Below are 42056 nucleotides of genomic sequence, written 5' to 3' on the forward strand. Positions count from 1 at the left end.
TCCGACATGAAGCGGTCGATGCCCAGGATCAGCGCAAGGCCCGCCACCGGCACGTGCCCCACGGCCGACAGCGTGGCCGCCAGCACGATGAAGCCGCTGCCCGTGACGCCCGCCGCACCCTTCGAGGTGAGCAGCAGCACGGCCAGCAGCGTGAGCTGCTGCGTGAGGGTCATGTCGGTGTTGGTGGCCTGCGCGATGAACACGGCCGCCATCGTCAGGTAGATCGAGGTGCCGTCGAGGTTGAACGAGTAGCCCGTGGGCACCACCAGCCCGACCACCGACTTCTTCGCACCCAGGTTCTCCAGCTTGGCCATCATGCGCGGCAGCACCGACTCGCTCGACGACGTGCCCAGCACGATCAGCAGCTCTTCCTTGATGTACTTGATGAACTTCCAGATGCTGAAGCCGTGGAAGCGCGCGATGAGCCCCAGCACCACGAAGATGAAGAACAGGCAGGTGGCGTAGAAGGTGGCCATCAGCTGGCCCAGCTGCAGCAGCGAGCTCACGCCGTACTTGCCGATGGTGAAGGCCATCGCGCCGAAGGCGCCGATGGGCGCCAGCTTCATGATGTAGCCGACGATCACGAAGAGCACGTGCGAGCCCTTCTCGATCACGTCGAACACCAGCGTGCCACGCCCGCCGAAGCGGTGCAGCGCGAAGCCGAACAGCACCGCGATCAGCAGCACCTGCAGGATCTCGCCCTTGGCGAAGGCATCGACCAGCGTGCTCGGGATGATGTTGAGCAGGAAGTCGACCGTGCTGGTCATCTTGCCCGGGCCGGTGTAGGCCGCGATGCCCTTGGTGTCGAGCTGGCTCACGTCGACGTTCATGCCCGCGCCGGGCCGCACGAGGTTGATGATGACGAGGCCCACCACCAGCGCGACGCTGCTCACGATCTCGAAATACAGCAGCGCCAGCCCGCCGGTCTTGCCTACCTTCTTCATGTCCTCCATGCCGGCGATGCCGACCACCACCGTGCAGAAGATGATCGGCGCGATGATCATCTTGATCAGCTTGATGAAGCCGTCGCCCAGCGGCTTCATCGACGCGCCGGTGTCGGGGTAGAAATGCCCCAGCAGCACACCGAGCACGATGGCGGTGATGACCTGGAAGTACAGGGACTTGTAGAAGGGTTTGGGTGCGGTGGGATGTTCCATGGGGGTGCTCATCGGTTTGTCTCCAATTCGGGCCAGGCTCCGTAGCAGGGCGCACGGCCGGCCTTGTGATTGAGCAATCGACATGCCACCGCCAAGGGCGCGTCGACTGCGCGCCAAGTCCTTGATTTGATGGACCTTTTCACGAACGGTCGAACGGCGCCCCGCCGACGATCCGGATGGCGCAGGCAGGGCCCGTCCGATCTGCCGGATCGACATCTCGGGGAAAACCCTAGGCCCGGGACGGTGTCAGACTCGGTTCCATGAACGACACCGCGCAGCCGCCAGCGGCCAAGGACGGCGCCTCGAAGCGCATCGCGCTCACCGTGGCGGCCGCCTTCTTCATGGAGACGCTGGACGCCACCATCATCGTCACCGCGCTGCCGGCCATCGGCGCCGGCTTCGGCATGGGCGCGCTCGACGCGAGCCTGGGCGTCACCGTCTACCTGATCGCGATGGCGGCGCTGGTGCCGGCGGCGGGCTGGTGCGCCGGGCGCTTCGGGGCGCGGCGGGTGTTCGCGCTCGCGGTCGGCGCCTTCACCTCGGCCTCGCTCGCCTGCGGGCTCGCGCCCACCTTCGAGGTGTTCGTCGCGGCGCGCGTGCTGCAGGGCGCGGCGGCGGCCTTCATGTCGCCGGTGGGCCGGCTCGTGGTGCTGCGCGAGACGCCGAAGCACCGGCTGATCGAGGCCATCGGCACCATCACCTGGCCGGGGCTCATCGCGCCGGTGATCGGCCCGCCGCTGGGCGGGCTCATCGCCACGCATGCATCGTGGCGCTGGATCTTCCTGCTGAACGTGCCGCTGGGCCTCGCGGGGCTGTGGCTGATCATGCGACTGTTTCCGCGCCGCACCGACGCGGCTCCGGCGCGCTTCGATGCGGCCGGCTTCGTGCTCACCGCCGTCGCGCTGGCCGCGCTGGTCGAAGGCCTCACGCGCCTGGGCGGGCCGCAGCCGGGCTCGCCCACCACCCTCGGCCTGCTGGCCCTGGGCGCCGTGGCGGCTGCCGCCGCGGTGCGCCATGCGCGGCGGACGGCGGCGCCCCTGCTCGACCTGCGCGCGCTGGCGGTGCCGACCTATGCGCTGGCCACCGCGACGGCCGGCTTCGTCTCGCGCGTCGCGATCAACGCCTCGCCCTTCCTGCTGCCGCTGATGTTCCAGATCGGCTTCGGCATGAACGCGTTCCAGGCCGGCTCCATGCTGCTGGTGTACATGGGCGGCAACCTCGTGATGAAGAGCGCCACCACGGCGGTGCTGCGGCGCTTCGGCTTTCGCAGGGTGCTGACGGTGAACGGCGCGATCTGCGCCGCCACGCTGTTCGGCTGCGGGCTGCTGTCGCCGGGCGACCCGCTGCCGTGGGTGTGCGTGCTGCTCGTCGCGGCGGGCATGGCGCGCTCGATGAACTTCACCGCGGTCAACACGCTGGCCTTTGCCGACGTGCCCGACGAATCGCGCGCCGGCGCGAGCACGCTCGGCACGATGCTGCAGCAGGTGTCGCTCGCGCTCGGCGTGGCGCTGGGCGCGATGGTGCTCGGCGCATCGCAGGCGCTGCGCGGCGCGCCGGCCGTGCAGCTCGCGGACTTCCACCATGCCTGGTACGTGGTCGGCCTGCTGATGGCCATCGCGACGCTGATGACGCTGCGGCTCGATCGCCAGGCCGGCATGGCGGTATCGCACAGGCGATGAACGCTACAGCCGTGGACGCGCCCGATCTTCCATTCACCCGTTCAGGAGAAGTTGTCATGCCATTGCATATCGGTGTGGTCGGTTGCTCGGCCGAAGGCGCCGCGCTCTGCTACCGCACGCTCTGCGTTGAAGGCGCCTCGCACCTTGGCGCGGCCCACGCGCACCCGGAGGTGTCGATGCATACCCACTCGCTCGCCGCGTATGTGGACTGCCTCGACCGCGGCGACCTGGACGGCGTCGCGCAGCTGATGCTGTCCTCGGCGGGCAAGCTGGCGGCGGCCGGTGCGGATTTCCTGGTCTGCCCCGACAACACGATCCACCAGGCGATGCACCTTGTGCTGCCGCACTCGCCGCTGCCATGGCTGCACATCGCCGAGGTGGTCGCGGCGCAGGCGCGGTCGCGGGGCTTTCGCCGCGTGGGGGTGCTGGGCACGCGCTGGCTGGTCGACAGCGAGGTCTACCCGCAGGCGCTGTCGGCCGCCGGACTGGACGCCGTGCGGCCGGATGCCGGCGAACGCGCCGAGCTCGGCCGCATCATCATGAACGAGCTGGTGTGCGGCGTGTTCCGGCCGGAATCCACGGCCGCGCTGCAGCGGATGATCGAAAACCTGAAGGCGCGCGGCTGCGATGCCGTGGCGCTGGGCTGCACCGAGCTGCCGCTGGTGCTGAGCGACGGCAACTCCGCGCTGCCGACGCTCGACTCGACGCGCCTGCTGGCACGCGCAGCGCTGCGGCGCGCCACGGCCAGCTGAGGCAGCTGACGCTGCCGCCTCGGCACGCCGCCGCACGCGCAACGCTACTGCGGCCTCGCCAGCGTTTCCGCAAGCTCCCACAGCGAGCCCATCTGCCCCGAATGAAAGAGCAAGGGCGGCGTGTCGGTGCGCGAGAAGCGATCCACGCGACCGAGGATGATCGTGTGGTCCCCCTCCTGGTGGCGCGAATACGTCGAGCATTCGAATGTCGCGACGCTGCGCGTCAATCGCGCGCATCCGTTGGATGCAAGGGCGAAGGCTTCGCCGAAGCGCTCGAACTTGTCCGCCGCAGGCTTGGCGAAATGCCAGGCCAGGTCGCGCTGCTCGGCAGCCAGGACGCTGAGGTTGAAGGAGCGCGCCGCAAGAAACGCGTCGGCGCTGCGCGTGTCGTCGCGGATGCTCCACAGGATCAGCGGCGGGTCCAGCGACACCGACGAGAAGGAGTTGATCGTCATCCCCTCGCGCTTGCCGTCCGGCGTGGTGGTCGTCACGAGGCACACCCCCGTGGGAAACGCGCCGAGCGCCTGCCGGAGTTGGCGGGCATCGGCCGTTTCGGCGGCGTCGCCCGTGATCAGAGCCCAGGAGTACATGGCCGGCGCCTCGATCAGTACTGGCCCTTCGGCTCGAGGCCGAGCAGGTATTGCCCCACCATGGAGGAGACCGCGTCCCAGTTGAGGCTGATGTGGCGCGAGATGGCATTGGCGTCGCGCCACATCCGCTGGATCGGCTGGTTCAGCGACAGGCCCGCGCCTCCCACGCTGGCGAAAACCGCCTCGACGGCATCGCGCGACAGGCGCGCGGCGAAGGCATGGTCGCGGCGATTGCGGATGCGCTGCTCGACGCTGATGACATGGCCGTCGAGCGCCATCTGCTCCACCTGCGCGGTGTCGCGGTAGAGCAGCAGCCGCGCCGCATCGACGCTTGCCGACGCCTCGGCCAGGCGGGACTGCACAGGGAAGAACTCGCTCAGCCTGCTGCCTGCGCCGGCCACCGCGCCGCGGGTGACGCGCGAGCCGGCCAGCTCGATCAGCTCGTCGACCGCGCCCTGAGCGGTGCCGAGGATGGGCGACACGAGGCAGACCGGCACCGCCGAGAGAAAGGGAATGCGGTAGATCGGATTCGCATTGACGCTGGCGCCGGGAGGGCAGTTCGAGGAGGCCTCGGCGAACGTGAGCTTGCGATGCCCGGGGATGAAGGCGGGCTTGTCGATGACGACCGCCTTCGAGCCCGTGCCCGCCTGGCCGGCGACGTGCCAGTTGTCCTCGATCGACCAGTCCGACCGAGGGGCGAGCAGGAAGCCCGCGGTCGGCGGCGCGCCTTTTTCCTCGGGCGGGAACTGCACGCCCAGCAAGGCCCACTGAGAGTTGTCCACGTTGGACGCGAAGAGCCACTTGCCTTGCACGAGGTAGCCGCCGTCGACCTTCTCGGCCATCGTGGCGGGCGCGTACGAACCGCAGACGATCGCGCCGGGGTCCTTGCGCCACACGTCGTCCTGTGCCTCCTCGGGAAAGGTCGCGACGAGCCACTGGTGGATGGCTCCCAGCGAGCAGCCCCACGCCGACGAGGTGCAGCCCCGCGCCAGTTCGCTCACCACATCGATGAAGGCTGTGAATCCGTACTCGAAGCCGCCATAGCGCGCCGGCTGCATCAGCTTGAAGAAGCCCGCATCGTGGAAGGCACGCGTGGTTTCGTCGGAAACGCGTCGATCCTGCTCGGTGCGCTGCGCCCGGGAACGAAGCAGCGGCACCAATTCGCTTGCGGATGCAACTATCGATTCGATCGGAGGCGCGTCTTTCACGGGCGATTTTCTGCCGGGGGCCGGGAGGTCGACGTGATTGAGTTGGGCAAACGGGTTCGCGGCATCTGTCATGGGGGTCTCCAGGAAGGGTCGGATGAATCTCGGGTTGGAGCCTTGATTGGAGAAGAAAACATTTGCAAATGCAATCAAATAAACCTAGGTATTAACGCTATAAAGGCGCCGATGATTGTTTGTAAGATCGGCCATGGCAAAGAGAACACCCTCCTCGGCCCCTTCCTCCGGGCGACCCGGTCCGTCGGCGGAATTGGCGCTTGAATTGAATGCATCTACAGATAAATCGCCCCAGCATGACCTGGAGCGCGCAATCCCCTACCTGCTTGCGCGCGCAGGAACAAGAATGGGGCAATCGTTCAGCAGGGAGCTCAAGCAGTTCAACCTCTCGCTGACCGAGTGGCGGGTGTGCGTCGCACTGCACCACGCGGCGCATCAGCGGCTGTCCGACCTGGCGCTGCACACCTCGACGGAGCCCTCCACGCTTTCGCGGGTGGTCGACGGGCTGCTGCAGCGCGGCATCCTGGTGCGCGACCGGTCGGACGAAGACGCCCGCGCGCTCGCCCTGAGCCTGACCGACGCGGGGCGCGACCTCGCGCTGCGGATCATTCCGCTGGCGCAGCTCTACGAGCGGGTGTCGTTGTCAGGGCTGAGCTTCGCGCAGGCCGAATCGCTGAGGGACATGCTTCGCATGGTCTACGACAACCTGGAAGTGCTCGACAACGAGTGATGCCGCGGTGAACATCAACACCATCGACCTGAACCTCTTCCTGGCGTTCCAGGCGATCTACGCCACGCGCAGCGTCACGCTGGCGGGCGAGCGCCTCGGCATGACCCAGTCGGCGATGAGCAATGCCCTGAAGCGCCTGCGCGAGCGCTTCAACGACGCGCTGTTCGTGCGCTCGACCGACGGCATGGTCCCGACGCCGGTCGCCGAGCGGCTCATCACCCCGATCGAGGAAGGCCTCGCCTGCCTGATGCAGGCGGTCGACCAGGGCAGGACCTTCGAGGCGCAAACATCCGGGCGCACGTTTCGAATTGCCGTCAACGACATCGGGCAGCTGGTCATGATGTCGGAGCTGCTCCTGGTCGCGCGCGGCATAGCGCCAGGGGTGCGATTCGAGACCGTTGATGTGCCCATTGCCGAGGCGCGCCAGCGCATGCTCCACGGGCAGATCGACATCGCCCTGGGCAGCTGGGAGCCTATAGGGCCGTCGTTCTACCAGCAGCGGCTGTTCGACGAGACATTCGTCGTGCTCACGTCCAGGGCCTCGCCCCTGGGCGGGCGCGACAGCATTGGTCTCGACGAGTATCTTGCGGCCGAACACATCGCGTACCGCCCCCATGGAACGACCGACTTTCAATTGCAGCAGACACTGGAACGAGCCGGCGCGCTCGATCGGCGGCGCGTGGTGCTGACGGCCGCCCATTCACTGGGCCTGTCTTCGATCGTCGCCTCGTCGGGACTGCTGCTGACGGCACCGGCGCGCCTCGCCCAGGCGATGGTGGCGTCGCGCACTGACCTGCACATCGTCAATGCGCCGTTCGAGGTCGTGCCCTTCGAGATCCGGCAGCAGTGGCACGAGCGATTTCACCAGGACAGCGGCAACCGCTGGCTGCGCGAGCTGATATTCGGCCTGTTCCATGAGCGCTCGCAGCGGCATCAGGGCGCCGGCAAGCAGGCGTAGTCGACCTGATGGCGCTCGGTGCGGATGCTGCCGAGTTCGCGCTTCACGCGAAGGTGCTCGGGATGGGTCGCATAGTCTTCGAGGCTGCGCGCATCGCGAAAGCGCGTGCAGAGCACCACGTCGCAGGCGTAGTCGATGCGGCTCACATCGATTCCGACTTCCAGCTCCAGGAGCCCCGGGATGCGGCCGCGCAGCCCTTCGAATGCATTGCGCACCGCGATGCAGTTCGCGCTTCGTTCCGCGGCCGAGGCTCCGGCGACGCGCCACATGACGATGTGCTTGATTTCCATGCCTTCAATCCCGTGGCGCCTTGTTCAGCACGAAGTCGTGGTCGAGCGTGTAGAAGGGTTCGTCCATGCGCGTTCCGTCCGGCGCGACGCCGGGCTCATGGCGCTTCCAGTCGGCGATGAGCGAGGAGCGCACGCCGAACACGGCATCGGAATCCAGGTACGTGCCGCCCGAGCGGAACACGTGGGTGATGAGCGTCTCGTACCCCGGCGCCTGGATCATGAAGTGCAGGTGGGCAGGACGCCAGGGATGGCGGCCGAGTTGCTCCAGCAGCTGCCCCACGGGGCCGTCGTGGGGGATGGGATACGGCACGGCCAAGATGGACCTGAAATCGAAGCGGCCGTCCTCGCGCGTGCTCAGCTGGCCACGGCCCTGGGCACTGCCCAGTTCGGGGCGCTGGACGTCGTAGAAGCCTTCGTCGTCGGACTGCCAGACGTCGATCCGCGCATCGGCGATGCGCTCGCCCTGGATGCCCCGCACGCTGCCCCGGACGAAGCAGGGCATGCCGTGCGCGCCGTTGGAGATGTCGTCGCCGTTCTGGTACTTCGGTGCGTCGGGGACATAGAAGGGACCGAAGACGGTCGCCTCCGTGCAGCCCGTCGGACGCCGGTTGCACTGCGCGGTAACGAGCGTCGAAAGCCCGAGCACATCCGACAGCAGGATGAACTCCTGGCGCTTGTCATCGGTGATCCTGCCGACGCGCGTGAGGAAGTCGATGCCGCGGGACCATTCGGCTTCGGTGAGCTGCACCTCGCGCGCGAAATCGTGCAGATGGCGCACAAGGCTGTCCATCACCGTCTTCAGGCGCGCGCTGGCTGTTCCGCCCTGCGCCTTCAGCGTTGCGCCGGTGATGGTCCATTCGTCGATGTCGATCATCTGGTCTTCTCGCCGCGCCGGCACCTCAGGATTGCTTCAGCTTGAACAGCGACAGCGCGTTCGTGCGGCCGATCTTCAGCCGGTCGGCTTCGCTGATGCTCGTATCGGCGAACCAGTTCGATGCGTGGTCCACGTTCTCGAAGGGCCAGTCGGTCGAGAACAGGATCCGGTCCGAACCGACTTCCAGCATCGCGTCGATCAGCGTCTGGGTGCGGAAGTTGCCGGACGTCGTGAGATAGAAGTTCTCGTGGAAGTACTCGCAAAGCTTGCGCTTGGCGGGATAGCCTTTGGGCGCCTTGACCCAGGCATTGCGGTGGTCGACCCGCCACATGTTGTATGGGAGGCCTTCGCCGAGATGGCCAAGGATGATCTTCAGGCCGGGATGCCGGTCGAAGAGGCCGCTGGCCATGAGGCGCAGGGCATGGACGGCGGTTTCCTGTGCAAAGGCCCACGTGGGCCCGAGCAGCCACGGGTGGCCTTCGTAGATCTGGGCCCAGCTCGCGAGCGGGTTGCGCGGATGCAGATAGAACGGCGCATCGAGCCGCTCCGCCGCGGCCCAGAAGGACGCATACTGCGGCGCGTCATAGTAGACGGCGTTGTCGGCCGTGCCGACCTGCGAGAACCCGTTGACCAGCGCGCCACGGAAACCGAGCACGGTCATGCAGCGCTCGAGCTCCTCGGTCGCCTTGTCGGGGTCCTGCATCGGCAAGGCGGCGAATGCCTGGAAGCGGTCGGGCCGCTTCGCGACCTGCTCCGCCAGGAAATCGTTGGCGCGGACAGAGAGTTCATGGGCCTTGACCGGATCGGGAACCGCCTGCACGGCGGGCGCGTTGAGCGAAAGAATCATCATCTCCATGCCGTTTTCGTCCATCTGGCGCAAGCGCCCTTCATGGATGTCGATGAGACGGCTGCTGAGTTCCTTCCAGTAATCCCCAGGCACGAAGCCGGCCGAGTCCTGCAGCGTCTCGGGAAGCGCAAAGTGTTCCTCGAGGCCGATCTTTCCTTGCATGGCTGTTTCCTTTTTTGCGGGGCACGGTCCGCAGCTGTTGATTCGCGGCAGCGCCAACAGCGGCGCTTGCCTTGCAGGTCAATTTACGAAAGCCTCGCTGCAGCGTCGAACGAAATTCGGTGATGGCGCACATCTGGATTTCGCATGAAGGGCAGCTTGTGGGTAGACCCGCCCCAACATTTCCAGGCTTCATAGAGAACATCCTGAAAATGCGTTGGACCTTCGCGCACCCGCAATCCACCATGCGAACGCCGTCAACGTTCGCCCGCCGACAAGGCGCTGACGCACCCCTTTTTCCATCAACTCGGAGACACGAGTCATGCGTCAGATCGACCTTCACAAGCTGGCCGACGAAACCCGCTTCAACCGCTTCCACGGGCTCGTGCTGTTCTGGTGCGCCCTGATCATCGTGTTCGATGGCTACGACCTCTCCGTGGTCGGCATCGCGCTGCCTTCGATCATGGCGAACATGGGCGTCCAGCCCACCAACGCCGGCTTCATGGTCAGTTCGGCACTCTTCGGCATGATGTTCGGCGCCATCTTTCTCGGCACCATCGCGGACAGGATCGGCCGTCGATGGGCCATCGTCATCTGCGTGGGCCTGTTCAGCGTGTTCACCGCGGCAGCCGGGTTCGCCAGGGACCCCGTCACCTTCGGCGTGGTCCGCTTCCTCGCGGGGCTGGGCATCGGCGGGGTCATGCCGAACGTCGTTGCGCAGATGACCGAATACTCGCCGAAGAAGATGCGCGCGACCCTCGTCACGCTGATGTTCAGCGGCTATGCGGTCGGCGGGATCATCGCCGCGCTGCTCGGCAAGGGCCTGATCGAAACCTACGGCTGGCAGTCGGTGTTCTTCGCGGCGGGCATGCCGCTGGTTCTGATCCCCTTCATCCTGAAGTACATGCCGGAATCGATGCCGTTCCTGCTGGCCCGGGGACGAACCGAAGAGCTGAAGAAGATCGCCTCCAGGCTCGACCCGGGCTACAAGCCGCTGGCAACCGACCGCTTCGTCGTGCCGCCCGCCGACCGGGCTGCCGGCGCACCGATCAGGCATCTCTTCCAGGAGGGCCGCGGCTTCAGCACCGTCATGTTCTGGCTCGCATTCTTCATGTGCCTTTTCATGGTGTTCGCGCTGAGTTCATGGCTGACGAAACTCATGGCCGGTGCGGGCTACAGCCTCGGTTCGGCATTGACGTTCGTGCTGGTGCTCAACGCGGGCGCGATGGTCGGTGCAATCGGCGGCGGCTGGCTCGCGGACCGCTTCCACATCAAGTACGTGCTGGCAGGCATGTATGCGCTGGCCGCGATTTCGCTCACGCTGCTTGGCTACAAGATGCCGACGCCGGTGCTGTTCGTCCTCATCGGCCTGGCCGGTGCGTCGACCATCGGCACGCAGATCGTGGCCAACGCATACACCGGCCAGTTCTATCCGATGGCAGTGCGCGCCACGGGTCTCGGGTGGGCACTGGGAATCGGGCGCAGCGGCGCGATCCTGGCTCCCATCCTGATCGGCGTGCTCGTGGGCATGAACCTGCCGCTGCAGCAGAACTTCATGGCGATCGCGATTCCGGCCGTGATCGGCATGGTTGCGGTTCTTCTGATCAATCACGGCCGGTCTGCGTCTGCACAGATGGTCGATGCCGGCCGGCCGCGAACCGAGCCGGGGAACGACGGCAAGCAATTGGCCGGCTCGTGAGCGACAAGGCGATCTGCTCCTGCACCTCTTCCGGGCGGCCTGACAAGGCCGCTTTTTTCATCGTACGGTCATTGTCCAAAAACGGGCGCCGCCGGTGCATTACCTGAAAATTCGCGTTCTCGCTCGATTCCGAACGAAACTTCACCAGGAAAGTGTGCAAAATTCCCATCTGTGATCGGCCGCAGCGTCGCCGATCGGATACTCGGCTAATTCAATCTCCGCTCTCTTCCATCCATGCGCGCTGAAAGCGGTCTCCTCGAGGCACGAAGTGGCCTCCCCCAGCCGGCGGCAGGGCCCACGCCAAAAGACATGCTGGGATGCACGGTCGGTCATCTCCAGAAAGACCAGGCACTGTCGGCCAACGGCTTGCGGATCTACCGCAAGACCGTGAACGCCAATGAACTCCACTACGTGGAAACAGCCGCAAGCGCGCGCGGAGTGCTGCTCGGCATCTCGTTGCGCGACGGCCACCGCAGGCGAATCCTCCATGAGCACCATGCGTCGTGCCATGACTTCGGCAAGGGCTCGATCTATGTCCGTGATTTTTGCGACCGCTACCGCGCGGACATGCAAAGCGGCTTCGACTTCGTGCTGCTCGAGATCTCGCATCCGGCCCTGGAACGCGCCATCGACGAAAAGCAGGGGCCCCGCGTCGGCGGCCTCGTCGATGTTGCGGGCGCCAGGGACGACGTGCTCGCCCACCTCGCGAGCGCGCTGACCCCTGCGCTGGAACGCCCTGCCGAGGTCAGCCAGCTGTTCATCGACCAGATCGGCGTCGCGATGACGAGCTACCTGGTCGACAACTACGGCCGCGGAGCCACGGCAACCGGGCCCCGGACGAACCGGCTGCTTTCGCGTTCGCACGAGGCGCGGGTCAAGGAGATGCTGCGCAGCAAGATGAATGGCGGCATCTCGATTGCCGAGATCGCCGACGCCTGCAACCTGTCGCGCAGCTATTTCATCCACGCCTTCCGCGAGACCACCGGACAGACGCCGCACCAATGGCTGATCGCGCAGCGGATCGAACGTGCGCAAGCGCTGCTGATGGACTTCGAACGACCGCTGGTGGAGATTGCGACGGCCTGCGGCTTTGCGGACCAGAGCCACTTCACACGCGTCTTTTCCCAGTACACCGGCAAGCCGCCAGGCGCCTGGCGCAGAGAGATCCGAATCGGCATGTGAAAGGATCCGAATGCGGACGCCGATACGGAATGCGTCCGAATATGCAAAGCCGCGTCCAACCCTGCAAGACGGCGCGCGCCGCCGCGCGCACCATGGGATCCCCATCGAAGGAACCACCATGAAACCCTCCCTGCCGCAGCTCATGAGCCTCAACGGCGGCTTCGTCGACACCGCCGGCTTCCTGGCGCTGCATGGCCTGTTCACCGCGCACGTCACCGGCAACTTCGTCACCATCGGCGCGGCGCTGGTGCATGGCACCTCGGGCACGATCACCAAGCTGCTTGCGCTGCCGGTGTTCTGCATCGTGGTCGTGCTCGCACGGTTGTTGAGCTATGGCCTTCCCGGCTTCGGCCTGCCGGTGCTGCGCACGATGCTGGTGCTCAAGGCCGCGCTGCTGCTGGCGGGCGCCATCCTGGCCATCCGCTTCGGCCCCTTCGCCGATGGCGACAGCGCAAGCGCGATGCTCACGGGCCTGGTGCTGGTGTCGGCCATGGCGATCCAGAACGCGGTGCACCGCATCCACCTGGGCAGCGCACCGCCGACCACGCTGATGACCGGCACGACGACGCAGGTCATGGTCGATCTCGCCGACCTGATGCGCGGCAAGCAGGCGCCCGAAGAAGCGGCCGCCGCCCGCGCGCGCATGCGGCGCATGTCGGCCGCGGTGGTCTGGTTCGCCGCCGGCTGCGCGGCGGCGGCGCTCATCTACCTGCAGTGGAACGTATGGTGCTTTGCCGTGCCGCCGGTGCTGGCAGCCTGCGCCGTGATGCTCCAGCGCAGTACGCACGAAGGCGATCCTGCGCCGGCGTCAGCTGCGCCTCACCTGTAGAGTGCGCCGGCGTCAGCTGCGCCTCACCTGTAGAGCCAGCGCGCCATCAGGCGCGTGTACCTCGGCATGACGAGGTACACCATCAGCCCGACGATGGTCGCCGCGGCCAACAAGTGCGCCAGCCAGTAGTCGGACAGCACGGGCACCGAGGCCAGCAGACGGTGCAGCACCGCCGGCACCAGCATGGTCAGCGGATAGATCACCGACAGCGTCAACAGGAACTGCTTGTAGCGCTTGGCCGGCGGCTGCCCTGCGGGCGGATGGAACCAGAACTCGAGCCCGCTGCGCGTTTCCACCTTCTCGTCGGCGTCGAGGAACGGCGCCACCTCTTCCACCAGCTGGCGGCGCGCGACGGAGGCGAACCAGTCCTGCGCATGCGTGAGCGAATCGAAGCGGATGGCGATGGTGTACTGCAGGCCGCCGCCGGCCGGGTGGATGATGTTGACGCCGCGGTGCCCGGGAAAGCGCGAGGCGATAGGCACCACCTTCTTCAGCCATTGCTCGTAGGCGGCCACGGACTCGCGCTTCACCGTCTGCTGGATGACGGCGGTGACGGTTTCGGCACCCGGCAGCACGCGCCCGGCAATCTCGTCCAGCGTGGCGGTGCGCAACCCGGGTTGGCGGTCGTCGGCGGTCATGCGCGGTGCCTTTTCTCAGAGGCCGAGCAGCTTGCGGCCTTCGTCGGCCAGCAGGTCGTGCGTCTCGGGGTGAGACCGCATGTAGGCGTTGAACACGGGGCACTGCGGCACCACGCGCAGCCCGCGCTCACGCGCCGAAGCGAGGCCGGCCAGCACCAGTTGCTTCGCGATGCCCTGGCCTTGCAGGGCTTCGGGCACCAGCGTGTGGATGAAGGTGATGACGTTGCCTTCGAGCGAATAGATTGCGACGGCACGCTCACCCTGAGCCGCGTATTCGAAGCGGTGCTTTGCGGGGTTGTCGCGGACCTGGATAGAAGAAGGAGAAGTGGTCATGAGAAATTCTTGATGTGCCGGGCGCGCATGCAGCACCGTCCCGGCAGGTCGCTACAGGCGCCCTGCCGGGGCGGCGGCAGCATCAGCCCTTGATGAAAGCCAGCAGGTCGGCATTCACCTGGTCGGCGTGCGTGTTGCAGGTGGCATGCGGCGCGCCGGCGTACGCCTTGAACTGGCTGCCCTTGATCATCTCGGCCGCCAGCTTGCCCGTGGCCTCGATGGGCACGACCTGGTCGTCGTCGCCGTGGATCACGAGCGTGGGCACGTCGATCTTCGCCATGTCGGGGCGGAAATCGGTTTCGGAGAAGGCCGTCACGCAGTCGATGGTGGCCTTGATGGAGGCCTGCAGCGCGATCTGCAGCGTCTGCTTGAACACGCCCTGGGACACCTTGGCGCCCGGGCGGTTGGTGCCGTAGAACAGCGTGCTGAAGTCGTCCAGGAACTGCGGCCGATCGGCAGCCAGGCCGGCGCGGATGCTGGCGAACAGCGACGCATCGGGGCCCCCGGGATGGTCGGCCGTCTTCATGAACAGCGGCGTCACGGCGCTGATGAGCGCGAGCTTGGCGACGCGTGAGCTGCCCTTGCGTGCGATGTAGCGCGTGACGTCGCCGCCGCCCATGGAAAAGCCCGCGAGGATCACGTCCTTCAGGTCGAGTTTCTCGATCAGCTCGGCGATGTCGTCGGCGAAGGTGTCGTAGTCGTAGCCGGTCCAGGGCTGGCTCGAACGGCCGAAGCCGCGGCGGTCGAACGCGATCGTGCGGTAGCCGCGCTCCGCGAAGAACAGCATCTGCGCGTCCCACATGTCGGCGCTCAGCGGCCAGCCGTGGCTGAACAGGATGGGCTGGCCCGAGCCCCAGTCCTTGTAGTAGAGCTCGGTGCCGTCGCGCAGGGTGAGTGTGGTCATGGTCTTCCTTTTCGGAATGGTGTGAAGGGGAAAAAAAGATGCAGGAAGGCGGGTGCGCTCAGCCTTGGCGCACGGACTCGAACAGGAACCACGTGCGCTGCTCGGCCTCGTCGATCCAGTTCTCCAGCACGCTGGCCGTGGCCACGTCGCCGTACTCGTCGCACACTGCGTGCGTGCCGCGCATGAAGCCGGCCAGGCGCTGGTTGTCCTCGCGCAGCTCGGCCAGCATGCCGATGGGGGTCACGAAGTCGGCGTCGTTGTCCGACAGGCGCTGCAGCCGCGCGGCGTGGCCGGTGGAGCGCAGCGTGGTGCCGCCCACCTTGCGCACGCGCTCGGCAATGGGGTCGACCGTGGCGAAGATCTGGTCGGCCTGCTCGTCCAGCAGCAGGTGGTAGTCGCGGAACGAGGGGCCCGACATGTGCCAGTGGAAGTTCTTCGTCTTGAAGTACAGCGCGAACACGTCGGCCAGCAGCACATTGAGCGCCGCGGAAATGTCGCGCGTGGCGTCGGCGCCCAGGTCGCTCGGGGTGTGCAGCGACGCGACGCGGCGCGCCTTGGTGCTGCTGGCCAGGGCCTTGGCGGCCTTGGTGGATTTTGAAGTAGCCATGCTTTTCCTTGGTACGCCCGGGTTGTCGGCGAAATTCATCTGTCGTCAGAGAGAAAGAAAGTGATGCACCGCGGGCTTGTCCGGCCCGATGTGAAAGCGCACGGCCTCGCTCTGCAAGTCGGCGTCGGCGTGCGAAACGCGGTGGTGCTGGCGCAGGTGCTCGGCCCACGATTCGACGAGGAACCACTCCATCACGCGCTCGGTGTCACCGGTGTGCTCGGTGATGCCCCATGCGTACGCCCCATCGCGGCGGCGCTCCAGCGAGAGGCGCTTCATCGCGTCGAGGAAGGCCGGGCGGTCTTCCTTGCGGATGCGGTACTCGACCTGGATCATCACCGGGCCACGGTCGTGCGCAATGGGCTCGGCCACCAGCGGTTCGGGCCAATGGTTGGAAGCCTGCAGGTCCGACTCGCCCGTGGGCAGCCGCGCACGGTGGAACAGCACGGCCACGATCACCAGGCCGATGGCGCCGGCCACCAGCGTGTAGGGCACGCCAATTTCCTGTGCAACCAGGCCCCAGCCGAGGCTGCCGGCCGCCATGGCGCCGTTGAACACGGTGAGGTACACCGCCAGCCCGCGGCCGCGCACCCAGTTCGGCAGGATGGCCTGCGCCACGCCGTTGAGCGTGGTCAGCGCAATGATCCAGCCCAGGCCCAGCAGCAACAGCAGCACGATGGCCAGCCACTTCGGCGGTGCGAACACGAGCGCGCCCATCACGGCGGCGGTAATCACCGAGGCCAGCAGCACGAGGCCATCGGCATCGAGCCGCTGGCGCAGCCGCGGCATGACCAGCGCACCGGCAATGGCGCCCGCGCCAACGGCGCCCAGCAGCACGCCGTAGAAGCCGGCGGTGCCGCCCAGCATCTGGCGTGCCACCAGCGGCAGCAGTGCCCACACCGAACTTGCGAACAGGAAGAACACGGCCGCGCGCAACAGCACGCGGTGCAGTTCCTTGCTGGCGCGCGTGTAGCGCAGGCCGGCACGGAAGGCGCCGAGGAAGTTCTCCGACAGGCCGCTGTCGACCGCGGCCGGGCGCTTCCACCAGATCAGCGCGGCAATGACGAACACGTAGCTCAGCACGTCGGCGCCGTAGGTCAGGGCCGCACCGAAGCTCGCGAGGATCAGGCCGCCCGCCGCAGGGCCGATGGAACGCGCGATGTTGATGCCCAGCGAGTTCAGCGCCACCGCGCTCTTCAGGTCGGATCTGGGCACCAGCTCCGGCACGATCGACTGCCAGGTCGGCCCCATCAGCGCCGCGCCGATGCCGCCGACGAAGGTCAGCGCAATCAGGTACTCGACGGTGAGCGCGCCTGTGTGCGACAGCACCAGCAACGTACTGCTCACGCTGGCCAGCACCAGCTGCACGAAGATCAGGAAGCGCCGGCGATCGAGGATGTCCGACAGCACGCCCGCCGGAATGGCCAGCAGGAAGATCGGCAGCGTGGCCGCCGTCTGGATCAGCGCCACGGCCGTCGGGCTGGCCGACAGGTCGGTCACCAGCCATGAACTCGCCACGTCGCGCATGAAGCTGCCAATGTTGCCGAGCACAGTGGCGGTCCACAGCACGGCGAAGACGGGCTGGCGCAGCGGCGCGAAGCTGCCACCGCCGCCACCGGCTGGCTGCGCGGCTTTGACGGCCTCAGTCATTCTTGCGTCCCTGCAAGTCGTGCCAGGCCACCAGCAGGAAGCCGCCAACCAGTCCAAGGTGCTCGAAGAACGAGTTGGCGGCCATGAAGCGTTCCTGGCCCACCGGCATCTGCCAGAAGCGCAGCGCCACGAAGGTGGCGAACAGTGTGAACGCAGCCAGCGCCACGGCGCCCAGCCAACGGTAGAAGCCCGTGAGGATGAGCACCGAGGCGCCCAGCTCCAGCACGATGACGGCGGCCGCCATCGGTGCCGCGGGTGACACGCCGAAGTGGTTCATCTCGGCGATGGCCGAGCCGAAGTCCATCGCCTTGTTGAAACCACCCTGCAGGTAGGCCGCGCACAGCAGCAGCAGCGCGATCCAGCGCAGCACGGGTGAAGGTTGCCAGTGCATCGTCTTCATCACACCGCCCAGCAGGCGCAGCCCAGCGCGCCCCAGAAACTCTTCAGATCGGCAATGGGCAGCTTGCTGCTCCAGGCCGTGGCGTGCTGGTGGCCGTGCACGTTGCAGTCGTTGGCACAGGCGCAATCCGCCGCCATGCGGCGGATCGTCTGCTGCAAGGGGCGCCCTTCCTTGTCGCCCCAGCCCGCGTAGCCGCCGAAGGTGCGCGCGGGCGACCAGTCGGGCATGGCCGGCGGCGGTGTGCCTTCGTCAAGCGGCGCGAACGGCCCGGCGCCAAAGACCACCTTGCCGCCCATCATGGTGAGCAGCGCGGTGGTGCCGGCGATGTCCGATTCGGCGCAGGCGAAGAAGTCGCGGTCGGGCACCATCAGGTCTGCCAGCTGGCCGGCCTCGATGCGGCCCTTCTTGCCGACCTCGTTGGAGAACCAGGTGACCTTCTCGGTCCACATGCGCAGCGCCGTCTCGCGGTCGATGCAGTTGCGCTGCGGCGTGAGCTGCATGCCGCCCACGGTCTTGCCGGTGACGAGCCACGACAGCGACACCCACGGGTTGTACGACGCGACGCGCGTGGCGTCGGTGCCGGCGGACACGTTCACGCCCTTCTCGAGCATGCGCTTCACGGGCGGCGTGGCCTCGGCCGCGCCGGCACCGTAGCGCTCGACGAAGTACTCGCCCTGGTAGGCCATGCGGTGCTGCACGGCAATGCCGCCGCCGAGCGCCGCGATGCGGTCGATCGACTTCTCGGAGATGGTTTCGCAGTGATCGAAGAACCAGTTCAGGCCGGCCAGCGGCGTGTCGCGGTTGACCTTCTCGAACACATCGAGCGCGCGGTCGATGGTTTCGTCGTAAGTGGCGTGCAGGCGCCAGGGCCAGCGGTTCTGCGCGAGCACGCGCACCACTTCTTCCAGCTCGCCTTCCATCTCGGGCGCCATGTCGGGGCGCGGCTGGCGGAAGTCCTCGAAGTCGGCGGCCGAGAACACCAGCATTTCGCCCGCGCCGTTGTGGCGGAAGTAGTCGTCGCCCTGCTTGTATTTGGAGGTGGCGGTCCAGTTCAGGAAGTCCTGCTTCTCCTGCTTGGGCTTCTGCGTGAACAGGTTGTAGGCCAGGCGGATGGTGAGCTGGCCGGCATCGGCCAGCTGCTGGATCACCTGGTAGTCCTCGGGGTAGTTCTGGAAGCCGCCGCCCGCGTCGATGGCGCCGGTCACGCCCAGGCGGTTGAGCTCGCGCATGAAGTGGCGCGTGGAGTTCACCTGGTAGTCGAACGGCAGCTTCGGGCCCTTGGCCAGCGTGGCATACAGGACGGACGCGTTGGGCTTGGCCAGCAGCAGGCCGGTCGGGTTGCCGGCGCTGTCGCGCACGATCTCGCCGCCGGGCGGTGCGGGAGTGTCCTTGGTGTAGCCCACGGCGCGCATGGCGGCGCCATTGAGCAGCGCGCGGTCGTACAGGTGCAGGATGAACACCGGCGTGTCGGGCGCCACGGCGTTCAGTTCCTCGATGGTCGGCAGGCGCTTCTCGGCGAACTGGTGCTCGGTGAAGCCGCCCACCACGCGCACCCACTGGGGCGCCGGCGTGATGGCGACCTGGCGCTTGAGCATGCCCATGGCATCGGCCAGGCTGCGCACGCCGTCCCAGCGCAGTTCGAGGTTGTAGTTGAGCCCGCCACGAATGATGTGCAGGTGGTTGTCGATCAACCCCGGCAGCACGCGCTTGCCCTGCAGGTCGACCACGCGGGTGCCGGTGCCGGCCAGCGGCAGCACGTCTTCGCTGCGACCGACCCGCAGGAAGCGGCCGTCCTTGATGGCCACGGCGCTGGCCTCGGGGTTGGCGCGGTCCAGCGTGGTGAAGCGTCCGTTATGCAGGATCAGATCGGGGGCGGAGGAACTGGCCATGTCAGACTTCCTTTGGGCATGAGAGGGGGTCATTGCCGAGCCGGCAATGGCGGCACCGAGTGTGCCCAGGCACAGGCGGCGGCGTTGTTCGTCGAACAGATCGCTCATGACTCTTTGTGTGTGGTCGATACGGCGGCGGCTGCGGCAGCGGGCTCGGCCTTCGCGCGCTGCGGCAACTCGCCGAACACATGCGGCGCGACCTGGTGCTGCAGCCACGAGGTGGCCACGGTATCGGGCTTGATCACGCTCTTGATGAGCGGCGGGATCTGCTCGCCGAGCAGGATCCCGAGAAGCCCCACCAGGGCGATGACCGGCGGGGCCGGCGAGCGCACCTGGAACAGTGCGTAGATCACGCCGACCAGCAGGCCGAGCGCAAGCGACAGGACATAGGGCTTCATCTTCGTGCTCACCGCGGGATTCAGCCTTCGTGCGCGCCGAACATGGTCTTGGCGTAGGTCACGCCCAGGCCGTAGGCGCCGCCGAACTTCTTGGCGATGCCGGTGGTCAGCTCGTAGGTGTCGGTGCGAGCCCAGTCGCGTTGCAGCTCGAGCAGGTATTGCAGCGAGGTCATGGGCTGTGCGCCTGCCTGCACCATGCGGTCCATCGCGCGGTTGTGCGCCTCGGCGGACACGTCGCCGCAGGCGTCGGCGATCACGTACACCTCGAAGCCCTGGTCCAGCGCCGACAGCGCCGGGCCGACGATGCACACGCCGGTCCACAGGCCGGACAGCACGATGCGCTTCTTGCCGATCTCGTTGATGCGGTCGATCACGGCGGCATCTTCCCAGGTGTTCATCGAGGTACGGTCGAGCATCTTCTGGCCCGGGAAGGCGTCGGTGATCTCGCTGAACATCGGGCCCGAAAAACTCTTCTCGGCCACCGTCGTGAGGATGGTCGACACACCGAAGCCTGCGGCCGCGTTGGCCACCAGCGCAGCGTTGTTGCGCAAATTGACCGCGTCGATCGAGTGCGTGGCGAAGGCCATCTGCGACTGGAAGTCGATCATGACGAGCGTGTGGTCCTTGGGAGTGAGCAGCTTGGCGCCGGCGGTGGGGGTGGCTTTGATGGACATGAAATAACTCCGTGAATGGGATGGGATGAGAGATCGGCGAGAGAAAAAACTGGGGTTAACCCGTGAAGCAATCCTCGTTGGGAGCGAGGGTGCGTGTCTTGTCGATTAATGAGGCGGTTTGGACATTTGCCGTCGCGTGGCTCAGAACGCAGGCAGCTCGTTGGGGCGAAGGTCGAACACCAGCACTTCGGCGCCCTCACCCTGGGCCAGGTCGAGCTGGCGCACGTCGCGCAGCCGCACACCGTCGCCCTCGTTCAGGCGCTGGCCGTTGAGCGCCACGCTGCCGCGAGCCACATGGACATAGGCGTAGCGGTCGGCATCGAGCGTGAGCGAGGCCTGCTCGGCGCCGTCGAACAGCCCTGCGTAGACGCGGGCGTCCTGGTGCACCGCGAGCGAGCCGTCGGTGCCTTCGGGCGAAATGATCAGGCGCAGGCGGCCGCGCTTTTCTTCCGGCGCGAAGTGCACCTGCTGGTAGCGCGGCGGCACGCCCTTCTTGGCCGGCACGATCCAGATCTGCAGGAAGTGCAGCGCCTCGGTGGACGACGAATTGAACTCGCTGTGGCGCACGCCGGTGCCGGCGCTCATCATCTGCACATCGCCGGGGCGGATGACCGAGCCGGTGCCCATCGAGTCCTTGTGCTCGAGCGCGCCGTCGAGCACGTACGAGAAGATCTCCATGTCGCGGTGCGGATGGGTGCCGAAGCCGCGGCCGGGGGTCACGCGGTCGTCGTTGATCACCAGCAGGTCGGAGAAGCCTTCCTGCTTCGGGTCGTGGTAATGGCCGAACGAGAAGGTGTGGCGGGACTTCAGCCATCCGAAGTCTGCGATTCCGCGGTCGGCGGCACTGCGAATTTCCAACATGGTTCATTCCTTTGCGGTTCTTGAATTCGATTGAATTCATAATTGGCATCGGAGGAGTTTCCGAGGCATGGGATGAATCATCGACCTTCAAGAAGGTCTTGTTGACGAACGTTTTTGCCATCTATCATCGAATTTTTCGATCATTGATCCGGGCACCATTTTTTTGAAGGAAACGCCGCATGCTCAAGCTCAGCCTGGAAGCCATCGAGGTGGTCGATGCGATCGACCGCCACGGCTCCTTCGCCGCCGCCGCCACGCGCCTGAACAAGGTGCCTTCCACCATCTCGTACGCCGTGGGCAAGCTGGAGGAGCAACTGGGCATGCAGCTGTTCGAGCGCAACGGGCCGCGCATCGCGCTCACGGACGCGGGCCGCGAGATGCTCAAGGAGGGGCGCTGGCTGCTCGGCGCGGCGAGCGACCTCGAATCGCGCATGCGCCAGATCGCCACCGGCTTCGAGTCGGAGCTGCGGCTCGTGCACGACTCGCTCATTCCCACGCAGTCGCTCATCGACGACGTCCGCGCCTTCGAAGAGCTGCGCTGCGGCACGCGGCTGCGCATCGGCTGCGAGGCGCTCACCGGCAGTTGGGAGGCGCTGCGCGAGGGCCGCGCCGACGTGGTCATTGCCGCGGGCGAAGGTCCGGCGGGCGGTGGCTACCAGGCCGTGATGGTGGGCAGTCTCGATTTCGCCTTCTGCGTCGCCCCTACGCATGCGCTGGCGCGTGTGATGCGCCCGGTGCGGCGAGGCGACCTGCTGGAGCACAACGCCATCGTGGTGAGCGACAGCGCGCGTACCTTGTCGGACCGCACCGTGGGCCTGCTGGCGGGCCAGCCGCGCATCGCGGTGCCGTCGATGACCGCGAAGGTCGCGTGCCAGGTGGCCGGGCTCGGCCACGGTTTCCTGCCGCGCGCCTGCGTCGAGGGCGAGCTGGCGCGCGGCACGCTGATTGAATTGCAGACCGAGGAGCCGCGCGCGCCGGAGGCGTTCTGGTTGGGGTGGAAGACAGGTGCCACGGGGCAGGCGCTGCAGTGGTGGGTGAAGCAGCTGAATCGGCCGTTGGTGCCGGCCTTGTTGCCACGCTCGGCGTGATGCCGTGAGCCGCAGCCGGAAGCGGCGCGCGGATCAGCCGGCGTTCAGGCGACGCCAGCGCGCCGGCGGAGTCCCGATGTGCGCGGAGAACACACGCGTCAGATGGCTCTGATCGGCAAAGCCGCAGGTCGCGGCGATCTCCGCGATTGGAAGATCGGGCTGGCGCAGCAGGCGGCGCGCAGCATCGACGCGCTGCGCCACCAGCCACGCGTGCGGGGCCTGGCCGAAAGTCTGCTTGAAGGCCTTGCTGAAATGGCTGCGCGACAGCCCGCACTCGCGCGCCACCTCGGCGAGTGACACATCACTGGCCAGGTGTGCCATCAGGAAGGCCTTGGCACGGCGCTCCTGCCAGGGCGCCAGGCCTCGTGAGTCTGCATTGGCCACGCCCGCCGCGCCACCGTAGGCATGCAGCACATGGGCCTTCAATGCCAGCGCGAGGTGATCGACGAACAAGGTGCTCGCCTCTCCGGGCTGCATCAATACCGGCAGCATCGCGCGGCCGAGGCTCGCCACCACGGTGTCGACCGTGCCCGCGTCGCAACGCAGTGCACGCACGCGGGGTACGTCCATTTCCTCTGCGAAGGAGTCGATGGTTTCGCGCGGCACGTGGAACAGCATCGAATGGAACGGACTGCACACATAGGCAGAGTTGCATTCCGACAGGTCGGTGATGTGAAAAGCGCCTTCCCGCTGCGGGCCGAGCCGCAGCACGGTGCCGCCGCTGCGAATCCGCCGGGAGCCGCCCGACGAGATTTCCACGCTGAGCACGAAAGCGTCTTCGGCCGGCAAGGGCGGCAGGACGAAAAGATGCGGGAGATCGTAGTGAAGGCGCGCAATGCCGAGCTCCGACCCCCAGCGCGACGTAGCGACGAGCGACGGGACGACATCGACGCCGTACTGCTTCGCCAGGTGTTGGCCGAATCGGTTGTTGGGGCAGTGTGCGGTCGGCATGTAAGCGAAGTGCTGTGGCGCTGTCCGGGCACATCTTAGTTCGGCAGGCACACCCCGCTCCGGGTCACCGACGATCCGTTGTTCGATCGACTGCAGTGAGTTGGTTTGTCCCGGATTCACCTGGACAACAAAAAAGCCCTGACGTGTTGTCACGTGAGGGCTTTTGGGCATTCCCCGGACTTCCGAGGATGAAAAGATGGTGGCCTGGGGCGGAATCGAACCACCGACACGCGGATTTTCAATCCGCTGCTCTACCAACTGAGCTACCGGGCCATTGCATTTGAGTGCAGCCCTAAATTATACAGCGCTTCTGCGCCCTCTTGAAAGATCCACACCAAGTTGTTTGAGCTTTCGATAGAGATGGGTGCGTTCGAGGCCGGTTTTCTCGGCGACGCGGGTCATCGAACCATTCTCCATCGCGAGGTGGAACTCGAAGTACGCCTTCTCGAAACCGTCGCGCGCGTCGCGCAGCGGGCGGTCGAGATCGAAGCTCTGCGTCGACTGGGGGCCGGCGTCGGCCACGGGCACGGAAGCCAGCGAGGCCATCAGCAGGCTGTCGCCCGTCGTCGTGATGGCGGCCGCCTGGCTGCCGGCGACGGGCGCGGGCACCACGCCTGCAGCAGCGCGGCGCGCGCTCTCGCGCGCCAGGCCCTGCTCCACCGCCTTGAGCAGCTTCTGCATGGTGATGGGCTTCTCGAGGAAGGCGAACGCACCGATGCGCGTGGCGTCGACCGCGGTGTCGATGGTGGCGTGGCCGCTCATCATGATGACGGGCATGCTCAGCAGGCCGGCGGTGGACCACTCCTTGAGCAAGGTGACGCCGTCGGTGTCGGGCATCCAGATGTCGAGCAGAACGAGGTCGGGCCGCGCGCGCTGGCGCGCAGCGCGCGCCTCGGCGGCGTTTTCCGCGAGCTCCACGTTGTGGCCTTCGTCATTGAGAATTTCGAAGAGCAGGTCCCGGATGCCCAGCTCGTCATCGACCACGAGAATGTTTGCCATGAGTGCTGCTTGTTGTTTGCGCTGGTGTCTGCAATGTGTGTAGGGTCCGCGGGCCCATCCGTCGCCTGTGCGACGGATATTCGTGCGGCTCAGGCGGCGGAAGACTTTGAATCTTCGGTGTGAGCGGCCGCTGCCCGCGGCCCGCTTGCCAGCGCGAATGATAGCGAGACTTGCGCCCCTGCTACAGCCCCGTCGACGACACGGTTGGAAAGCTCGATGCGCGCGCCATGCTCGTCGGCGATTTTCTTGACGACCGCAAGGCCCAAACCGGTACCTTTTGTTTTCGTGGTGACGTAGGGTTCGAACGCGCGCTTCAGGATGTTCTCGGCAAAACCAGGGCCGCTGTCCTGCACGGTCAGGCGCACGCGCTGACCCGAATCTCCGAGCCGCGTGCGCACGACGACCTCGCCCGCCCTGCCGGTCCCGCTGGCGGCAGCCTCGGCGGCGTCCTGCGCGTTCTGCAACAGGTTGTGTATCACTTGGCGGATCTGCTGCGCATCGCCGCGAATGGGCGGGCAGCGCTCGTCGAGTTCGGAGCGCAGCGTGATCGGCAGGTTCTCCGCGCTGTAGAGCTGGAGCACGTCGGCCAGCAAGGCGTTGAGATCCACCGGCTTGAGGTCGGCGGCGGGCAGTCGCGCGTAGTCGCGGAATTCGTTCACCAGCCGCTTCATCGCATCGACCTGGTCGACGATGGTCTTCACCGACTTCACGAGCACGGCCTGTTCGGGCGGCTGGACCTTGCCCGACAGTTTCATCTCCAGCCGCTCGGCCGAGAGCTGGATCGGCGTGAGCGGGTTCTTGATTTCATGTGCCAGCCGGCGCGCGACCTCGCCCCAGGCCTGCGCGCGCTGGGCCGAGACGATCTCGGAGATGTCGTCGAACACCAGCAGCCGTGCGGCGCCGGGCAGTTCCGCGCCGCGCGCGACGATGTTGATGGCGCCGTCCTGCTGCGGCAGGTCGGTGCCGGAAGCGTGCAGTTCGAAGGCGTGTTGCCAGTGGTCGAGGCCGTGCTGCACGCGCTCGACGAGAAAGTCCTCGAATTGCTGCTGCACCTTGGCGCCGAAGTCGGCCAGGCCCGGCACGTCGACGAGTGCCCGGCCTTCGTAGGCCGCGAGCGGCGCGCGCAGCACACGGGTCGCGCCCGGATTGGTCGACAGCACGGTGCCCTTGGCGTCGAGCACGATCACGCCGGAGGTCAGGTTGTCGAGAATGGTCTGCAGGTTGGCGCGCGCGGCATCGAGCTCGCCCACGGTCTTCTCGACGGCGCCGCGGGCATCGGCCAGCTGCTGGGTCATGACGGCGAACGAGCGCGTGAGGCCGCCCAGTTCGTCCTTGCCCTGAAGCACCGCGGTGGGCCGCAGGTCGCCGGCGGCCACCTGGCGCACACCGTCGGCCAGCACGAGCAGCGGCCGCGCGAGCTGGTTGCCGAACAGCACGGCCAGCAGCACCGCACCGAACACGGCGAGGAACAGGCTCAGCGTGAGCGTGCCGATATACATGCGGCGCAGGCCCTCGCGAGCGAGCGCCCGCTCCTGGTATTCGCGGTTGGCCTCCTGCACGGCCAGCGCGTTGGCGACCACGGCCGGCGGCAGCGGCCGCGTGACTTGCAGATACCGGGGCGCGGTGTCGAAGTCGAAGCCCGGCCTCTGCACCATGGCGAGCGCGCGCACGCTCGCCACCGGCGGGGTCGCGCCCGGTGGGGCGGTTTCGTCCAGACCCTCGACGTGCGCGACGGCGCGCTCCGGTCGGACCTGGCGGAACTGCTGGGGGGTCGGACGCTCGGGGCTGAGCTGGAAACGGGAGCTGCCGGCGCTGGCCACCAGTTGCCCGGAACCGGTCCAGAGGATCACGTCGGTGGCCTCGAGCTGGTCGCGGATGCGTTCGAGCACCAGGCCCGCGCTCGTGTCGGGCACCTGCGCCAGCTGTGCGCTGGCGCCGCGCGTCTTGGCGGCGAGATCGTCTGACAGCGAATCGAGCGTGGCGCGCCCGAGGTTCAGGCCGGCATCGAGCGCACCTTCGACCTTGACGTCGAACCAGCTCTCGATCGAGCGCGCAACGAACTGATAGGACACCACGTAGACCAGCGCCCCGGGCACCACGGCCACCAGCGCGAAGATGGCCGCCAGCTTGATGAGCAGCCGGCTGCCGAACTTGCCTTGCCGCAGCCGCCGCAGCAACCGGAAGGCGACCCAGCCGATCACCAGCACCAGCAGCACCGCCACCACGACGTTGATGCCGAACAGGCGCACGTAGTAGCGCTCGTACAGCGCGCGGTTGTTGGTGGCCTGCGCCAGCAGGAACATCAGCACCAGGCCGATGGCCGTGACCAGCGCGGCACCGACGCCAATGGCCCAGCGCGTGGCCCGCGCGCGGCGCGCGGCCGGCGTGGCCGCTGCGCCGCTGCGCCCGGAAATGCTCACTTCTGCTTCTCCATTGCGAGCCGGGCCGTGCGCTCGGTGGCGATGTTCCAGTCGGCCTGCCCGACCACGCCGATCTGGAACGGGCGCGGCAGCTGCGAGGTGTCGAGCCGGAAGCGGAAGGTGACCTGGTGCAGCGGATCGTCGCCGACCTCCGACACGTCGGCCAACCGCAGGCGGCCGACGCGCTTGATGGCGTCGAGCGCGTCGGCCAGCGTGTCGAAGTTCTGGTTCAGCGAGATGCCCAGGCCGGCCGCGCCCGTCATCGGCGCTGCCGACACGTTGAGGCGCCAGCGACGCGTGAGGGGCTGGTAGGCCAGCCGCATGTGGCGCGTGACCTGGGCGACCTTTCGGTCGGTCCAGTACCAGCGCTCCTGGTAGAGCTCGGCCTCGGCCACGAAATAGATGGCGATGCCCTTGTCGAGCACCTCCTCCACCAGCGAGGGCAGTTCGAACTGCACCGCAGCGCTGAAATAAACGCCGTCGTCGGCCTGTTCGAGGCGCATCTGCGTGATCGACGCGCCGGTGCGGGCCTGGGCGGCCGCCGGAGCCGGCAGCCAGGCCATGCACATCGCCCAGGCCCAGAACAGGATGGGCAGCCAGACCGGCCAGCGCCGCTCAGTGCGGGCGCTTTTCAAGCAGGGCGTAGAAGAAACCGTCGTGGTCACCAGAGGGATTGTCCGGGACGCCGCGGGCATTCGACCCGCTTTGGGGCAGCAAATGGCCTGGCGATGGCAGCAATCGGGCGTCGGTGTTGTGTACAAGAAACGCATCAATTTGTTGCGAACCCTCTTCGCGAAACACGGAGCAGGTGCAGTAAAGGAGCCGGCCGCCGCGCCGCACCAGCGGCCAGAGCGCGGCCAGCAACGCGGCCTGCTGGGCGGCGAGCTGGGCGGTGTCGCTCTCGCGGCGCAGCCAGCGAACGTCGGGATGGCGCCGCACGATGCCCGAGGCGGTGCATGGCGCATCGAGCAGGATGGCGTCGAAAGGCGTGCCGTCCCACCACTGCGCCGGACGCCCCGCGTCGGCCACGAGCACCTTGGCGCTCAGTCCGAGGCGGGCGAGGGTTTCGTCGATGCGGCGGCTGCGGGCGGCATCGACTTCGAGCGCGGTCACGTCGATGGCGCCGGGAGCCGCCATTTCGAGCAGGTGCGCGGTCTTGCCGCCGGGAGCCGCGCAGGCATCGAGCACCCGCAGCGGCACTGCGGCACCGGGCTTCGCCGGCAACAGGCCTTCGAGCAGCAGCGGCGCGGCCATCTGCGCAGCGGCATCCTGCACCGAGCAGGCACCGTCGGCAAAGCCGGGCAGTTGCTGCACGGGGCGTGCACGCGTCAGTTGCAGGCCGCTGGGACCCACGCGCGTCGCGCCGAGACCGGCGGCCTCCAGCTCCACAAGATAGGAAGCCGCGGTCGACTTCTGAACATTGACCCGCAGCGTCATCGGCGCCTGCGCGTTGTCTGCGCCCAGCACCCGTTGCCACTCGCGCGGATGGTCGCGCTTGAGGCGCTCGATCCACCAGCGAGGGTGGTTCCATTGCGCGACCGGCTCGGAGTCGGTGGCGGCCACCAGTTCATCGCGCTCGCGCAGGAAGCGCCGCAGGCAGGCGTTGATGAAGCTGGCCTGCGCCCGCGTCGCGGGGTTGCGCTTGGCGGCCTCGACGGCCTGGTCGACCAGCGTGAACGGTTCGTAGGGCGCGCGCTCGGCGTCCCAGGCCAGCGCCAGCGCGGTGCACAGCAATGCATCGGGCAGGGGCGGCGGCGTGCGCTTGGCCAGGTGGCGGCGCAGCGCTTCGGCGCGGCCGAGCCATCGCAGCACCTGGAAGCCGAGCGCCTGCACGCCGGGCCGCAGCACGGGCTCGACGGCTTCGAACGCGACGGAACCCGAGGTGCCGGCGCGGATCGACGCCAGCGCCGCTGCGGTCAGTTGCAGCTGGCGCCAGAGCGGGGGCTGCAATGACGGCGTGCCGCTGCTGCTCGAGGAAGGATCGGAAGGTAGTTCTGACAAGTTGGGACGATGGTAACGGGCGCCCGAAAAGCCGGGCGCCACGCAATGGAAAGATGGAAAAGAATCGCGCCGGGTTCGTTCAGAGCAGTGGCGCAGCCGGACGCAGACGCACGGCCCATGCCACCAGCAGTGCCGGGAATTGCGCGATCGCGGCGTTGTAGTGCCCCACCGCCTGATTGAACTGGCCCCGAGCGATCTCCGCCGCGGCCGAAGGCTCGGGCCACGCGATCGGCTCGCTGGCGCTGGGCGACATGGCCTCGGCCCCGGGCTGCAGTTGCGCCGGCCGCGACAGCGTGCCGTCGGCATCGAACACCGTCACTTCGTCCGGGTGCTGGCGGCGCCATGCATTGGCCCACACCTGGAGCGCAGTGGCCAGCGCGGCCATGCCGCCGCTGTCCAACGGGTGCAGCCGGGTCGCACCGAGCAAGGTCGCGAGCTGGGTCGTCGCGGCCTGCAATGGCGCGATGGACGACAGCGACTCCCCCGTTGGCGCTGCTTCTGGCGCTGGCGCGGCGGTGATGCTGGCCTGCACGAAATCCAGCTGCTTGCCCAGGGCCGCGTCGAGCAGGCCGTAGGCCTGCAGCACAGCCGCGCGCAAACGCACCAGCCGGTTGTAGGCACCGACAAACCAGAACAACAGGATCGCAATGACGATCCAGCTGGCCAGCGATTCGGGCAACACGCTCATCGACGACAACGCCTCATGGAAAACACAAAGAAAAACGCCCCCCAACCGGGGGCGGTCGGGGGGCGTGTGTACCGGTCATGGCCGGTGATGCTACCCAGTTATTCGGTCGCAGCGCCTTCGCTGGCGTCCGCCGTACTGGTCGTCGCATCGCTGTCGGCGGAGCCTGCCAGTTCGGCAGCTTCCGATTCGGCGATGGCGCGGCGCTCGGCTTCGTCCATGGCGTCCTTGACCTTGCGGGCCTGGTGGTACGCCATGCCGGTGCCTGCGGGAATCAGGCGGCCGACGATGACGTTTTCCTTCAGGCCGCGCAGCTCGTCGCGCTTGCCCATGATCGCGGCTTCGGTCAGCACGCGCGTCGTTTCCTGGAACGACGCGGCCGAGATGAACGAGTCGGTCGACAGCGATGCCTTCGTGATACCGAGCAGCAGGTTGGTGAACGTCGCGGGGATCTTGCCTTCGGCGCGCAGGGCGTCGTTGGTGTTGAGCATTTCGCTGCGTTCGACCTGTTCGCCGGAGATGTAGCCGGTCTCGCCGATGTTGTCGACCACGACGCGGCGCAGCATCTGGCGAACGATCACCTCGATGTGCTTGTCGTTGATCTTCACACCCTGCAAACGGTACACGTCCTGCACTTCGTCCACGATGTAGCGCGCGAGTTCTTCCGAACCCAGCAGGCGCAGGATGTCCTGCGGGTCCGCCGGGCCGTCGACCACGCTTTCGCCCTTGTTCACCACCTGGCCTTCGTGCACCAGGATGTTCTTTTCCTTCGGCACGAGGTCTTCCCAGACCGTGCCTTCCGGATCGGTGATCTGCAGGCGGATCTTGCCCTTGGTTTCCTTGCCGAACGACACGGTACCGGTCATTTCGGCCAGCATTCCCTTGTCCTTAGGCGAACGGGCTTCGAACAGCTCGGCGACGCGCGGCAGACCGCCGGTGATGTCGCGGGTCTTCTGGCCTTCGACCGGAATACGCGCCAGCACCTCGCCGGGGCCCACGTCCTGGCCGTCGCGGATCTGCACCAGCGCGCCGATCGGGAAGCCGATCGTCACCGAGTGATCGGTGCCGGGGATCTTCACTTCCTGGCCTTGCGCATCGATCAGCTTCACCTGCGGGCGAACGACCTTGGCAGCGCCGCGGCGCTTCGGATCGATCACGACCAGGGTCGACAGACCGGTCACTTCGTCCACCTGCTTCGCAACCGTGAGGCCTTCCTCGACGTTTTCGAACTGCGTCTTGCCGGCGAATTCCGTGATGATCGGGCGGGTCAGCGGGTCCCAGTTGGCGAGCACGTGGCCGGCCTTGATCTGCTGGTCGGCCTTGACCGTCAGCGTGGCGCCGTACGGCACCTTGTGACGTTCGCGCTCACGGCCGTGCTCGTCATGGATGACGATCTCGCCCGAACGCGAAATCACGACCAGCTCGCCCTTGCTGTTGGTCACGTAGCGCATCGTGGCATTGAAGCCGATCGAGCCGTTCGACTTGGCTTCCACGCTCGAAGCGATGGCAGCGCGCGAAGCGGCGCCACCGATGTGGAAGGTACGCATCGTCAGCTGCGTGCCGGGTTCGCCGATGGACTGGGCAGCGATCACACCGACGGCTTCGCCGATGTTGATCAGGCCGCCGCGGCCCAGGTCGCGTCCGTAGCAGGTCGCGCAGATGCCGAAGCGGGTTTCGCAGGTCAGCGCGGTGCGGACCTTGACTTCGTCGACGCCCTGGGCTTCCAGGACTTCGATGTTGTCTTCGTCGAACATCTCGCCGGCCTTGAGCAGCACCGAACGGTTTTCCGGGTGCAGCACGTCGTCCGCAGCCGAGCGGCCGAGGATACGGTCGCGCAGCGATTCGATCACTTCACCGCCTTCGACGATCGCGCGCATCAGGTAGCCGCCGTGCGTGCCGCAGTCCTGTTCGGTGACCACCAGATCCTGCGTCACGTCGACCAGACGACGGGTCAGGTAACCCGAGTTCGCCGTCTTCAGCGCCGTGTCGGCCAGACCCTTACGGGCACCGTGGGTGGAGATGAAGTACTCCAGCACGTTCAGGCCTTCGCGGAAGTTCGCGGTAATGGGCGTCTCGATGATCGAGCCGTCCGGCTTGGCCATCAGGCCCCGCATACCGGCCACCTGGCGAATCTGCGCTGCGGAACCGCGGGCGCCCGAGTCGGCCATCATGTAGATGGAGTTGAACGACTCCTGCTCGACTTCCTTGCCGTGGCGGTCGATGACCTTCTGCTTCGAGAGCTTGGCCATCATGACCTTCGACACTTCGTCGCCGGCCTTGCCCCAGATGTCCACCACCTTGTTGTAGCGCTCGCCGGAGGTCACGAGACCGGAGACGTACTGCTGTTCGATCTCCTTCACTTCCTTGGCCGAGCGTTCGATGATGCCGTGCTTTTCAGCGGGCACCAGCATGTCGTCGATCGCGATCGAGATGCCGGCCTTGGTCGCCAGGCGGAAGCCGTTCTGCAGCAGCTTGTCGGCGAACACGACGGTCTCTTTCAGGCCGCACTTGCGGAACGAGACGTTGATGAGCTTGGAGATTTCCTTCTTCTTCAGCGCCTTGTTGATGTTCGAGAACGGCAGGCCCTTCGGCAGGATCTCGGACAGCAGTGCGCGGCCCACGGTGGTGTCCACGAGCGAGGTCGACGGCGTGAAGACGCCGGTTTCCTTGTCCTTGGTGTACTCCGTGATGCGCACCGCCACCTTGGCGGTGAGTTCGACTTCGTTGGCGTCGAGCGCGCGCTGCACTTCACCGATGTCGGAGAAGATCAGGCCCTCGCCCTTGCCGTTGATGCGGTCGCGGGTCGTGTAGTACAGACCCAGCACCACGTCCTGCGAAGGAACGATCGACGGTTCGCCCGAAGCCGGGAACAGCACGTTGTTGGAGGCCAGCATCAGCGTGCGGGCTTCCATCTGCGCTTCCACCGACAGCGGCACGTGGACAGCCATCTGGTCGCCGTCGAAGTCGGCGTTGAAGGCCGCGCAAACGAGCGGGTGCAGCTGGATGGCCTTGCCTTCGATCAGGATCGGCTCGAAGGCCTGGATGCCCAGGCGGTGCAGCGTCGGAGCGCGGTTCAGCATGACCGGGTGCTCCTTGATGACCTCTTCCAGGATGTCCCAGACCACCGGCGTGCCCGATTCGACTTCCTTCTTGGCAGCCTTGATCGTCGTCGCGATGCCCATGGCCTCGAGGCGCGAGAAGATGAAGGGCTTGAACAGCTCGAGCGCCATCAGCTTCGGCAGGCCGCACTGGTGCAGCTTGAGCGTCGGGCCCACCACGATGACCGAACGGCCCGAGTAGTCGACGCGCTTGCCCAGCAGATTCTGGCGGAAGCGGCCGCTCTTGCCCTTGATCATGTCGGCCAGCGACTTCAGCGCGCGCTTGTTGGCGCCCGTCATGGCCTTGCCGCGGCGGCCGTTGTCGAGCAGCGAGTCGACAGCTTCCTGCAGCATCCGCTTTTCGTTGCGCGCGATGATTTCCGGAGCCTTCAGCTCCAGCAGGCGGCGCAGGCGCGAATTGCGGTTGATGACGCGGCGGTACAGGTCGTTCAGGTCGGAGGTCGCGAAGCGGCCGCCGTCCAGCGGCACCAGCGGACGCAGGTCCGGCGGCAGCACGGGCAGCACGTCGAGCACCATCCACTCGGGCTTGATGCCCGACTTGCGGAAGGCTTCCAGCACCTTCAGGCGCTTGGAGTTCTTCTTGACCTTGACTTCGGAGCCGGTCAGGTCGCCGCGCAGGCGTTCGATCTCGCTGTCGAGTTCGATGCCTTCGAGCAGGTCCTTGATGCCTTCGGCGCCCATCTTGGCGACGAATTCGTCACCGTATTCCTTGCGCTTCGCGTCGTAGTCGTCCTCGGACATGATGCCGAACTTCTTCAGCGGGGTCATGCCGGGGTCGGTGATCACGTAGGCTTCGAAGTACAGCACGCGTTCGATGTCGCGCAGCGTCATGTCGAGCACGAGGCCCAGGCGCGACGGCAGCGACTTCAGGAACCAGATGTGGGCACAGGGCGCGGCCAGGTCGATGTGACCCATGCGCTCGCGGCGCACCTTGGTCTGCGTGACTTCGACGCCGCACTTCTCGCAGATCACGCCGCGGTGCTTCAGGCGCTTGTACTTGCCGCACAGGCACTCGTAGTCCTTGATGGGGCCGAAGATCTTGGCGCAGAACAGGCCGTCGCGCTCGGGCTTGAACGTGCGGTAGTTGATCGTCTCGGGCTTCTTCACTTCGCCGAAAGACCACGAGCGGATCTTCTCGGGCGAAGCCATGCCGATCTTGATGGCATCGAAATGCTCATCGGGCGTGAATTGCTTGAACAGGTCGAGTAGCGATTTCATAAGACTCTTTCCCTTTTCAACTTAAGAACGCTCGAGCTCGATGTCGAGCCCCAGCGAACGGATTTCCTTGACCAGCACGTTGAACGATTCCGGCATGCCGGCTTCGATCGAGTGCTCGCCCTTGACGATGCTTTCGTACACCTTGGTACGGCCTTGCACGTCGTCGGACTTCACGGTCAGCATTTCCTGCAGGACGTAGGCGGCGCCGTAAGCTTCCAGCGCCCACACTTCCATTTCCCCGAAACGCTGGCCGCCGAACTGCGCCTTGCCGCCCAGCGGTTGCTGCGTGACGAGCGAGTACGGGCCGGTCGAACGGGCGTGCATCTTGTCGTCCACCAGGTGGTGCAGCTTCAGGAAGTGCATGTAGCCGACGGTGACGGGGCGCTCGAACTGGTCGCCGGTGCGGCCGTCGAACAGGTAGGCCTGCGTGCGCGTATCGGTCAGGCCCTTGAGCTTGGCGATGTCATCCGGGTAGGCGAGCTTCAGCATGCCGCGGATTTCTTCTTCCGAAGCACCGTCGAACACAGGCGTCGCGAAGGTCGCGCCGTTCTGCAGGTTCGCTGCCATTTCGAGCAGTTCGGTGTCGTTCAGCGAGCTGATGTTTTCCTGGCGGCCCGAGCCGTTGTACAGCTGCTCCATGAACTTGCGCAGCTCGGCCACCTTGGCCTCCTGCTGCAGCAGGTCACCGATGCGCTGGCCAATGCCCTTGCCGGCCCAGCCCAGGTGCACTTCCAACACCTGGCCCACGTTCATCCGCGAAGGCACGCCCAGCGGGTTCAGGCAGATGTCGCACGGCGTGCCGTCGGCCATGTGGGGCATGTCTTCGACCGGAACGATCTTCGACACCACACCCTTGTTGCCGTGGCGGCCGGCCATCTTGTCGCCGGGTTGCAGGCGGCGCTTGACGGCCAGGTAGACCTTGACCATCTTGAGCACGCCCGCGGGCAGCTCGTCGCCCTGCGTGAGCTTCTTGCGCTTTTCTTCGAACGCGAGGTCGAAGCTGTGGCGCGTCTGCTCCAGCGAGTTCTTGATCGACTCGAGCTGCGTGGCCACTTCGTCTTCCGCCGGGCGGATGTCGAACCAGTGGAACTTCTCGACCGACGACAGGTAGGCCTTGTCGAGCTTGGTGCCCTTGGCCAGCTTGTTCGGGCCGCCGTTGGCGACCTTGCCGGTCAGCAGCTTCTCGATACGGTCGAACGCGTCGGCTTCGACGATGCGAAGCTGGTCGTTCAGGTCGAGGCGGAAGCGCTTGAGTTCATCGTCGATGATCTGCTGGGCGCGCTTGTCGCGCGTGATGCCTTCGCGGGTGAAGACCTGCACATCGATCACGGTGCCTTGCGAGCCCTGGTCCACACGCAGCGAGGTGTCCTTCACGTCGGAAGCCTTCTCGCCGAAGATGGCGCGCAGCAGCTTCTCTTCAGGCGTCAGCGTGGTCTCGCCCTTCGGCGTGACCTTGCCCACCAGCGTGTCGCCCGGCTGCACTTCGGCGCCGACATAGATGATGCCGGATTCGTCGAGGCGGTTGAGCTGCTGCTCGGCCAGGTTCGGGATGTCGCGCGTGATTTCTTCAGCGCCCAGCTTCGTGTCGCGAGCCATCACCACCAGTTCCTCGATGTGGATCGAGGTATAGCGGTCTTCGGCAACGACACGTTCCGAGATCAGGATCGAGTCTTCGAAGTTGTAGCCGTTCCAGGGCATGAACGCGATCAGCATGTTCTGGCCGAGGGCCAGTTCGCCGAGGTCGGTCGATGCGCCGTCGGCCACCACGTCGCCCTTGGCGATCTTGTCGCCGCGCTTGACGATCGGACGCTGATGAATGTTGGTGTTCTGGTTCGAACGCTGATACTTGATCAGGTTGTAGATGTCCACACCGACTTCACCGGCAGCCGCTTCGGCGTCGTTCACGCGCACCACGACACGGGTCGCATCGACGTAGTCGACGATACCGCCACGGGTGGCCGTGACCACGGTGCCCGAGTCGACCGCGGAGACGCGCTCGATACCGGTACCGACCATCGGCTTCTCGGGACGCAGCACGGGCACGGCCTGACGCTGCATGTTGGCGCCCATCAACGCGCGGTTCGCGTCGTCGTGCTCCAGGAACGGCACGAGCGATGCGGCCACCGATACGATCTGTGCGGGCGACACGTCCATGTACTGGATGCGCTCGGCACCGACCAGGATCGATTCGCCGGCTTCACGCGCGGAGACCAGGTCGCCGGTCAGCACGCCGTCCTTGTCCAGGGCCGCATTGGCCTGGGCGATGACGTACTTGCCTTCCTCGATGGCCGACAGGTAGTCGATCTCGTGGGTGACCTTGCTGTCCACCACGCGGCGGTACGGCGTCTCGATGAAGCCGTATTCGTTCAGGCGGGCGTACAGGGCCAGCGAGTTGATCAGGCCGATGTTCGGGCCTTCAGGCGTTTCGATCGGGCACACGCGGCCGTAGTGGGTCACGTGCACGTCGCGCACTTCGAAGCCTGCACGTTCGCGCGTCAGACCGCCCGGGCCAAGGGCCGACACGCGGCGCTTGTGGGTGATTTCGGACAGCGGGTTCGTCTGGTCCATGAACTGCGACAGCTGCGACGCACCGAAGAATTCCTTCAGCGCGGCCGAGATCGGCTTGCTGTTGATCAGGTCGTGCGGCATCAGCGGCTCTTGTTCCGCTTGACCCAGACGTTCCTTCACGGCCTTTTCGATACGTGCCAGGCCGGTGCGGTACTGGTTCTCGGCCAGTTCGCCGACGCAACGCACGCGGCGGTTGCCCAGGTGGTCGATGTCGTCGACTTCGCCGTTGCCGTTGCGCAGGTCGACGAGGATCTTGACCACGGCCAGGATGTCTTCGTTGGTCAGCACCATCGGGCCGGTCGACTCGTCGCGGCCGACCTTGGCGTTGAACTTCATGCGGCCGACGCGCGACAGGTCGTACGTGTCCGGGTTGTAGAACAGGCGCTGGAACAGCGCTTGCACGGCGTCTTCCGTCGGCGGCTCGCCGGGGCGCATCATGCGGTAGATGGCCACGCGGGCGGCGAATTCGTCCACCGTTTCGTCGATGCGCAGCGTCTGCGAGATGTACGCGCCCTGGTCCAGTTCGTTCGTGTAGATGACCTGGATGTCCTGCACGCCAGCCGTACGCAGCTTCTTCAGCAGCGCTTCGGTCAGCTCGTCGTTGGCCTTGGCCAGGATTTCGCCGGAGTCGGCGTCGACGATGTTGCGGGCGATCACGCGGCCGACCAGGAAGTCTTCCGGCACGCTGATGTGCGTGGTGCCGCCCTGCTCAAGCTCACGCGTGTGACGCGCGGTGACGCGCTTGTCCTTGGCGACCACGACCTTGCCCGACTTGTCAGTGATGTCGAAGCGCGCGACTTCGCCGCGCAGGCGCTCGGAGACGAACTCCATCTGCGCACCGCTGTCCATCAGGCGGAAGTTGTCGTTCACGAAGAAGTTCGCGAGGATCGATTCCGGGTTCAGGCCGATGGCCTTCAGCAGGATCGTGACCGGCATCTTGCGGCGACGGTCCACGCGGAAGTACAGCATGTCCTTCGGGTCGAACTCGAAGTCGAGCCACGAACCGCGGTAAGGAATCACGCGGGCCGAGAACAGCAGCTTGCCCGAGCTGTGCGTCTTGCCCTTGTCGTGTTCGAAGAACACGCCCGGCGAACGGTGCAGCTGCGAGACGATCACGCGCTCGGTGCCGTTGATGATGAACGAACCCTTGTCGGTCATGAGCGGAACTTCGCCCATGTAGACCTCTTGCTCCTTCACTTCCTTGACCACCTTCGACTGCGACGTCGACGACTCGCGGTCATAGATGATGAGCTGGACCTTGGCGCGCACGGCCGAGGCGAAGGTCAGACCACGGGTCTGGCATTCACGCACGTCGAACGCCGGCTTCGCCAGGTTGTACTCGAGGAACTTCATCTCGACGAAACCGTTGTGCGAGACGATCGGGAAGGCGGCGTCGAACGCGGCCTGCAGGCCTTCGACGGTGCGTTGTTTCGGGGGAATGCCGGCTTGCAGGAACGCGGTGTACGCGTCTTTCTGCATCTGCAGCAGGTAGGGGATTTCGACGACGCTGTCGCGATTGCCGAAACTTTTTCGGATGCGCTTGCGTTCGGTGTAACTGTACGCGGACGATTGGGCCATGAGAGCTCCGGTGCTTGAGATCTTCAGCGACTTGTCAGCAGTGCCGAGGCACCACTGCTTGGCGGCTGGCCACTACCAGCCGTTGGCGGACAGCGATGCGTTGCACATCGCCCGAACCAAGGGATCTTCTGCAGTCGGGGTCAGAAGACACTCGAAAATCCGCTTGATTTTGACTTTCCCTTCGACCTGAAGATCTCCGGGGAAGCCGGCAATCAAGCCGACTTTCGGGTGCGCTCTGAAAGCGGCAAAGGCTGGAGGGCCTTTTCAAGCACCTCCAGCCCTCTAGGGGGTCTGAATTACTTCAGTTCCACCTTGGCGCCAGCTTCTTCCAGCTTCTTCTTGGCAGCGTCAGCGTCAGCCTTCGACAGGCCTTCCTTGACAGCCTTGGGAGCGGCTTCCACCAGGTCCTTGGCTTCCTTGAGGCCCAGGCCGGTGATTTCGCGCACGGCCTTGATGACCGACACCTTGTTCGCGCCGACATCGGCCAGCACGACATTGAATTCGGTCTTCTCTTCGACCACAGCGGCGGCAGCGCCACCACCGGCGGCCGGAGCCGACATTGCAGCGGCGCTCACGCCGAACTTCTCTTCGATGGCTTTCACCAGGTCGTTGAGTTCCAGGACCGTCATCGCGTCGAGTGCGGTCAGAAATGCGTCTTTATCGAATGCCATTTTTGTTTCCTAACAATTGGGTTGAATGTTTCAAACGCGAGGCTCAAGCGGCCTGCGCTTCTGCCGGTGCATCGGCAACGGGTGCAGCTTCGCCACCACCGCGCTTCTCGGCCAGCGCCGCGAGCACGCGGGCGGTACGAGAGATCGGGGATTGCATCAAGCCCAGCAATTGCGCCAGCAGCACTTCCTTCGAAGGGATGTTGGCCAGTTGCTTCACGCCGTTCACGTCCAGGGCCTTGCCGCCAAACGCGCCACCGCGAATCACCAACTTGTCGTTGGTCTTCGCGAAGTCGGCCACCACCTTGGCGGCAGCCACTGCGTCTTCGGAAAAGCCGTAGATCAGCGGACCGGTCATCTGGTCGCCAACAATCTCAAACGCGCTACCGGCGACAGCACGGCGTGCCAGGGTGTTCTTCAGAACACTCAGGGTCACACCCTTGCTGCGCGCTTCGATGCGCAGTTTGGTCATATCGGCCACCGTGATGCCACGGTATTCCGCCATCACGAGCGTTTGAGCTTTTGCGGCGAGGCTGGTCACATCACTGATGACCGCTTCTTTCTCACTGCGATTCAGACTCAAGGTCTACTCCTTTTAATGCGATCTTCGGCCGGGGCCTGGGATCGCGCTTCATGCAGCGACCAACAACTGTTTCGGAACAAAAATCAAATTCCTTGCAGCGGGATCGCCATCTGCGCTGGATACCGGAAGGATCGATCCGGCGATTAAGTGCAGCGCCCTGCACACCAGCGGTCTTGGATGGCCCGCAGCAACCTGAGCTGCCGCGACCCACCACATTCGCCCCGCCCCTTCACGTTAGATCAGGAGCAAGGCAAATCTCTTTAGCTCGCCGAGATGGTTTGCGTGTCCACGCGGACACCCAGACCCATGGTCGACGACACAGCCACCTTGCGCAGGTACACGCCCTTGCTGGTCGCCGGCTTGGCCTTGACCAGAGCGTCGATCAGCGCGGCGAGGTTGCCCTGCAGCTTGTCATTGTCGAACGAGCGGCGGCCGATCGTGCCGTGCACGATGCCGGCCTTGTCGACGCGGAACTGGACCTGGCCAGCCTTGGCGTTCTTCACGGCCGTGGCGACGTCCGGAGTCACGGTGCCAACCTTGGGATTGGGCATCAGGCCGCGCGGGCCGAGGATCTGGCCGAGCGTACCGACGACGCGCATCGCGTCAGGGGCAGCGATCACGACGTCGAAAGGCATGTCGCCAGCCTTGACCATGGCAGCGAGGTCGTCCATGCCGACGATGTCGGCGCCGGCGGCCTTGGCTTCTTCAGCCTTGGCGCCTTGGGCGAACACGGCGACGCGCTTGGTCTTGCCGGTGCCGTTGGGCAGCACGACGGCGCCACGCACGACCTGGTCCGACTTCTTCGCGTCGATGCCGAGCTGCACAGCCACGTCGATCGATTCGTCGAACTTGGCGGTGGCGGCGTCCTTGACGATGACGATCGCGTCAGCCAGCGGGTACAGCTTGTTGCTGTCGACCTTGCCTGCGAGCGACTTCTGCTTCTTGGTGATCTTGGACATTTACACGCCCTCCACATTCACGCCCATCGAGCGGGCCGAGCCGGCGATGGTGCGAACTGCTGCGTCGAGGTCGGCGGCAGTCAGGTCCTTCATCTTGGCCTTGGCAATTTCTTCGAGCTGTGCGCGAGTGATCTTGCCGACCTTGTCGGTGTGCGGACGGGCCGAGCCCTTTTCCAGCTTGATGGCCTTCTTGATCAAGGTGATCGCCGGGGGCGTCTTGATGATGAAGGTGAAGCTCTTGTCAGCGAACGCGGTGATGACCACCGGCAGCGGCAGACCCGGCTCGACGCCTTGGGTTTGCGCATTGAACGCCTTGCAGAACTCCATGATGTTCAGACCGCGCTGACCGAGTGCGGGACCGATCGGCGGGGACGGGTTGGCCTTACCAGCTGGCACTTGCAGCTTGATGAAGCCGACGATTTTTTTCGCCATGCTTTTTGCTCCTTGCGGGTGATATCGCCTTGGCTTGCGGCCAGGGCTCCCCGGGGTTGAACGACTCTTCGATCAAGGCCGCGCGCCGAGTCGGACAACGCGCAGCCGGGAATGCTTCAGGCCTTGCGGCCTGTGGCTCAGGTCTTTTCGACCTGGCTGAATTCGAGCTCCACAGGCGTCGCGCGGCCGAAAATCATGACCGACACGCTGACCTTGCTCTTCTCGTAGTTGACTTCTTCGACCGTGCCGTTGAAGTCGGTGAACGGGCCTTCCTTGACGCGCACGAATTCGCCGACGGTGAACTCGACCTTGTGGCGCGGCTTCTCGGTGCCCTGCTGCATCTGGCTGACGATGTCCTCGACCTCTTTCTGCGAGATCGGGGCCGGACGGTTCTTGGCGCCACCCACGAAACCCGTCACCTTGTTGGTGTGCTTCACCAGGTGCCAGCTCTCGTCGTCCATGATCATTTCGACCAGGACGTAGCCAGGAAAGAAGCGGCGCTCGGTGGTGCGCTTCTGGCCGTTCTTGATCTCGACCACTTCCTCGGTCGGAACCAGGATGCGGCCGAACTTGTCCTGCATGCCGGCGCGGTTGATGCGCTCGGTGATGTTGCGCTCGACGGCCTTTTCCATGCCCGAATAGGCATGCACCACATACCAACGCAGATCGGGGTTGGCGGCGGGAGCCAGAATCGGAGTGTTTTCCTCTTCAGGCGTGGTTTCAACTACGTCGTCGGTCATTGCTTACTTTCTCCAGCCCAGAATGAGGTCGAAAAACACCCATTCGAGCGTCTTGTCGGTGAGCCAGAGGAAGACGGACATGATCGCCACAAAGGCGAACACATAAGCCGTCATCTGCATTGCTTCCTTGCGGGTCGGCCACACGACCTTCTTGACCTCGCGCCACGAGTCGCGGCCAAAAGCCCACAACTGACGGCCATTCTCCGAACTGCCAAAGGCACCCACCGCAGCGGCCAGGCCGACCAGCAGCGCAGCCCACTGGACCAGCGAACCTTGGCGCGACAGCAGATAGAACGCCACAATGGCGCCCACTGCCAGCACAACAGCCGCGGCCAACTTGGCCTTGTCTGCGCCGGTGCTCACGGTTTCGATTTGAGAAGTGGCCATGGTTGGCTGATTTCCTGCGCCTTTCGGCCTTCTATTCAATGCGCCTCTTGAGACGCCGAAGCCCATCGGGTCACGATGGGCTTTTCGGGGTGCCACCTAGGTGGCAGGGGCAGTAGGAATCGAACCTACAACCTTCGGTTTTGGAGACCGACGCTCTGCCAATTGAGCTATACCCCTCCGGTACTCTTTTCGCTCGGCTTAGATGTCGAGGATTTTCGCCACGACGCCCGAACCCACGGTGCGGCCGCCTTCGCGGATGGCGAAGCGCAGGCCTTCTTCCATCGCGATCGGGTTGATCAGCTTCACGGTGATGCTGACGTTGTCGCCRGGCATGACCATTTCC

Annotated in this window: 39 protein-coding genes and 2 tRNA genes; 8 read left to right on the top strand and 33 right to left on the bottom strand. The window is 65.8% G+C overall.

The window, feature by feature from the left end:
* A partial coding sequence (locus AC1DFC_RS27430) for a dicarboxylate/amino acid:cation symporter (RefSeq protein ID WP_478180388.1) occupies positions 1-1157 on the bottom strand: 1157 nt, incomplete at its 3' end.
* 260 nt (positions 1158-1417) lie between these two features.
* On the opposite strand from AC1DFC_RS27430, the gene AC1DFC_RS27435 reads away from it, so the two are divergent.
* Positions 1418-2836, top strand: a complete 1419-nt coding sequence (locus tag AC1DFC_RS27435) for an MFS transporter (RefSeq protein WP_478180389.1) — start codon at positions 1418-1420, stop codon at positions 2834-2836.
* A gap of 56 nt (positions 2837-2892) precedes the next feature.
* Positions 2893-3588 carry an aspartate/glutamate racemase family protein gene (locus AC1DFC_RS27440; protein WP_478180390.1) on the top strand — a complete coding sequence of 232 codons (696 nt, stop codon included), beginning with the start codon at positions 2893-2895 and terminating at the stop codon, positions 3586-3588.
* Between the two features lie 44 nt (positions 3589-3632).
* Here AC1DFC_RS27440 and AC1DFC_RS27445 read toward each other — a convergent pair whose 3' ends face one another.
* Together AC1DFC_RS27445 and AC1DFC_RS27450 are read right to left on the bottom strand one after the other, a co-directional pair.
* Complete coding sequence (locus AC1DFC_RS27445) at positions 3633-4178, bottom strand: flavin reductase family protein (protein ID WP_007831128.1); 546 nt, start codon at positions 4176-4178, stop codon at positions 3633-3635.
* Positions 4179-4192: 14 nt separating this feature from the next.
* Positions 4193-5458 carry an acyl-CoA dehydrogenase family protein gene (locus AC1DFC_RS27450; RefSeq protein ID WP_007831126.1) on the bottom strand — a complete coding sequence of 422 codons (1266 nt, stop codon included), beginning with the start codon at positions 5456-5458 and terminating at the stop codon, positions 4193-4195.
* Between the two features lie 286 nt (positions 5459-5744).
* Here AC1DFC_RS27450 and AC1DFC_RS27455 point away from each other — a divergent pair, with 286 nt between their 5' ends.
* Complete coding sequence (locus AC1DFC_RS27455; RefSeq protein ID WP_007831124.1) at positions 5745-6128, top strand: MarR family winged helix-turn-helix transcriptional regulator; 384 nt, start codon at positions 5745-5747, stop codon at positions 6126-6128.
* Between the two features lie 7 nt (positions 6129-6135).
* Positions 6136-7086, top strand: coding sequence for a LysR family transcriptional regulator (locus tag AC1DFC_RS27460; protein WP_007831123.1), 951 nt, complete (start codon positions 6136-6138; stop codon positions 7084-7086).
* Here AC1DFC_RS27460 and AC1DFC_RS27465 read toward each other — a convergent pair.
* From AC1DFC_RS27465 to AC1DFC_RS27475, 3 genes are read right to left on the bottom strand one after another with little or no spacing between them, the layout of a single operon-like run.
* Positions 7062-7376, bottom strand: a complete 315-nt coding sequence (locus AC1DFC_RS27465; RefSeq protein WP_413332747.1) for a Dabb family protein — start codon at positions 7374-7376, stop codon at positions 7062-7064. The genes AC1DFC_RS27460 and AC1DFC_RS27465 overlap by 25 nt on opposite strands.
* A 4-nt stretch (positions 7377-7380) precedes the next feature.
* Positions 7381-8250 carry an intradiol ring-cleavage dioxygenase gene (locus AC1DFC_RS27470; protein WP_007831120.1) on the bottom strand — a complete coding sequence of 290 codons (870 nt, stop codon included), beginning with the start codon at positions 8248-8250 and terminating at the stop codon, positions 7381-7383.
* 25 nt (positions 8251-8275) lie between these two features.
* Complete coding sequence (locus tag AC1DFC_RS27475; protein WP_413332745.1) at positions 8276-9259, bottom strand: amidohydrolase family protein; 984 nt, start codon at positions 9257-9259, stop codon at positions 8276-8278.
* A 319-nt stretch (positions 9260-9578) separates the two neighbouring features.
* Here AC1DFC_RS27475 and AC1DFC_RS27480 point away from each other — a divergent pair, with 319 nt between their 5' ends.
* The 3 genes from AC1DFC_RS27480 to AC1DFC_RS27490 all read left to right on the top strand — a co-directional run bounded on the left by AC1DFC_RS27480 (position 9579) and on the right by AC1DFC_RS27490 (position 12966).
* A complete protein-coding gene (locus AC1DFC_RS27480) occupies positions 9579-10955 on the top strand; it encodes an MFS transporter (protein ID WP_007831118.1) in 1377 nt (458 codons plus the stop codon).
* 234 nt (positions 10956-11189) lie between these two features.
* A complete protein-coding gene (locus tag AC1DFC_RS27485) occupies positions 11190-12137 on the top strand; it encodes a helix-turn-helix domain-containing protein (protein ID WP_007831117.1) in 948 nt (315 codons plus the stop codon).
* Positions 12138-12255: 118 nt separating this feature from the next.
* Positions 12256-12966: a DUF1275 family protein gene (locus tag AC1DFC_RS27490; RefSeq protein ID WP_007831116.1), complete on the top strand. Its 711-nt coding sequence runs from the start codon at positions 12256-12258 to the stop codon at positions 12964-12966.
* Positions 12967-12989: 23 nt separating this feature from the next.
* On the opposite strand, the gene AC1DFC_RS27495 is transcribed toward AC1DFC_RS27490, so the two are convergent.
* From AC1DFC_RS27495 to AC1DFC_RS27540, 10 genes are all read right to left on the bottom strand, one after another.
* Entirely contained in the window at positions 12990-13604 is a 615-nt protein-coding gene (locus tag AC1DFC_RS27495) for an antibiotic biosynthesis monooxygenase (RefSeq protein ID WP_007831115.1), read from the bottom strand.
* 15 nt (positions 13605-13619) lie between these two features.
* The gene (locus AC1DFC_RS27500; RefSeq protein WP_007831113.1) at positions 13620-13937 is read right to left on the bottom strand and encodes a GNAT family N-acetyltransferase; all 318 of its coding nucleotides are present in this window, start codon (positions 13935-13937) and stop codon (positions 13620-13622) included.
* 82 nt (positions 13938-14019) lie between these two features.
* Positions 14020-14841, bottom strand: a complete 822-nt coding sequence (locus AC1DFC_RS27505) for an alpha/beta fold hydrolase (protein WP_007831111.1) — start codon at positions 14839-14841, stop codon at positions 14020-14022.
* Between the two features lie 58 nt (positions 14842-14899).
* On the bottom strand, positions 14900-15448 hold the full coding sequence (locus AC1DFC_RS27510) for a Dps family protein (RefSeq protein WP_007831109.1): 549 nt from the start codon (positions 15446-15448) through the stop codon (positions 14900-14902).
* Between the two features lie 45 nt (positions 15449-15493).
* Positions 15494-17095 (bottom strand): MFS transporter, encoded by a 1602-nt coding sequence (locus AC1DFC_RS27515; protein ID WP_478180391.1) that lies wholly within the window; start codon positions 17093-17095, stop codon positions 15494-15496.
* Entirely contained in the window at positions 17088-17495 is a 408-nt protein-coding gene (locus AC1DFC_RS27520) for a DoxX family protein (RefSeq protein WP_478180392.1), read from the bottom strand. Before AC1DFC_RS27520 ends, AC1DFC_RS27515 begins: the two co-directional genes overlap by 8 nt.
* Positions 17495-19384: an amidohydrolase gene (locus AC1DFC_RS27525; RefSeq protein WP_478180393.1), complete on the bottom strand. Its 1890-nt coding sequence runs from the start codon at positions 19382-19384 to the stop codon at positions 17495-17497. Before AC1DFC_RS27525 ends, AC1DFC_RS27520 begins: the two co-directional genes overlap by 1 nt.
* A 104-nt stretch (positions 19385-19488) precedes the next feature.
* The gene (locus AC1DFC_RS27530) at positions 19489-19782 is read right to left on the bottom strand and encodes a DUF1427 family protein (RefSeq protein WP_413313613.1); all 294 of its coding nucleotides are present in this window, start codon (positions 19780-19782) and stop codon (positions 19489-19491) included.
* A 20-nt stretch (positions 19783-19802) separates the two neighbouring features.
* Positions 19803-20456 carry a hydrolase gene (locus AC1DFC_RS27535; RefSeq protein ID WP_007831100.1) on the bottom strand — a complete coding sequence of 218 codons (654 nt, stop codon included), beginning with the start codon at positions 20454-20456 and terminating at the stop codon, positions 19803-19805.
* 141 nt (positions 20457-20597) lie between these two features.
* A complete protein-coding gene (locus AC1DFC_RS27540; protein WP_413313608.1) occupies positions 20598-21317 on the bottom strand; it encodes a pirin family protein in 720 nt (239 codons plus the stop codon).
* A gap of 179 nt (positions 21318-21496) precedes the next feature.
* Between AC1DFC_RS27540 and AC1DFC_RS27545 the strand changes: the two genes are divergently transcribed.
* Positions 21497-22405, top strand: coding sequence for a LysR family transcriptional regulator (locus tag AC1DFC_RS27545; protein ID WP_007831090.1), 909 nt, complete (start codon positions 21497-21499; stop codon positions 22403-22405).
* Positions 22406-22438: 33 nt separating this feature from the next.
* Here the strand turns inward: AC1DFC_RS27545 and AC1DFC_RS27550 are convergent, their stop codons facing one another.
* From AC1DFC_RS27550 to AC1DFC_RS27630, 17 genes are all read right to left on the bottom strand, one after another.
* Positions 22439-23509 carry a helix-turn-helix domain-containing protein gene (locus AC1DFC_RS27550; RefSeq protein WP_478180394.1) on the bottom strand — a complete coding sequence of 357 codons (1071 nt, stop codon included), beginning with the start codon at positions 23507-23509 and terminating at the stop codon, positions 22439-22441.
* Between the two features lie 44 nt (positions 23510-23553).
* A tRNA-Phe gene (locus AC1DFC_RS27555) sits at positions 23554-23629 on the bottom strand.
* A 24-nt stretch (positions 23630-23653) separates the two neighbouring features.
* On the bottom strand, positions 23654-24355 hold the full coding sequence (locus AC1DFC_RS27560) for a response regulator (RefSeq protein WP_007831069.1): 702 nt from the start codon (positions 24353-24355) through the stop codon (positions 23654-23656).
* An 89-nt stretch (positions 24356-24444) separates the two neighbouring features.
* On the bottom strand, positions 24445-26775 hold the full coding sequence (locus AC1DFC_RS27565) for a sensor histidine kinase (RefSeq protein WP_478180395.1): 2331 nt from the start codon (positions 26773-26775) through the stop codon (positions 24445-24447).
* A complete protein-coding gene (locus tag AC1DFC_RS27570) occupies positions 26772-27338 on the bottom strand; it encodes a DUF4390 domain-containing protein (protein ID WP_007831065.1) in 567 nt (188 codons plus the stop codon). The genes AC1DFC_RS27565 and AC1DFC_RS27570 overlap by 4 nt, the downstream gene beginning before the upstream one ends.
* A gap of 52 nt (positions 27339-27390) precedes the next feature.
* Positions 27391-28776, bottom strand: a complete 1386-nt coding sequence (rsmB, locus tag AC1DFC_RS27575) for a 16S rRNA (cytosine(967)-C(5))-methyltransferase RsmB (protein WP_478180396.1) — start codon at positions 28774-28776, stop codon at positions 27391-27393.
* A 79-nt stretch (positions 28777-28855) separates the two neighbouring features.
* The gene (locus AC1DFC_RS27580) at positions 28856-29464 is read right to left on the bottom strand and encodes a LemA family protein (protein ID WP_413314953.1); all 609 of its coding nucleotides are present in this window, start codon (positions 29462-29464) and stop codon (positions 28856-28858) included.
* A gap of 98 nt (positions 29465-29562) precedes the next feature.
* On the bottom strand, positions 29563-33798 hold the full coding sequence (rpoC, locus tag AC1DFC_RS27585; RefSeq protein ID WP_007831062.1) for a DNA-directed RNA polymerase subunit beta': 4236 nt from the start codon (positions 33796-33798) through the stop codon (positions 29563-29565).
* A 21-nt stretch (positions 33799-33819) separates the two neighbouring features.
* Complete coding sequence (gene rpoB / locus AC1DFC_RS27590; protein ID WP_007831061.1) at positions 33820-37944, bottom strand: DNA-directed RNA polymerase subunit beta; 4125 nt, start codon at positions 37942-37944, stop codon at positions 33820-33822.
* A gap of 296 nt (positions 37945-38240) precedes the next feature.
* The gene (gene rplL, locus AC1DFC_RS27595) at positions 38241-38615 is read right to left on the bottom strand and encodes a 50S ribosomal protein L7/L12 (RefSeq protein WP_007831060.1); all 375 of its coding nucleotides are present in this window, start codon (positions 38613-38615) and stop codon (positions 38241-38243) included.
* 43 nt (positions 38616-38658) lie between these two features.
* Positions 38659-39195: a 50S ribosomal protein L10 gene (rplJ, locus tag AC1DFC_RS27600; RefSeq protein WP_007831059.1), complete on the bottom strand. Its 537-nt coding sequence runs from the start codon at positions 39193-39195 to the stop codon at positions 38659-38661.
* A 260-nt stretch (positions 39196-39455) separates the two neighbouring features.
* Complete coding sequence (gene rplA, locus AC1DFC_RS27605) at positions 39456-40154, bottom strand: 50S ribosomal protein L1 (protein WP_007831052.1); 699 nt, start codon at positions 40152-40154, stop codon at positions 39456-39458.
* Positions 40155-40586 (bottom strand): 50S ribosomal protein L11, encoded by a 432-nt coding sequence (gene rplK, locus AC1DFC_RS27610; protein WP_007831051.1) that lies wholly within the window; start codon positions 40584-40586, stop codon positions 40155-40157.
* A gap of 137 nt (positions 40587-40723) precedes the next feature.
* Positions 40724-41326: a transcription termination/antitermination protein NusG gene (gene nusG / locus AC1DFC_RS27615; RefSeq protein ID WP_007831050.1), complete on the bottom strand. Its 603-nt coding sequence runs from the start codon at positions 41324-41326 to the stop codon at positions 40724-40726.
* 3 nt (positions 41327-41329) lie between these two features.
* Positions 41330-41713, bottom strand: coding sequence for a preprotein translocase subunit SecE (secE, locus tag AC1DFC_RS27620; RefSeq protein ID WP_007831049.1), 384 nt, complete (start codon positions 41711-41713; stop codon positions 41330-41332).
* 101 nt (positions 41714-41814) lie between these two features.
* Positions 41815-41890, bottom strand: a tRNA-Trp gene (locus AC1DFC_RS27625).
* Positions 41891-41911: 21 nt separating this feature from the next.
* A partial coding sequence (locus AC1DFC_RS27630; RefSeq protein WP_478084152.1) for an EF-Tu C-terminal domain-related protein occupies positions 41912-42056 on the bottom strand: 145 nt, incomplete at its 5' end.

It is taken from the genome of Variovorax sp. 10L421 (assembly GCF_056395365.1).

Excerpts from the sequence above, each read along its gene's own strand:
- rpoB (WP_007831061.1), bottom strand. The coding sequence starts at position 37,944 with ATGGCCCAATCGTCCGCGTACAGTTACACCGAACGCAAGCGCATCCGA.
- AC1DFC_RS27435 (WP_478180389.1), top strand. The coding sequence starts at position 1,418 with ATGAACGACACCGCGCAGCCGCCAGCGGCCAAGGACGGCGCCTCGAAG.
- AC1DFC_RS27520 (WP_478180392.1), bottom strand. The coding sequence starts at position 17,495 with ATGAAGACGATGCACTGGCAACCTTCACCCGTGCTGCGCTGGATCGCG.
- AC1DFC_RS27515 (WP_478180391.1), bottom strand. The coding sequence starts at position 17,095 with ATGACTGAGGCCGTCAAAGCCGCGCAGCCAGCCGGTGGCGGCGGTGGC.
- AC1DFC_RS27445 (WP_007831128.1), bottom strand. The coding sequence starts at position 4,178 with ATGTACTCCTGGGCTCTGATCACGGGCGACGCCGCCGAAACGGCCGAT.
- AC1DFC_RS27540 (WP_413313608.1), bottom strand. The coding sequence starts at position 21,317 with ATGTTGGAAATTCGCAGTGCCGCCGACCGCGGAATCGCAGACTTCGGA.
- AC1DFC_RS27465 (WP_413332747.1), bottom strand. The coding sequence starts at position 7,376 with ATGGAAATCAAGCACATCGTCATGTGGCGCGTCGCCGGAGCCTCGGCC.
- AC1DFC_RS27475 (WP_413332745.1), bottom strand. The coding sequence starts at position 9,259 with ATGCAAGGAAAGATCGGCCTCGAGGAACACTTTGCGCTTCCCGAGACG.
- AC1DFC_RS27455 (WP_007831124.1), top strand. The coding sequence starts at position 5,745 with ATGGGGCAATCGTTCAGCAGGGAGCTCAAGCAGTTCAACCTCTCGCTG.
- AC1DFC_RS27500 (WP_007831113.1), bottom strand. The coding sequence starts at position 13,937 with ATGACCACTTCTCCTTCTTCTATCCAGGTCCGCGACAACCCCGCAAAG.
- AC1DFC_RS27470 (WP_007831120.1), bottom strand. The coding sequence starts at position 8,250 with ATGATCGACATCGACGAATGGACCATCACCGGCGCAACGCTGAAGGCG.
- AC1DFC_RS27530 (WP_413313613.1), bottom strand. The coding sequence starts at position 19,782 with ATGAAGCCCTATGTCCTGTCGCTTGCGCTCGGCCTGCTGGTCGGCGTG.
- AC1DFC_RS27480 (WP_007831118.1), top strand. The coding sequence starts at position 9,579 with ATGCGTCAGATCGACCTTCACAAGCTGGCCGACGAAACCCGCTTCAAC.
- AC1DFC_RS27510 (WP_007831109.1), bottom strand. The coding sequence starts at position 15,448 with ATGGCTACTTCAAAATCCACCAAGGCCGCCAAGGCCCTGGCCAGCAGC.
- AC1DFC_RS27560 (WP_007831069.1), bottom strand. The coding sequence starts at position 24,355 with ATGGCAAACATTCTCGTGGTCGATGACGAGCTGGGCATCCGGGACCTG.
- AC1DFC_RS27525 (WP_478180393.1), bottom strand. The coding sequence starts at position 19,384 with ATGGCCAGTTCCTCCGCCCCCGATCTGATCCTGCATAACGGACGCTTC.
- rplL (WP_007831060.1), bottom strand. The coding sequence starts at position 38,615 with ATGGCATTCGATAAAGACGCATTTCTGACCGCACTCGACGCGATGACG.
- secE (WP_007831049.1), bottom strand. The coding sequence starts at position 41,713 with ATGGCCACTTCTCAAATCGAAACCGTGAGCACCGGCGCAGACAAGGCC.
- AC1DFC_RS27570 (WP_007831065.1), bottom strand. The coding sequence starts at position 27,338 with ATGGCCTGGCTGCCGGCTCCGGCGGCCGCCCAGGCCCGCACCGGCGCG.
- AC1DFC_RS27535 (WP_007831100.1), bottom strand. The coding sequence starts at position 20,456 with ATGTCCATCAAAGCCACCCCCACCGCCGGCGCCAAGCTGCTCACTCCC.
- AC1DFC_RS27485 (WP_007831117.1), top strand. The coding sequence starts at position 11,190 with ATGCGCGCTGAAAGCGGTCTCCTCGAGGCACGAAGTGGCCTCCCCCAG.
- AC1DFC_RS27545 (WP_007831090.1), top strand. The coding sequence starts at position 21,497 with ATGCTCAAGCTCAGCCTGGAAGCCATCGAGGTGGTCGATGCGATCGAC.
- AC1DFC_RS27450 (WP_007831126.1), bottom strand. The coding sequence starts at position 5,458 with ATGACAGATGCCGCGAACCCGTTTGCCCAACTCAATCACGTCGACCTC.
- rplA (WP_007831052.1), bottom strand. The coding sequence starts at position 40,154 with ATGTCCAAGATCACCAAGAAGCAGAAGTCGCTCGCAGGCAAGGTCGAC.
- nusG (WP_007831050.1), bottom strand. The coding sequence starts at position 41,326 with ATGACCGACGACGTAGTTGAAACCACGCCTGAAGAGGAAAACACTCCG.
- AC1DFC_RS27495 (WP_007831115.1), bottom strand. The coding sequence starts at position 13,604 with ATGACCGCCGACGACCGCCAACCCGGGTTGCGCACCGCCACGCTGGAC.
- rpoC (WP_007831062.1), bottom strand. The coding sequence starts at position 33,798 with ATGAAATCGCTACTCGACCTGTTCAAGCAATTCACGCCCGATGAGCAT.
- rplK (WP_007831051.1), bottom strand. The coding sequence starts at position 40,586 with ATGGCGAAAAAAATCGTCGGCTTCATCAAGCTGCAAGTGCCAGCTGGT.
- AC1DFC_RS27505 (WP_007831111.1), bottom strand. The coding sequence starts at position 14,841 with ATGACCACACTCACCCTGCGCGACGGCACCGAGCTCTACTACAAGGAC.
- AC1DFC_RS27440 (WP_478180390.1), top strand. The coding sequence starts at position 2,893 with ATGCCATTGCATATCGGTGTGGTCGGTTGCTCGGCCGAAGGCGCCGCG.
- AC1DFC_RS27580 (WP_413314953.1), bottom strand. The coding sequence starts at position 29,464 with ATGAGCGTGTTGCCCGAATCGCTGGCCAGCTGGATCGTCATTGCGATC.
- AC1DFC_RS27490 (WP_007831116.1), top strand. The coding sequence starts at position 12,256 with ATGAAACCCTCCCTGCCGCAGCTCATGAGCCTCAACGGCGGCTTCGTC.